General features: G+C 67.9%; 59 protein-coding genes and 1 tRNA gene (1 of these 60 cut by a window edge). 33 read left to right on the top strand and 27 right to left on the bottom strand.

The window, feature by feature from the left end:
• The 4 genes from N1027_RS00300 to secA all read left to right on the top strand — a co-directional run.
• Positions 1-326, top strand: the final stretch of a protein-coding gene (locus tag N1027_RS00300; RefSeq protein WP_259503742.1) for an LpqB family beta-propeller domain-containing protein. The gene continues 1,357 nt to the left of window position 1, outside the view; the window shows 326 of its 1,683 coding nt (coding positions 1,358-1,683); its start codon lies beyond the left edge, outside the window; the stop codon is at positions 324-326.
• A 64-nt stretch (positions 327-390) separates the two neighbouring features.
• A complete protein-coding gene (locus N1027_RS00295; protein ID WP_259503741.1) occupies positions 391-1,119 on the top strand; it encodes a ComF family protein in 729 nt (242 codons plus the stop codon).
• A gap of 75 nt (positions 1,120-1,194) precedes the next feature.
• The gene (gene hpf, locus N1027_RS00290; protein WP_259503739.1) at positions 1,195-1,911 is read left to right on the top strand and encodes a ribosome hibernation-promoting factor, HPF/YfiA family; all 717 of its coding nucleotides are present in this window, start codon (positions 1,195-1,197) and stop codon (positions 1,909-1,911) included.
• Between the two features lie 125 nt (positions 1,912-2,036).
• Entirely contained in the window at positions 2,037-4,943 is a 2,907-nt protein-coding gene (gene secA, locus N1027_RS00285) for a preprotein translocase subunit SecA (protein WP_372499632.1), read from the top strand.
• 79 nt (positions 4,944-5,022) lie between these two features.
• Here the strand turns inward: secA and N1027_RS00280 are convergent, their stop codons facing one another.
• Positions 5,023-5,442: an Rv3235 family protein gene (locus tag N1027_RS00280; RefSeq protein ID WP_259503738.1), complete on the bottom strand. Its 420-nt coding sequence runs from the start codon at positions 5,440-5,442 to the stop codon at positions 5,023-5,025.
• Positions 5,443-5,802: 360 nt separating this feature from the next.
• Here N1027_RS00280 and N1027_RS00275 point away from each other — a divergent pair, with 360 nt between their 5' ends.
• Positions 5,803-7,296, top strand: a complete 1,494-nt coding sequence (locus N1027_RS00275; RefSeq protein WP_259503736.1) for a sensor histidine kinase — start codon at positions 5,803-5,805, stop codon at positions 7,294-7,296.
• An 81-nt stretch (positions 7,297-7,377) separates the two neighbouring features.
• On the opposite strand, the gene N1027_RS00270 is transcribed toward N1027_RS00275, so the two are convergent.
• The gene (locus N1027_RS00270; protein WP_259503735.1) at positions 7,378-7,626 is read right to left on the bottom strand and encodes a WhiB family transcriptional regulator; all 249 of its coding nucleotides are present in this window, start codon (positions 7,624-7,626) and stop codon (positions 7,378-7,380) included.
• A gap of 191 nt (positions 7,627-7,817) precedes the next feature.
• Between N1027_RS00270 and N1027_RS00265 the strand changes: the two genes are divergently transcribed.
• Entirely contained in the window at positions 7,818-8,267 is a 450-nt protein-coding gene (locus N1027_RS00265) for a hypothetical protein (protein WP_259503733.1), read from the top strand.
• A 32-nt stretch (positions 8,268-8,299) separates the two neighbouring features.
• On the opposite strand, the gene bcp is transcribed toward N1027_RS00265, so the two are convergent.
• Complete coding sequence (gene bcp / locus N1027_RS00260; protein ID WP_259503731.1) at positions 8,300-8,782, bottom strand: thioredoxin-dependent thiol peroxidase; 483 nt, start codon at positions 8,780-8,782, stop codon at positions 8,300-8,302.
• 107 nt (positions 8,783-8,889) lie between these two features.
• On the opposite strand from bcp, the gene N1027_RS00255 reads away from it, so the two are divergent.
• Positions 8,890-8,962 (top strand) — tRNA-Lys (locus N1027_RS00255).
• Positions 8,963-9,072: 110 nt separating this feature from the next.
• Here N1027_RS00255 and N1027_RS00250 read toward each other — a convergent pair.
• Complete coding sequence (locus N1027_RS00250) at positions 9,073-9,975, bottom strand: alpha/beta hydrolase (protein ID WP_259503730.1); 903 nt, start codon at positions 9,973-9,975, stop codon at positions 9,073-9,075.
• A gap of 59 nt (positions 9,976-10,034) precedes the next feature.
• Between N1027_RS00250 and N1027_RS00245 the strand changes: the two genes are divergently transcribed.
• Positions 10,035-10,505 (top strand): MarR family winged helix-turn-helix transcriptional regulator, encoded by a 471-nt coding sequence (locus tag N1027_RS00245; RefSeq protein ID WP_259503728.1) that lies wholly within the window; start codon positions 10,035-10,037, stop codon positions 10,503-10,505.
• Positions 10,506-10,558: 53 nt separating this feature from the next.
• Here N1027_RS00245 and N1027_RS00240 read toward each other — a convergent pair whose 3' ends face one another.
• The 4 genes from N1027_RS00240 to N1027_RS00225 form a co-directional block, all read right to left on the bottom strand.
• A complete protein-coding gene (locus tag N1027_RS00240) occupies positions 10,559-10,981 on the bottom strand; it encodes a pyridoxamine 5'-phosphate oxidase family protein (protein WP_259503726.1) in 423 nt (140 codons plus the stop codon).
• A gap of 20 nt (positions 10,982-11,001) precedes the next feature.
• Positions 11,002-11,565, bottom strand: a complete 564-nt coding sequence (locus N1027_RS00235) for a flavodoxin family protein (RefSeq protein ID WP_259503724.1) — start codon at positions 11,563-11,565, stop codon at positions 11,002-11,004.
• Positions 11,566-11,694: 129 nt separating this feature from the next.
• The gene (locus N1027_RS00230) at positions 11,695-12,330 is read right to left on the bottom strand and encodes a response regulator (RefSeq protein WP_259503722.1); all 636 of its coding nucleotides are present in this window, start codon (positions 12,328-12,330) and stop codon (positions 11,695-11,697) included.
• The gene (locus N1027_RS00225) at positions 12,327-13,904 is read right to left on the bottom strand and encodes a sensor histidine kinase (protein ID WP_259503720.1); all 1,578 of its coding nucleotides are present in this window, start codon (positions 13,902-13,904) and stop codon (positions 12,327-12,329) included. The genes N1027_RS00230 and N1027_RS00225 overlap by 4 nt, the downstream gene beginning before the upstream one ends.
• A gap of 289 nt (positions 13,905-14,193) precedes the next feature.
• Here N1027_RS00225 and N1027_RS00220 point away from each other — a divergent pair, with 289 nt between their 5' ends.
• The gene (locus N1027_RS00220; RefSeq protein ID WP_259503713.1) at positions 14,194-15,000 is read left to right on the top strand and encodes a universal stress protein; all 807 of its coding nucleotides are present in this window, start codon (positions 14,194-14,196) and stop codon (positions 14,998-15,000) included.
• Here N1027_RS00220 and N1027_RS00215 read toward each other — a convergent pair.
• Positions 14,975-16,840 (bottom strand): heavy metal translocating P-type ATPase, encoded by a 1,866-nt coding sequence (locus tag N1027_RS00215; protein WP_259503711.1) that lies wholly within the window; start codon positions 16,838-16,840, stop codon positions 14,975-14,977. The genes N1027_RS00220 and N1027_RS00215 overlap by 26 nt on opposite strands.
• A gap of 170 nt (positions 16,841-17,010) precedes the next feature.
• Between N1027_RS00215 and N1027_RS00210 the strand changes: the two genes are divergently transcribed.
• Entirely contained in the window at positions 17,011-17,271 is a 261-nt protein-coding gene (locus tag N1027_RS00210; protein ID WP_259503709.1) for a hypothetical protein, read from the top strand.
• 1 nt (position 17,272) lies between these two features.
• Positions 17,273-18,292, top strand: a complete 1,020-nt coding sequence (locus N1027_RS00205) for a universal stress protein (RefSeq protein ID WP_259503707.1) — start codon at positions 17,273-17,275, stop codon at positions 18,290-18,292.
• Between the two features lie 106 nt (positions 18,293-18,398).
• Here N1027_RS00205 and N1027_RS00200 read toward each other — a convergent pair whose 3' ends face one another.
• From N1027_RS00200 to N1027_RS00185, 4 genes are read right to left on the bottom strand one after another with little or no spacing between them, the layout of a single operon-like run.
• On the bottom strand, positions 18,399-19,241 hold the full coding sequence (locus tag N1027_RS00200) for a universal stress protein (protein ID WP_259503705.1): 843 nt from the start codon (positions 19,239-19,241) through the stop codon (positions 18,399-18,401).
• A 4-nt stretch (positions 19,242-19,245) separates the two neighbouring features.
• The gene (locus N1027_RS00195; protein WP_259503704.1) at positions 19,246-19,686 is read right to left on the bottom strand and encodes a hypothetical protein; all 441 of its coding nucleotides are present in this window, start codon (positions 19,684-19,686) and stop codon (positions 19,246-19,248) included.
• 33 nt (positions 19,687-19,719) lie between these two features.
• Positions 19,720-20,754 carry an NAD(P)-dependent alcohol dehydrogenase gene (locus N1027_RS00190; RefSeq protein ID WP_259503702.1) on the bottom strand — a complete coding sequence of 345 codons (1,035 nt, stop codon included), beginning with the start codon at positions 20,752-20,754 and terminating at the stop codon, positions 19,720-19,722.
• Positions 20,751-21,227: a universal stress protein gene (locus tag N1027_RS00185; RefSeq protein WP_259503700.1), complete on the bottom strand. Its 477-nt coding sequence runs from the start codon at positions 21,225-21,227 to the stop codon at positions 20,751-20,753. The genes N1027_RS00190 and N1027_RS00185 overlap by 4 nt, the downstream gene beginning before the upstream one ends.
• Before the next feature lie 267 nt (positions 21,228-21,494).
• Between N1027_RS00185 and N1027_RS00180 the strand changes: the two genes are divergently transcribed.
• Together N1027_RS00180 and N1027_RS00175 are read left to right on the top strand one after the other, a co-directional pair.
• Positions 21,495-21,968 carry a pyridoxamine 5'-phosphate oxidase family protein gene (locus tag N1027_RS00180; RefSeq protein WP_259503699.1) on the top strand — a complete coding sequence of 158 codons (474 nt, stop codon included), beginning with the start codon at positions 21,495-21,497 and terminating at the stop codon, positions 21,966-21,968.
• On the top strand, positions 21,968-22,168 hold the full coding sequence (locus N1027_RS00175) for a hypothetical protein (RefSeq protein WP_259503698.1): 201 nt from the start codon (positions 21,968-21,970) through the stop codon (positions 22,166-22,168). The genes N1027_RS00180 and N1027_RS00175 overlap by 1 nt, the downstream gene beginning before the upstream one ends.
• Before the next feature lie 133 nt (positions 22,169-22,301).
• Here N1027_RS00175 and N1027_RS00170 read toward each other — a convergent pair whose 3' ends face one another.
• The 4 genes from N1027_RS00170 to N1027_RS00155 all read right to left on the bottom strand — a co-directional run bounded on the left by N1027_RS00170 (position 22,302) and on the right by N1027_RS00155 (position 25,203).
• Positions 22,302-22,715, bottom strand: a complete 414-nt coding sequence (locus N1027_RS00170; RefSeq protein ID WP_259503697.1) for an arsenate reductase ArsC — start codon at positions 22,713-22,715, stop codon at positions 22,302-22,304.
• 79 nt (positions 22,716-22,794) lie between these two features.
• Positions 22,795-23,082 carry a hypothetical protein gene (locus tag N1027_RS00165; RefSeq protein WP_259503696.1) on the bottom strand — a complete coding sequence of 96 codons (288 nt, stop codon included), beginning with the start codon at positions 23,080-23,082 and terminating at the stop codon, positions 22,795-22,797.
• Complete coding sequence (locus N1027_RS00160; RefSeq protein WP_259503687.1) at positions 23,079-24,551, bottom strand: MFS transporter; 1,473 nt, start codon at positions 24,549-24,551, stop codon at positions 23,079-23,081. Before N1027_RS00160 ends, N1027_RS00165 begins: the two co-directional genes overlap by 4 nt.
• 91 nt (positions 24,552-24,642) lie before the next feature.
• Positions 24,643-25,203 (bottom strand): TetR/AcrR family transcriptional regulator, encoded by a 561-nt coding sequence (locus N1027_RS00155; protein ID WP_259503686.1) that lies wholly within the window; start codon positions 25,201-25,203, stop codon positions 24,643-24,645.
• A 243-nt stretch (positions 25,204-25,446) separates the two neighbouring features.
• On the opposite strand from N1027_RS00155, the gene N1027_RS00150 reads away from it, so the two are divergent.
• Both N1027_RS00150 and N1027_RS00145 read left to right on the top strand, forming a co-directional pair.
• The gene (locus tag N1027_RS00150) at positions 25,447-28,137 is read left to right on the top strand and encodes a LuxR family transcriptional regulator (RefSeq protein WP_259503681.1); all 2,691 of its coding nucleotides are present in this window, start codon (positions 25,447-25,449) and stop codon (positions 28,135-28,137) included.
• Positions 28,138-28,374: 237 nt separating this feature from the next.
• Positions 28,375-29,751 (top strand): glucose-6-phosphate dehydrogenase, encoded by a 1,377-nt coding sequence (locus N1027_RS00145; RefSeq protein WP_259503679.1) that lies wholly within the window; start codon positions 28,375-28,377, stop codon positions 29,749-29,751.
• A 60-nt stretch (positions 29,752-29,811) separates the two neighbouring features.
• Here the strand turns inward: N1027_RS00145 and N1027_RS00140 are convergent, their stop codons facing one another.
• On the bottom strand, positions 29,812-30,363 hold the full coding sequence (locus tag N1027_RS00140; protein ID WP_259503678.1) for a hypothetical protein: 552 nt from the start codon (positions 30,361-30,363) through the stop codon (positions 29,812-29,814).
• A 160-nt stretch (positions 30,364-30,523) separates the two neighbouring features.
• On the opposite strand from N1027_RS00140, the gene N1027_RS00135 reads away from it, so the two are divergent.
• On the top strand, positions 30,524-31,675 hold the full coding sequence (locus N1027_RS00135) for a mechanosensitive ion channel family protein (protein WP_259503676.1): 1,152 nt from the start codon (positions 30,524-30,526) through the stop codon (positions 31,673-31,675).
• A gap of 12 nt (positions 31,676-31,687) precedes the next feature.
• On the opposite strand, the gene N1027_RS00130 is transcribed toward N1027_RS00135, so the two are convergent.
• Together N1027_RS00130 and N1027_RS00125 are read right to left on the bottom strand one after the other, a co-directional pair.
• On the bottom strand, positions 31,688-32,092 hold the full coding sequence (locus N1027_RS00130; protein ID WP_259503674.1) for a hypothetical protein: 405 nt from the start codon (positions 32,090-32,092) through the stop codon (positions 31,688-31,690).
• Position 32,093: 1 nt separating this feature from the next.
• Complete coding sequence (locus N1027_RS00125; RefSeq protein ID WP_259503672.1) at positions 32,094-32,288, bottom strand: hypothetical protein; 195 nt, start codon at positions 32,286-32,288, stop codon at positions 32,094-32,096.
• 141 nt (positions 32,289-32,429) lie between these two features.
• Here N1027_RS00125 and N1027_RS00120 point away from each other — a divergent pair, with 141 nt between their 5' ends.
• From N1027_RS00120 to N1027_RS00090, 7 genes are all read left to right on the top strand, one after another.
• Positions 32,430-34,043, top strand: a complete 1,614-nt coding sequence (locus N1027_RS00120) for an alpha,alpha-trehalose-phosphate synthase (UDP-forming) (RefSeq protein ID WP_259503670.1) — start codon at positions 32,430-32,432, stop codon at positions 34,041-34,043.
• Complete coding sequence (gene otsB, locus N1027_RS00115; RefSeq protein ID WP_259503668.1) at positions 34,040-34,924, top strand: trehalose-phosphatase; 885 nt, start codon at positions 34,040-34,042, stop codon at positions 34,922-34,924. The genes N1027_RS00120 and otsB overlap by 4 nt, the downstream gene beginning before the upstream one ends.
• 66 nt (positions 34,925-34,990) lie before the next feature.
• Positions 34,991-36,685 (top strand): dihydroxy-acid dehydratase, encoded by a 1,695-nt coding sequence (ilvD, locus tag N1027_RS00110; RefSeq protein ID WP_259503661.1) that lies wholly within the window; start codon positions 34,991-34,993, stop codon positions 36,683-36,685.
• A 41-nt stretch (positions 36,686-36,726) separates the two neighbouring features.
• On the top strand, positions 36,727-38,526 hold the full coding sequence (locus tag N1027_RS00105; RefSeq protein WP_259503659.1) for an acetolactate synthase large subunit: 1,800 nt from the start codon (positions 36,727-36,729) through the stop codon (positions 38,524-38,526).
• 3 nt (positions 38,527-38,529) lie between these two features.
• Positions 38,530-39,039 (top strand): acetolactate synthase small subunit, encoded by a 510-nt coding sequence (ilvN, locus tag N1027_RS00100; protein ID WP_259503656.1) that lies wholly within the window; start codon positions 38,530-38,532, stop codon positions 39,037-39,039.
• Positions 39,040-39,071: 32 nt separating this feature from the next.
• A complete protein-coding gene (gene ilvC / locus N1027_RS00095; protein ID WP_259503655.1) occupies positions 39,072-40,097 on the top strand; it encodes a ketol-acid reductoisomerase in 1,026 nt (341 codons plus the stop codon).
• A gap of 268 nt (positions 40,098-40,365) precedes the next feature.
• Entirely contained in the window at positions 40,366-41,130 is a 765-nt protein-coding gene (locus tag N1027_RS00090; protein WP_259503654.1) for an SDR family oxidoreductase, read from the top strand.
• Between the two features lie 61 nt (positions 41,131-41,191).
• Here the strand turns inward: N1027_RS00090 and N1027_RS00085 are convergent, their stop codons facing one another.
• Positions 41,192-41,317: a hypothetical protein gene (locus tag N1027_RS00085; protein WP_259503653.1), complete on the bottom strand. Its 126-nt coding sequence runs from the start codon at positions 41,315-41,317 to the stop codon at positions 41,192-41,194.
• A 428-nt stretch (positions 41,318-41,745) separates the two neighbouring features.
• On the opposite strand from N1027_RS00085, the gene N1027_RS00080 reads away from it, so the two are divergent.
• Both N1027_RS00080 and N1027_RS00075 read left to right on the top strand, forming a co-directional pair.
• Positions 41,746-42,432, top strand: a complete 687-nt coding sequence (locus N1027_RS00080) for a hypothetical protein (protein ID WP_259503652.1) — start codon at positions 41,746-41,748, stop codon at positions 42,430-42,432.
• 1 nt (position 42,433) lies between these two features.
• On the top strand, positions 42,434-42,826 hold the full coding sequence (locus N1027_RS00075) for a hypothetical protein (RefSeq protein ID WP_259503651.1): 393 nt from the start codon (positions 42,434-42,436) through the stop codon (positions 42,824-42,826).
• Between the two features lie 33 nt (positions 42,827-42,859).
• Here N1027_RS00075 and N1027_RS00070 read toward each other — a convergent pair whose 3' ends face one another.
• The gene (locus tag N1027_RS00070) at positions 42,860-43,258 is read right to left on the bottom strand and encodes a DoxX family protein (RefSeq protein WP_259503650.1); all 399 of its coding nucleotides are present in this window, start codon (positions 43,256-43,258) and stop codon (positions 42,860-42,862) included.
• Between the two features lie 63 nt (positions 43,259-43,321).
• On the opposite strand from N1027_RS00070, the gene serA reads away from it, so the two are divergent.
• From serA to N1027_RS00040, 6 genes are all read left to right on the top strand, one after another.
• Positions 43,322-44,914, top strand: a complete 1,593-nt coding sequence (gene serA / locus N1027_RS00065; RefSeq protein WP_259503649.1) for a phosphoglycerate dehydrogenase — start codon at positions 43,322-43,324, stop codon at positions 44,912-44,914.
• A gap of 100 nt (positions 44,915-45,014) precedes the next feature.
• The gene (locus tag N1027_RS00060) at positions 45,015-45,392 is read left to right on the top strand and encodes a YciI family protein (RefSeq protein WP_259503648.1); all 378 of its coding nucleotides are present in this window, start codon (positions 45,015-45,017) and stop codon (positions 45,390-45,392) included.
• A 10-nt stretch (positions 45,393-45,402) separates the two neighbouring features.
• Entirely contained in the window at positions 45,403-46,683 is a 1,281-nt protein-coding gene (locus tag N1027_RS00055; RefSeq protein WP_259503647.1) for an RNA polymerase sigma factor, read from the top strand.
• Between the two features lie 2 nt (positions 46,684-46,685).
• Positions 46,686-47,759 (top strand): 3-isopropylmalate dehydrogenase, encoded by a 1,074-nt coding sequence (locus N1027_RS00050; protein ID WP_259503646.1) that lies wholly within the window; start codon positions 46,686-46,688, stop codon positions 47,757-47,759.
• 38 nt (positions 47,760-47,797) lie between these two features.
• Positions 47,798-48,910, top strand: a complete 1,113-nt coding sequence (locus tag N1027_RS00045; RefSeq protein ID WP_259503645.1) for a branched-chain amino acid aminotransferase — start codon at positions 47,798-47,800, stop codon at positions 48,908-48,910.
• A 10-nt stretch (positions 48,911-48,920) separates the two neighbouring features.
• Entirely contained in the window at positions 48,921-49,697 is a 777-nt protein-coding gene (locus N1027_RS00040; RefSeq protein WP_259503644.1) for a fumarylacetoacetate hydrolase family protein, read from the top strand.
• 18 nt (positions 49,698-49,715) lie between these two features.
• On the opposite strand, the gene N1027_RS00035 is transcribed toward N1027_RS00040, so the two are convergent.
• Entirely contained in the window at positions 49,716-50,162 is a 447-nt protein-coding gene (locus tag N1027_RS00035; RefSeq protein WP_259503642.1) for a MarR family winged helix-turn-helix transcriptional regulator, read from the bottom strand.
• A 131-nt stretch (positions 50,163-50,293) separates the two neighbouring features.
• Positions 50,294-51,145: an alpha/beta fold hydrolase gene (locus N1027_RS00030; RefSeq protein WP_259503640.1), complete on the bottom strand. Its 852-nt coding sequence runs from the start codon at positions 51,143-51,145 to the stop codon at positions 50,294-50,296.
• A gap of 110 nt (positions 51,146-51,255) precedes the next feature.
• On the opposite strand from N1027_RS00030, the gene N1027_RS00025 reads away from it, so the two are divergent.
• Together N1027_RS00025 and N1027_RS00020 are read left to right on the top strand one after the other, a co-directional pair.
• Entirely contained in the window at positions 51,256-51,714 is a 459-nt protein-coding gene (locus N1027_RS00025; RefSeq protein ID WP_259503638.1) for an SRPBCC domain-containing protein, read from the top strand.
• A gap of 135 nt (positions 51,715-51,849) precedes the next feature.
• Complete coding sequence (locus N1027_RS00020) at positions 51,850-53,385, top strand: MDR family MFS transporter (protein WP_372499625.1); 1,536 nt, start codon at positions 51,850-51,852, stop codon at positions 53,383-53,385.
• A 308-nt stretch (positions 53,386-53,693) separates the two neighbouring features.
• Here N1027_RS00020 and N1027_RS00015 read toward each other — a convergent pair whose 3' ends face one another.
• The 3 genes from N1027_RS00015 to N1027_RS00005 form a co-directional block, all read right to left on the bottom strand.
• A complete protein-coding gene (locus N1027_RS00015; protein ID WP_259503637.1) occupies positions 53,694-54,587 on the bottom strand; it encodes an exonuclease domain-containing protein in 894 nt (297 codons plus the stop codon).
• Between the two features lie 79 nt (positions 54,588-54,666).
• Positions 54,667-54,963: an MmcQ/YjbR family DNA-binding protein gene (locus N1027_RS00010; protein ID WP_259503636.1), complete on the bottom strand. Its 297-nt coding sequence runs from the start codon at positions 54,961-54,963 to the stop codon at positions 54,667-54,669.
• Positions 54,963-55,628 carry a 4a-hydroxytetrahydrobiopterin dehydratase gene (locus tag N1027_RS00005; protein ID WP_259503635.1) on the bottom strand — a complete coding sequence of 222 codons (666 nt, stop codon included), beginning with the start codon at positions 55,626-55,628 and terminating at the stop codon, positions 54,963-54,965. Before N1027_RS00005 ends, N1027_RS00010 begins: the two co-directional genes overlap by 1 nt.
• Between the last annotated feature and the right edge of the window lie 278 nt (positions 55,629-55,906).

The following is a 55,906-nucleotide window of genomic DNA, read 5'->3' as shown; positions in this document are numbered from 1 at the left end:
GCGACCAGGCCGGTGTTCCGCAGCGACTCGGCCAGCCGGTGGAACTCTCGACCGGCCAGGGAGTGCCGGTGGACGCGACCTGGGTCGATCAGCTCACGGTCGCTTCGGTCACGGCCTTGCCCTCGGGCGAGGATCGCGCGGTTGCCCAGGTGCTCGGCGGGCGCAGCTCGAGCCTCGGCGCGCCGGTCGGCGCGGTGTCGATCGCGGGTGGCAACGACCTCGACGGATTGCGGGTGCTCTCGAGCGACGGCGGTCTGCAGCAGCAGCGGGGGAGCGCCTGGCAGGCCACCACGACGGGCATCTCCCGGCTCGCTGTGCAGAACTGAAACTGCTCTCCACAGATCGCCTGCCGACCGCCGGGCACGGCGTCGAGCGGGCGACCATGGGAGCATGACCGCCTTTCGGCTCCTCCTCCCCTCCGTGCTCGGCGACTGGATCGCCGACGCCGCCACGGTGCTTCTGCCCGTCAGCTGTGCAGGGTGCGGCGCGCCCGACCGGGTGGTGTGTGCTGCCTGCCGACTCGAGCTGGCACCGCGCCTGGCCACCGTGCGGGCCGGTCCGTTGCCCGTTGCCGTCATCGTCGCGCTCGAGTACGGGGGCGTCGTCGCCCGCGTGCTCTCCGCGGTGAAGGAGCACGGGCGAACGGATGCGCTGCGCCTCCTCGCGCCGGCGATGCGCGCGGCCCTGTTGTGCGCCGTGTCCGCGGCCCGGAAGGGCGGGGTGACGGATGCGCAGATCGTCACCATGCCGTCGGCGCGGGCAGCGGTGCGGCGACGCGGCTACCGGCCGGTCGATCTCCTCGTGCACCGCGCCGGTCACCGGGTGGCACGGCCACCCGGACTCGTGCTCCGCCGGTCGATCGCCGACCAGGCTGGGCTGTCCGCAATCGAGCGCACGGCCAATCTGAGGGGGGCGATGCAGGCATCCGGAGCCCTGGCCGGGCGCGCGGTGCTGCTCGTCGACGACGTGCTGACGACCGGGTCGACCCTCGCCGAGGCGCATCGTGCCATCTCCGAACGAGGCGGTGTGGTGATCGGCGCGGCGTGTCTTGCACACACAGCGAAACGAAAGATGACTGAAAGGGTCTTAACCGGTGACAGTCCGGGGTTGGCGCAGTAGGTTGAACTGCACAAGGCGCGAACGCTCCCGACCTTGTGCCGGGGCTGCGCCGTTCAATATGGCTAGGAGGTCTCCATGGAAGTCAACATCACTGGAAGAAACCTAGGGATAACCGATCGATTTCGCGATTACGCGAGTGAGAAATCGGAGAAGGTCGCCCACCTCGCCGACAAGGCTCTCGCCCTCGAGATCAAGGTGTGTCGCCACAATTCCGCCAACGGAACCCAGTCCGGCGACGACCGCGTCGAACTGACGCTCATCGGGCCCGGCCCGCTGGTGCGTGCCGAGAGCGCGGCGTCTGACAAGTACGCGGCATTCGACCTCGCACTCGCGAAGCTGATGCAGCGCATCCGTCGGGCGAAAGACCGCAAGAAGGTGCATCGCGGGCAGCACCGCCCCGTGTCGTTGCACGAGGCGAGCACGGGCGGTTTCAGCATCATCGACGTGCGCCCCGCCGATTCCGAGGTGATCACGCGGCGCGAAGCCGCCGCCCCGGTGGCCGCGCCCGCGGCTGTGGACACCGCGCCCACTGATGATGGCGACGACGAGGTCTATTGCCCCGTCGTCATCCGCAAGAAGGTCTTCGGAGCCACTCCGATGACCGTCGACGACGCCCTCTACCACATGGAGCTCGTCGGCCACGATTTCTATCTGTTCATCGATTCCGAATCCGGTCGCCCCAGCGTCGTCTACCGACGCAAGGGCTGGGACTACGGGGTCATCGGTCTCGACGAGAACGCCGACGCGTTCTCCGAGCAGGAACCGGTCGCGGCAGGAGCCGCCGCCCAGTAGCGTTCGCCGTCGGAGTACTCCCACTGCAGCCGCAGCAGATGCGCCGCCGACGCTCAGGCACGACCAACTAGTATGGCTTGTGTTTGCGCGCACAGCGCAGCGACGACTGCAGTGGGAGAAAGTCCGTGGCCTCAGTTCTTGAAAAGGTCCTTCGTGTCGGCGAGGGCCGAACCCTTCGCAAGCTCCAGAACTACGCGAAAGCGATCAACGCGCTCGAAGAAGACTTCCAAGCGCTTTCCGATGAGGAGCTCAAAGATGAGACTCCGCGTCTGCGGGAGCGTTTCGAAGCCGGTGAGAGTCTCGATCACCTCCTTCCCGAGGCCTTCGCGGCCGTGCGCGAAGCATCCACCCGCACCCTGGGGCTCCGCCACTTCGACGTGCAGCTGATGGGTGGCGCGGCGCTTCATCTCGGCAACATCGCGGAGATGAAGACCGGTGAGGGAAAGACGCTGGTGGCCACCACGGCCGCCTATCTCAACGCCATCGCCGGCAAGGGCGTGCACGTCATCACGGTGAACGACTACCTCGCGGGCTACCAGAGCGAGCTGATGGGGCGCGTCTTCCGTGCGCTGGGCATGACCACGGGCGTCATCCTGGCCGGCCAGACCCCGGCCGAGCGCCGGGTGCAGTACGAAGCCGACATCACCTACGGCACCAACAACGAGTTCGGCTTCGACTACCTGCGCGACAACATGGCCTGGCAGGCCTCCGACATGGTGCAGCGCGGCCACTACTTCGCGATCGTCGACGAGGTCGACTCGATCCTGATCGATGAGGCGCGCACCCCGCTCATCATCTCCGGCCCCGCATCGGGTGAAGCGAACCGCTGGTTCAACGAGTTCGCTCAGATCGCCACGAAGCTCGTCGCCGAAGAAGACTACGAGGTCGACGAGAAGAAGCGCACCGTCGGTGTGCTGGAGCCCGGCATCGAGAAGGTCGAAGACTACCTCGGCATCGACAACCTCTACGAGTCGGCGAATACGCCGCTCATCTCCTTCTTGAACAACGCCATCAAGGCGAAGGCGCTGTTCAAGAAGGACAAGGACTACGTCGTGCTGAACGGCGAGGTGCTGATCGTCGACGAGCACACCGGCCGCATCCTGGCGGGGCGTCGTTACAACGAGGGCATCCACCAGGCGATCGAGGCCAAGGAGGGCGTGGCGGTCAAGGCCGAGAACCAGACCCTCGCCACGGTCACCCTGCAGAACTACTTCCGCCTCTACGAGAAGCTCTCCGGCATGACCGGTACGGCCGAGACCGAGGCCGCCGAGTTCATGAGCACCTACAAGCTGGGTGTCGTCTCGATCCCGACGAACAAGCCGATGCAGCGCATCGACCAGTCCGACCTCGTCTACAAGAACGAGCAGTCGAAGTTCGACCAGGTGGTCGAAGACATCGTGGAGCGGCACGAGAAGGGTCAGCCCGTTCTCGTCGGAACCACGAGCGTCGAGAAGAGCGAGTACCTCTCGCGGCTGCTCGCGAAGCGCGGCATCCGCCACGAGGTGCTGAACGCGAAGAACCACGCCCGTGAGGCTGCGATCGTCGCCCAGGCCGGCCGTCTCGGCTCGGTCACGGTGGCCACGAACATGGCTGGTCGTGGAACCGACATCATGCTCGGCGGCAACGCGGAGTTCCTGGCTGTTGCCGAGATGAACGCCCGAGGCCTCAGCCCGGTCGAGACCCCCGACGAGTACGAGGCGGCGTGGGACGAGGTGTTCACCTCGGTCAAGGCTGACGTGCAGAAGGAGGCCGACAAGGTCGTGGAGGCCGGCGGTCTCTACGTGCTCGGCACCGAGCGGCACGAATCGCGCCGCATCGACAACCAGCTCCGAGGCCGTAGCGGCCGTCAGGGCGACCCGGGGGAGAGCCGCTTCTACCTCTCACTCACCGACGACCTGATGCGCCTGTTCAACGCGGGCGCCGCCGAGAGCCTGATGGGCCGCTCGGGCGTGCCCGACGACCTGGCCATCGAGTCGAAGGTGGTCTCCCGCGCCATCCGGAGCGCTCAGTCGCAGGTCGAAGGGCGCAACGCCGAGATCCGCAAGAACGTGCTGAAGTACGACGATGTGCTGAACCGTCAGCGTGAGGCGATCTACAGCGACCGCCGGCACATCCTCGAGGGCGACAACTTGCAGGACCGCTCGCAGAAGTTCCTCGACGAGGTCATTGAGGAGATCATCTCCGACCACGCCGCGGGCGCTGCCGACGACTGGGACTTCGACGCCCTGTGGACCGAGTTGAAGACGCTCTACCCGATCTCCATCACCATCGACGAGGTCATCGCCGAGGCCGGCAGCAAGGGCCGCATCAATCGCGAGTTCGTCTCGCGAGAGATCCTCTCCGACGCCAAGTTCGCCTACAAGCGGCGCGAGGAGACGCTCGGCGAGGCCGCCATGCGCGAGCTGGAGCGTCGCGTCGTGCTCTCGGTGATCGACCGCCGGTGGCGCGATCACCTCTACGAGATGGACTACCTGAAAGACGGCATCGGCCTTCGCGCCATGGCCCAGCGCGACCCGCTGGTGGAATACCAGCGCGAGGGATTCGCTCTCTTCCAGTCGATGATGGGACAGATCCGCGAAGAGACCGTCGGCTTCCTGTTCAACCTGGAAGTCGAGGTGAACGCCTCGGCGAACGCCGTCGGTGCTCCGACCGTGGAGGCGAAGGGCCTCGCGCAGTCGAGTGCTCCGGCTGAGAAGCTGAGCTTCTCGGCGCCCAGCGACTCCGGCGGCGTGGAGGTGCGCAACCAGCGCGGCCAGATCGAGCAGGCGGCGAGTGCCCGAGCGCAGGAGGCACAGGAGCAGTCCGCTCCGGTGGCGAGTGCGTTCGCGCGCGGCGGCGCCGCTCCGTCGGCCGGGGCGAGCACGGGCCGACCGAGCACCCCCGCGAAGTCGGGTTCACCGGCGAAGTCGGGCGGCCAGAGTCAGGGCTCCGGATCGGGCGGCAGCTCGAGCGGCGGCCCGCGCACCCAGGGCAGCTCCGGAGGGTCGGGCAACCGGGCACAGCGACGGGCCCAGGGCAAGAAGAAGCGCTGACCGCAGAGTTCTCAGAACGTCGCGTCGACCACCCCGAATCGGGTTCGGTCGGCGCGACGTTCGTCGTTGAGGACACCGATCAGAGAACGTGCACAGCGCTGGCTCGCCACCGCGCATCGAGGGCTTCCAGCCGGATGGCGACGGCACGCGATCGGGCGCGGCCGTGCACGATCACCACCGCCTCCACGATGCCGTCCTGCGGCTCGCAGAGCACCGTCGTGCCCATGGTGAACGTCAGTCGCGACGGCGCTTCGCCGCGGGCCTGACGGGCGCGGGTGGAGAGCACGACCCGTTTCAGCAGGTGAGCGTACACGTCGGCCGAGAGCCAGCGGGAGATCTGATCGAGGTCGCGTGTGCCGGAGAGGATCTCGACGACGCAGCGCGCGAGGCTTTCGGCGAGCGGTTTCGGGTCGGAGAGCCGGCGTGCGGCCACAGGGGCGAGCGGCTCCGATGCGGGAAGCCCGTCGATCGTGCGCGTGGTCGTGGTGCGCCTGGTCACAGAAGCTCCTTCATGGGGTGCCGGTAAGTAAGGAATGCTCGGTAAAGCATCAGCGGCTGTTACTCAACCAGTGTCGAGTTGGGTTGTCCAGATGCGTTTGTGCCCTGTGGAAATCGCGGGCCGTGACGCCCTGCTGAGTGGCAATTGCTCATAACGCCCCGGTGCCCCGGACTGGTGGACTGTAGTCGCACACCAACCACACACTTCCGGCCGGGACGCCTGTTCCCCCGACCTGCCGCCTCCCGGCCGGAATCCAACGGCTCCCGTGATCGCTTCGTAGGGAAACGCGGTCACGGGAGCTTGCTCCCATCGGGGCGCCGACGAGCGGCCGCTCAGATTGGGCATCGTAGGCTAGAACCCGTGTCAACACTCAGCGATCTCGTCACTGCCCACGGCCGTTCCACTGAAGCCGATGTCGAGTGGTTGCATCTGCTGGTCAGCGACTGTCAGCTGTTGGCTGACCTGGCCTTCGCTGACATCGTGCTCTGGGTGCCGACGGTCGATGACACTTTCGTGGCGGTGGCGCACTCCCGCCCGTCGAGTTCGGCGACGCTCTTCTACCGCGACTTCGTGGGCCAGACCATCAAGCCCGAGTGGCGCAAACAGGTGACGGATGCGTTCGAGAGTGCCCAAATCGTCGATACGGCGGCCCCGGACTGGTATGAGGAGACTCCGACCCGTGTTCGTGCGGTGCCGGTGCTCCGACGACTCTCCGTCTCGGAGCAGACGACCACCGACCGTCCCATCGCCGTGATCACCCGGCACACGAACCTCAGTGAGGCGCGAACGCCCAGCCGCCAAGAGCTCACCTTCAACGAGTGCGCCAACGACCTGTTCTCGATGATCGCGGCCGGCGACTTCCCCGATCTCGGTGCCCCCACCGGTCCTCGCCGCGGCGCCCCGCGCGCATCCGACGGCCTGATCCGGCTCGACGTCGACGGCATCGTCACCTTCGCGAGCCCCAACGGACTCTCGGCGTTCAATCGAATGGGCTTCGCAGGAGAGCTCGAGGGTCAGTCGCTCGCCGAGGTCACCACCGGGCTCCTCAGCGGTCGCCTGATCGTCGACGAGTCGCTGCCCTTGGTCGTCACCGGTCGCGCCCCGTGGCGCACCGACATCGAGGCGAAGGGTGTCACGGTCTCGCTGCGCGCGATCCCGCTGCGCACCCGAGGGCACCGCTTCGGCGCCATCGTGCTGAGCCGTGACGTGACCGAGCTGCGGCACCAGGAGCGCGAGCTGATCACGAAAGACGCCACCATCCGCGAGATCCATCACCGCGTGAAGAACAACTTGCAGACCGTGGCGTCGTTGCTGCGCATCCAGGCCCGCCGCACCCACTCCGACGAGGCTCGGGATGCGCTCACCCAGGCCATGCGCCGGGTCGCCGCGATCGCGGTGGTGCACGACACCCTCTCCGAGGGCCTCAATCAGCGAGTCGACTTCGACACCGTCTTCGACCGGGTGCTGCTGCTCGTGGCCGAGGTGGCGTCGGCGCACAACACGACGGTGCATCCGAAGTCGTCGGGCAGTTTCGGCGTGCTGCCGAGCGAATACGCGACTCCGCTCGCGCTCGCGCTCACCGAGCTGGTGACGAACGCGGTGGAGCACGGACTCGCCGGTCAGGAGGGCGAGGTCGAGATCGTGGCCACGCGCTCGGAGGAGACGCTCACCGTCGAAGTGCGCGACAGCGGAACCGGACTGCCCGAAGGCAAGGTCGGTTCAGGGCTCGGCACGCAGATCGTGCGAACCCTCATCCAAGGCGAGCTCGGCGGAACGATCGACTGGCACACGATGGTCGGTTCAGGAACCGTGGTGACGATCGAGATCCCGTTCCGCTGGCTGAAGAAGCCGTAAACGAAAGAGCCGTGAGGCCACCGGTCTAGGGAACCGGCGGGCCTACGGCTTCAGTCGAGAAAGTAACTCTTGATCAGTGGGTCAGGATGCCCGGCGAGCTCGAGCGGCACGGCGCTTCAGCGCGCGACGCTCGTCTTCGCTCAGACCACCCCAGACTCCGGAGTCCTGACCGGTCTCCAGTGCGTACTGGAGACAGAGCTCGGTGACGGAGCATCGAGCGCAGACCGATTTCGCCTTGTCGATCTGATCCACTGCGGGGCCGGTGTTTCCTACGGGGAAGAAAAGTTCCGGGTCAGCGGTCAGGCAGGCGGCTTTGTCGCGCCAATCCATAGCGGGAGCTCCTTTGGATGCAGGGTGCTTCGGTCGAGAGACCGAAGACTTTCGGGTGAAGGTCAATGGCACTGTGGACGTTGCACCCAAGAGGAGGATGCACCCGCTCACGTCACTGTGAGCAACATTGACCTCAAGTATGGTCGCATACTGGTATTTGCAAATCAAGGGTTTTCTGATGGAGTACGGCCGTGAGTGACGATACGAACGACAGACCAACTCGCGGTGAACCCGCATCCTCCGGCCGGCCGGAGCTGCCCAAGCGGCCCGCCCTGCTCGTGCTGCTGGCGGTCATCGTCGGGGCGGAGGCGCTGGTCATGGCCGGTGTGGTGCTGTGGCTCGTGGTGGAGCTGATGACCGTTCGGCCGACCTCCTACGAGACGGCCGTCGCCATCCTGGTGTTGGCCGCCATCGCCGCGGTGTTCCTGGGGTTCGTCGCGGTGCACATCCTGCGCGCCCGTTCCTGGACGCGGGCCGCCACGCTCACCTGGCAGCTGCTGCAGGTCGTCATCGCGATCGGCTGCTTCCAGGGCATGGTGGCGACGCCGACGATCGGCTGGTACCTGCTCCTGCCGGCAGTGCTCGCCATCATCCTGCTGTTCACCCCACCGGTGGTCGCGGCCACGCGTCGCGACGTCTGAACCGGCGTCGCGCATCCGGATGTCGGGGGAGATCAGGCGTCGATCTTGAGTTTCTTGCGCAACGACGCGACGTGGCCGGTGGCCTTCACGTTGTAGAGCGCGAGGGTCACGACGCCCTCTTCGTCGATGACGAAGGTGGAGCGCAGCACGCCGGTGACGGTCTTGCCGTAGAGCGACTTCTCGCCCCAGGCGCCGTAGAGGTTGTGCACGGCGACATCCGGGTCGGAGAGCAGCGTGAAGTTGATGCCCTGTTCGTCGACCCACCCGCGGAGCTTGGACGGGAGATCGCGCGACACACCGAGCACGGTGTAGCCGGCGCTCTTCAGCGAGTTCAGGTTGTCGCGGAAGTCGCAGGCCTCCGTGGTGCAGCCCGGAGTTCCGGCCTCGGGGTAGAAGTAGAGGATGACGCGTCGACCGCGGTAATCGGAGAGCGAACGGGATGCGCCGTCTTCGTCGAGTAGGGTGAAATCCGGGGCCGTCTGGCCGGCTTCGATGCGGCCGCTCACGTCTGTCATGGCTCCATTATTTCGCATCCCGGCCGTGGCGGAAGCGGGTCGGGAGCGCGGTTCGCGCAAGCCCCGAAGAGCATGCTAATGTTGACGACTGGCTCGCCAAGAGCCGCGCACCTCTAGCTCAATCGGCAGAGCAACTGACTCTTAATCAGTGGGTTCAGGGTTCAAGTCCCTGGGGGTGCACCCTCTCTGGAAGGCCTTCGGCCCCGCGTAACTGCTGGGTTCGGAGGCCTTTCTTCATTCAGGAGTCAGAGCGCCTGCCCACACTTGATCGAACGTCGAAGGCCGACGGCTTACGCGATGCGGAGGCGCTGTTTGATGAACAGGGCTGCTCGGTCGATTGCTTCGTCGGCTTCGTCGATGAGTCCGACGAACGCGGGGAACACGTGGGGCACGCCGGCGACGACGTCGAGGATCACGTCGGTCTCGGCGGCGCGAGCCCGGTCGGCGAGGCGGACGGCGTCATCGAGCAGGAGCTCATTCGTCCCGACCTGCAGGAGCATCGGCGGGAACCCCGTGAGGTCGGCGTACACCGCCGGGGCGAGCAGCGGCTGCTCCGGGTTCTGGCCATCACGGTACAGCGCGCTCATCCGCTCCATCCCGGCGCGGGTGAAGAGCGGGTCAACGCCCTCCTTCGACGTCATCGACGCACCGGTGCGCGTCTGGTCCAGTCCGGGAGAGAAGGCGACGATCCCTGCGGGCATGGGCAGCCCGGCGTCGCGGGCGGCAATCGTCGTTGTGACCGCGAGGCCGCCTCCTGCGGAGTCGCCCGCGAACACGATGCCTGCCGGGTCGACGTCGTGATCGAGCAGGTCGCGGTAGGCGGAGAGGCAGTCGTTGATGGCCGCGGGGAACGGGTGTTCCGGAGCGAGTCGGTAGTCGACCGAGACCGCAGGCACGCCCGTACGCAGCACGAGGTGCGCGGTCAGCGCCATTGCGGTCTCGGGGGACCCGAGCGCGAACGATCCACCGTGCAGGTACAGGATGAGGCCGGGGCGCTCGCCGACGCGTGGCTCGACGCGCACGGCGCCTCGACCGCCGAGAGTGGTCGGCGTTCGCCTGACGCCCTCAGGCACGGGGAACCGACTCATGAAGTGCGCGAACCCCTGGCGCATTTGATCGACCGGCACCGGCGCATCCTCCTGCGGCGCCGCACGGAGCGTCGCGTTCAGCGCCTGTCGTTGTTCCCTGCTCATGGTGCTCCTCCTCGCCGCGCTATTTGGTTGCCGCGGCATACAACGCTAGACTGTATGCCGTGGCAAGCAAATCGGCAAGCGACGACCTCGTGCAGTGCTTCGACGATCTGGTTCGGGTCGAGACGCGTCTGTACAACGCGGTCGGTGAGACCCTGCGACGCGAGCACGGCATCGTGGCCGCGCAGTACGAAATCCTCCGCTACTTCAGCGACCACCCCGAGTCGCGGATTGCCGACGTCGCCACCAATTTCGCCGCCGGTGTCGGGGCGATCAGCAAGGGCGTCGACCGACTCGCCGCACGCGGCTTGGTCGATCGTCGACCGAACCCCGCAGACGGGCGATCGATGCTCGTGTTTCTCACTGACGCAGGCGCCGCGCTCCTCGCGGCAGCCGACGTGACGTTCCGTCGGCGACTTGCCGAACTCGTCGCCCAGACTGTCGACGACGACCAGGTGGAGACAGTCACCGCGCTCCTCCACACGCTCCGTGCCCGACTCGAGCGCGACCGGCTCGGCATGCCCGTCGGATGACACCAGCCTGCTCGGGTTCAAGTCCCTAGGGGTGCACTCACACCGGAAGGGCTTCAGTACCGGTCCGGTTCGGGGCCGCGGCGGAATCGTCGCCCGGAGACCGAGTTCGCGGCGATCCGCACGTACTCGTATTTGAGGGTGGGGATCCACGGGGTCAACGGCAGACGATCGGCCTCGTCGATCTCGCTCTGACGCTCGAGCCGGTATGCGGTGCCTTTGAGCACGACGCTCCAGGCCTCTTCGTCGCTGTAGCCATCGATCTCGAAAGCCGCGTTCGGTGCGATGACGAGCTCGAGCAGCTTCGTGCCGGGTGCCGTGCGGAGAAGAATCGAGTCCCGCTCGGCCAGGTAGTTGACCGGAAAGATATCGATCTCGCCGCCGACGCCCATCGCGAGTCGCCCGAGCTCCTGCGATCGCAGTAGCTCCCAGCACTCCTCGGAGTCCAATTCGTGCACGTCGCCTTCGCCTTGCCACATGATCGTCTCCTCCGCCTCGTTCAGCCCTCGTCGGCGCCGCGATCGGCGTGCGCCAGAAGTTCGGATGCCTGCGCGCCGAGGGCTTCCCCCCAGGCACGCGCGCGGATGAGTTCGTCGTCCTCCAGCCGGTTGTCCTTCGTGACGAGGAAGTTCTCCGCGTCGGCGACCCGACGACTGCCGCGATGACGCAGTGCCCGGTCGATCTGCGCCGCGGCGTTGCCGCTCAGCAGCACGGGCATGTCGGCGCGAGTGGCGAAAGCGGCGAACAGGGGCGACACGATCGTCAGCGGATCGTCGGACCAGTCTCGGATGCCGCGCCCCGGTGCCTCTGGCTCGAGCGTCAGATGCTTGCTCGCGTCATCGGCCCATTTCGCGGCTTCTTCCCGTGTGGTGGCCCGCGTCATCCCGTGCACATGCGTCGGGCCCCCGACGACCATCACGTCGGCCTCGCGGCCGTCGTCCATCCCGAGCTGATTGACATTGATCACCGTCGCCGCAGCACGCGTCGCCAGGCCGTCGCGGATCGCTTCGGCGATCGCCTTCGTGTTGCCGAACATCGATTCGTAGATCACCAGTGCCCTCATCGTCGACTCCGTTCTTCGTGGTTCACCGCCATCCTCACGGGGGCACGCGCGAAGGAATAGGGCCCTAGGTCCCGTGCACGAAGACGCGCGCGACCTTCGGCCCTGCGTGCGGCAGAGGCCTCGACGAGATCATGGCCTTCGACGGCGCTCGGATTGGAACACAGCCGCCTGCGTCCGGCGCTCCAGGCCGAGCTTGCTGAGCAGGCTCGAGACGTAGTTCTTCACGGTCTTCTCGGCCAATGACAGCCGGTCGCCGATCTGGCGATTCGTCAGGCCTTCACCGATCAGCGCGAGGATCTGCCGCTCTCGGAGGCTGAGCGAATCGAAGCGGGGGTCGCCTTCGTCGACCGACTTCATGCGCTGCGAAGCTCGGCGAGTGAGAGCGGGATCCATCAGCGACCGGCCCGCGGCGACAGCGCGTACGGCGTCGATCAGGCCGGTTCCGCGCACATCCTTCAGCACGTAGCCGGACGCGCCCGCAACCACGGCCGAAAACAGCGCCTCGTCGTCGTCGTAGCCGGTGAGGATGAGGCAGTGCACATCCGGGTGCCGTGACCGGATGTCGCGGCACAGGTCGATGCCGCTGCCGTCGGGAAGTCGCACGTCGAGCAGCGCCACATCGGGGAGGGTCGCCGCGATCCGCCCAGTCGCCTGCCCGACCGTCCCCGCTTCTCCGACGATCTCGACATCCTGTTCCGCGTCCAGGAGGTCGCCGATGCCTCGGCGGACGATCTCGTGGTCGTCGACCAGGAAGACACGGATCATCGATTCTCCTCGTCGTCCAGTTCGGGGTAGGGCACCTGCCATCGCACGCTGGTGTCGCCCGGCGCGGATTCGATGACGAGCGAACCGCCCCGGCGGGCGGCTCGCTCTTCGAGGTTGCGCAATCCGCTCCGGCGCCCGTCCGTGGGAATCCCGCGCCCGTCGTCGCGAACCGTGAGGGTGACCATTCCGTCGGCGGCCCCCAATTCCAGAGTGGCGCGGCCGGCGCCCGCGTGGCGCGACACATTGGAGAGGCACTCGCGCGCGACCGCGGTGACGTCGTCGGCCAGGTCATCGGTGACCACCAGATCGACCGGCCCGGAAAACCTGGTGGTCGGCGGTTGCGGCATTCCCACGGAGGCGTCCCGAGCGAGGTCGAGCAGGGAATGCCGGACGGACCCGTTGCGCGCGCCGGGGGAGGAGAGGGCGAAGATGACCGTTCTGATCTGCGCGATGCTCTCATCGATCCGCGCCACTGCCCCGGCCAGCTTGTCGGCTGTGGCGCCCGGGCCCGACCGCCCGATGAGACCCTGCAGCTCCAGACCGGTGCCGAACAACTGCTGGATCACGTGGTCGTGCAGGTCGCGCGCGATCCGTCCCCGGTCTTGCAGAAGAAGCATCCGCTGCTGATCCTCACGTGCCGCGGCGAGTTCCAGCGCCACGGCAGCCCGGTTCACGAAGTCGTCGGCGATCTCGAGGTCCAAAGCGCTGAACCGTTGCGCTCCGGGCTCGCGAGCGATCACGGCGACAGCGAACGTGTTTCCTCCGGCGTTCAGGGGCACGGCCAGCATCGGCCCGGCGCCGCTGTCGTCGCCGAGGGCCAGCGGATCGGCCTCAGCGGGGAGCGACTCCGGCACAGACCGGGCGCTGCGCGATTCGAAGACGGCACCGGCGACGGTATCGGCGGCATGGCGCGGGAGATCCATCACCTCGCCCCGTGGTCCGCGGGCGACGGTCACGCTGAGGTGGCCATCGACGCTTTCTTCCTCGACGAGGCAGACCCTTCCGGCTTCGGCGAGCTGGAGGAGCTGCTCGGCGAGCTCTTGGAGGCCGACCTGCCGGCTGGTCGAGAGGATCGTCGCCGATGTCTCCGCAGCGGCCGCCATCCACTTCTCCCGCGCTTGGGCCTCTGCGAAAAGGCGTGCGTTCTCGATGGCGAATCCCGCGGTGGCCGCCAAGGAGGTGATCAGCTGCTCGTCCTCCGCGGAGAAGGCGCCGCCTCGCTGATTCGTGAGGTAGAGGTTTCCGAACACGGACTCGCGCACCCGGATCGGGACGCCGAGAAAACTCTCCATCGGTGGGTGGTGCGCAGGGAACCCCGTCGATCGGGCGTCGTCGGTGATGTGCTCGAGACGGATGGCGTGCGGGTCGTCGATGAGGGCCCCGAGAAGCCCGTGCCCTTCCGGGAGATGGCCGATCTGCTCTTCGTCGCGCGGCGTCATCCCGACGTAGATGAACTGTTCGAGGCCGCCCTGCGGTGAGATGACGCCGATCGCGCCGTACTCCGCGTCGACCAGTTCGACCGCCGCCTCGACGATGCGCTTCAACACAACCGGCAACTCGATCTGTTCGACCACCGCCCGATTCGCGTGCAACAGGGCCCGTAACCGACCCTGCGTCTTCATGACGTCAGCCGCTCTCGAAACGAGATCGCTCAACGCGCGGTCCAATTCGGCGCGCGGCGCATCCGGGAATGTGAGGGGGTCGTCGCCCGCCATCGTTTCCTCCGCCTAGCGCCGGTGCGTGCGGCCACTCTACTCCGCTCGCCAGGCGGGTGCCCCGGGGGACTTTCGGCCCTGCCCACTCGGCCACCGGGCTGGGATCGTGAGAGGAGATGAAGCGCTGAATCATCGGAAGGAGCAGGCCGTGAACGGATCCATACTGGTCGGCGTCGATGGCACGACGATCGGCCGAGCCGCTCTCAGCTGGGCTCTCGACCGGGCACTCGACCGGGATCACGACGTGCGGCTGCTGCACGTCGTGGACGACGAGTGGGGGACCGTCGGGCTGAGCGCTCGACGGGAACTGCGCGCCACGGGCGAACTCACTTTGCAGGACGCGGTGGACTTCGCACGCGCGACCCAGCCGGCGGTCTGCGTGCGCGGCGAGATCATCGAGGGCGAGCCGATGATGGTTCTGGCGGAACAGTCCGAGAACGCGGAACTCGTCGTCGTAGGGACGCACAAGGCAGGATTCGTTCGAGGCCAGGTGTTCGGCTCGAGGTCTGTGCAATTGGCAGCCACCTCCCGGGCGCCCCTTGCGGTCGTTCCGCAGGTGCCCTACCGCAGCCGTCGTGGCGGCATCGCGGCAGGTGTCGACGACTCGCCGGCGTCGCGACTGGCGGTCGAATTCGCGGCGCGCGAGGCTGCGCGGATGCAGCAACATCTCACCCTCTTCCGGTGTGTCGGTGTCGCCGATCACGGCGCGATGTCGGATGCCATCATCGAGCAGGCGCTGGACGCAGCCGACCTCATCGTCGGCGCCCGGCCCCGTGCTCGGGTGATGCAGCGGCCGGCGGCCGAGGTGCTGGTCGAGGCCACCCGCTCGATGTCTCTCGTGGTGATCGGCCGGCCGGATCGCGCCGGAACGCAGGGACGCGGCCTGGGGCACGTCGGTCACGACGTGCTGATCAACCTGGCCGGGCCGGTCATCGTGGTGCCGGAGACGGCCTGACCGGGTCGCGCAACGCGCGCAGCGCGTTGAGGATGCAGACCAGATCGACTGCCTCCTGGATGCCGGCGCCGACCGCGGCGGGGATGATCCCGAACGCGGCGATGGTCATGAGCGCGACGCTCAGCACGATTCCGATCCAGATGCTCTGCAGGGCGATCCGCACACTGCCCTGACCGATCACCACCGCAGTCGCGGCCTTCGACAGGTCGTCGAGCAGGATGACGACGTCGGCCGAATCACTCGCGGCGGTCGCCCCTCGGGCGCCCATGGCGATGCCCACATCGGCGGCGGCGAGAACCGGGGCGTCGTTCACGCCGTCGCCCACCATGACGACGGGCCGATCGGTCAGCTGCGCGACGGCTTCGACCTTGTCGGCGGGCAGGCATCCGGACCGCACATCCGTGATTCCCGCCTCGGCCGCGATCGCGTGCGCGGTGGGGGCCGCGTCACCCGTGAGCATGATGATGCGGCGAACGCCTCGCCGCAGCAACTCGGCGATGGTCGAGGTGGCGTTCGCCCTCAACCCGTCGTGCGCGATGATGGCGCCGGCGAACACCTCGTCGACGGCGACGTAGATGGCGAGTTCGCCGGGGTCGAGGTCGTAGGCGGTGGCTGCCGGGGCGCGCTCCGACACGAAGGAGAGCTTTCCGACCCGCACCTCCCCGGCCGCGAATCGGGCTTCGACTCCCGCGGTGGCGACCTCACGCGCGACCTCGGTCTCTTCGAGATCCAGGTCGGCGGCGGTGGCGTCGCGGATGATCGACTCGGCCAGCACGTGACTCGAGTACTGCTCGGCCGACGCGGCAAGACGGAGGAGCTCGCGTTCGGTGAACCCGTTCTCCACCCGGATGCGGGTGATGGTCGGCCGCCCTTCGGTGAGCGTTCCCGTCTTGTCGAACACGACGCTCCGCGCGCGCGAAAGTGTTTCGAGCACGGCTCCGCCCTTCACGATGATGCCGTTCTTGGCCGCGCGGCTCATCCCCGCCATGAAGGCGATCGGCGCGGCGATGATCAACGGACACGGCGTCGCGAGCACGAGCACTTCGGCGAAGCGCACGGGGTCACCCGAAACGGCCCAAGCGACGCCGCCGATCACGAGCGCGAGCGCCGTGAACGGGAGGGCGAAACGGTCGGCTAGCCGCACCACGGGCGCGGGACGGGAGGCTGCCTCGGTGACGAGCAGCACGATGCTCTGATACTGGCTGTGCCGCGCATCCGCTGTCGCGGTCATCGTCACCGCGGCGGCCCCGTTGATCGAACCGCTGAGCACCAGGTCGCCACCGCGGTGCTCGACCGGCATGCTCTCACCGGTCAGCGACGACTCGTCGAACTCCGCGGCCACGGTCTCCTCAGCCAGCACACCGTCGACCGGCACGATCTCCGACGGCCTCACCAGGAGGTGATCTCCCGCGGCGACATCGCCGACGCCGACCTCCTCGAGTGCGCCGGAAGGCGTTATCCTGTGCGCGGATCGCGGCGCGCGGTCGATGAGTCCCTTCAGCTCGCGCTCGGCTCGCGCCTGGGCGAAGTCCTCCAGCGCTTCGCCACCGGTGAGCATGAGCACGATGATCAGCGAGGCGAGGAGTTCGCCGACTAGAACGGTCGACACGATGGCCACCACCGCCAAGACGTCGACACCGATGACACCTTGGCGCAGGCGCCGGATCATCCGCACCGACTCGAGCACAGCGATCCCCGATGCGAACACCGCGACGATCACCGCTGCGGCGAACTGCCATCCCACGAGCCACAGGACGCCGGCGACCACGCCGACGCCGACCGTGGCGACGACGAGCGGATAGCGGATTCGTTTCACCGGGGACAGGTCAGTCGCGAGCACATCGAGCACCTCCGTGGAGTCGAACAGGGTCTGCTCTCAGGATCGGCCCTTCGGGCAGGGCGACGGCAGTGCCATTGGTCCCGTCGCCACGGGACCTTCGGCACTGCCGCGGCCGCGCGGTGCGTTCTAGCGTCGACGTGTCGGACCAGCGGCCACGAGCGGAGCACACCATGACGATGACGGAATCACCGGAGCACACCACCGACGCCCGCATCCAGCAGCAGGCGGTGCGCTCGGAGGTGCAATGGACCCCCGAGCTCGAGGACACCGCGATCGGCGTCTCCGGCGTCACCACGGCCGTCGATGAGATCACGGTCGCCGAATGGGCGTATCAGCGCAAGGCAGCTCAGCGCTCTGTGCAGATGCTCCCGATGGTGCGCGGAGTCGTCAACCAGCTGGTGGCGCACGACGACATCAGGGTTGTTGGTTGAGATGGCGGCTCTGGTCATCTACGAGTCGCTGTTCGGCGCCACCCATGAGGTGGCGGAGGAGATCGCGGCCGGGCTCCGACAGAACATGCGTGCCACCGTGATCTCACTGCACGACCTCGATCCGGATCAGTTGCCGCAGAGCGAGCTCATCGTGCTCGGTGCTCCCACCCACACCCACGGACTGAGCACACCGGCCAGCCGTGAGAACGCCGCTCTGCTCGGTCTCGACGGCTACTCGGGCCTTCAGCTCGAGCACGATCACGCCCCGATCGGCATGGCCGAGTGGCTCGAAGGTGCCGAGTTCCCGGCAGATACCGCGTTCGCCGTCTTCGACACGCGCATCCGGGGGCCGCGTCTGCTTGTCGGATCGGCCGCACACCACCTGGAGAGTGTCCTGCGCGAGAGCGGAATCGAACTGCTCACCCCGCCCCAGAGCTTCTACGTCATGGACAACCATCGTCTCGAGCCGGGGGAGCGCGAACGTGCGCGCTCGTGGGGCACCGGGATCGAGCTGGAACAGCCGAACCCCTTCGACGGGGTTCTCGATCCCGCACCTGCGACGCCCGCGAGCATCGTGGTCGGGCACGATGGATCGGCGCAGGCGGATGACGCGCTGGTGACTGCTTTGGAACTCGCCACCGCATTGTCGGCGCCGCTCGTGATCGTACGCGCGTGGTCGATCGACACCGCACCCCGAGGGGCCCTGTTCCACGACGGTTTCGCGTCACCCTTCTCGGAGGTCGACGCGCGCGTGCGCGACCTGCTGATCGAGGAGACGCAGTCGATTCGGGAACGTCATCCTGGCGTGGCCGTGGAGTACCAGGGCGTGCTCGGGCAACCCGCGGAGGTGCTGATCGAGGTGTCACGCAACGCGCGGATGCTCGTCGTCGGGTCTCGCGGACGCGGCGGTTTCGCCTCCCTGATGCTCGGATCGGTCAGCGAGCAGTGCGTGAGGCACGCCACCTGCCCGGTGCTGGTCGTGCGTCCGCCAGGACGAGACCTCGATCACGAAGGATCCTGACGGCCTATCCGAGCGCCAAGTCGTCGAGCGCTTCGTCGACCCGGTCGAATCCGTGCCGGGTGACGGGGCTGACGCTGCGGCGCAACCGACGCGACGTCAGCCCGGGTCATGAGCGCACGACGATGGTCGGCGCGTGCAGGTCGCGCAGCGCGGCGTGACTCACCGACCCGAGCTGCAACCGGCGCACCCCGCGGGTGCTGTGATTTCCGATCACCAGCTCGGTGGCGCCTCGCGCCGCTTCGCTCACCGCGATGGCAGGAGCTTCGCTGATGAGGGATTCGCGGATGGCCAGACCGGAGATCTGGCTCGCCGCGGCGACGGCGTCGCGCAGGATGCCGTGACGCATGTCTTCGAGAGTGTCTTCGAAGCCGAGGTCGGGTACGAACACGTCCTGCCACTCGGGAGGGGGAGCCCAGGCGTGCACGAGTCGGAGTTCCTCGCGCAACCGTTGGGCTTCGTCGATGGCCACGTCGAGCACTGCCGAACCTTCGGCCGCTCCGTCGATACCGACCACGACGCCGGAGCGCACTCCGATGAACACGTTGCTCGGCACGACGGCCATCGTTCCCGGGGTGCGTGCTCCGGCAACCCGGGTCGCCACCGACCAGCCGAACGGGGTGCGTCTTTCCGAACGGGGAGTCCCGCCCACGACGAGCAGAGTGCCGGGTACGGAGAGGCGGATCAGTTCGTCGACGACGGCGCCCCGGATGGCCTCGGTGTCGATCCGGGCGTTCGGATAGCGTGCACGCATCCGTTCGGCGGCGTCGATGAGGTGCACCCGCACCTGGGACTCCACCGATGTCGGGCTGAGGTAGTCGCTGCCGGTCTCCTGGCCGGGCACGATGCTCACCACCCGGACGGGTGTGTCGCCGGCTCGTTTCACGGCCCAGTCGAGCGCGGTTGCCGCGGATTCGGATTCGTTCCATCCGACGACGATCCCGTCGAACATGCGGTCACCTGCTTTCTGTCGTGGTGCGGAGCCCCTTCGCGGGGCGCACAATTGAGGGGGTGATGCCGAGCAGGGCCAGCACGAGCACGAGTTCGGCGATCCCGACGGCGAAGTAGGCCGTCTGTAGCCACGAGTACTCGCGGATGACCGCGATCTCGACGAAGATCCAGATGATCATGCCGAAGCCGGCGATCGCGGTGACCACGATCCCGGCCCGTGGACGCAGCAGAAGGGTCACGGCGCCGGCGAGCTGCGTGCCTCCGACGATGACGCCGAGAACGAGACCGGGCATGAGGAAGGAGGTGAACGCACTGCCCTCCAGATAGTCCGCGGGCACGCCACCTCCACCGAAGAAGATCGCCACCACGGCTCCGCCGAAGGACGAGATCGCCCCGAAGAGGAGGATGCCCACCAGCACGCGGCGGGTGAGGGTGTCGCTGATCATCGCTTTGCTCCTGTTCCTGTCAGGTGAGTTCGGTCAGGGAACCACGACAGCTCGGCCGCGGATCGTGCCGTCGTGCAGCCGGCGGTAGGCCTCGGGCGCATCATCGAGTCCGAACCGCTCGACGTGCACCGACAGACGCCCCGTTCGGGCGAGGTCGAGCACCTCGATCAGTTCGGCGCGAGTGCCCCAGCAGGGCGCGCGCACGGATGCGCCGAACGGTGTCGAGAAGAATCCGGTGGGCAGCAGACCGCCACCGATTCCGACGATCTGGATGTCGCCATCCGTCGCGACCACGGTGCGGGCGAGGTCGAGGGTGCCGGTCGCGCCGACGAAGTCGAAGACCGCGTCCGCCCCGCGCCCTGAGGTGAGGGAACGGATGCGTTCTGCAGCGTCGCCGTCGGACACCAGCACGTGATGGGCGCCGACCTCGGTGGCGAGCGCCAGCTTCTCCGGGTCGGTGTCGAGGGCGATCACCGTTGTTGCCGTGATGGCGCGGAGGATCTGCACGGCGACGTGTCCGAGGCCGCCGACGCCGATCACCACGGCGGTTGATCCGGGTCGCAGTTTGCCGAGGCTCGACACGATCGCGTGATAGGGGGTGAGGCCGGCGTCGGTGAGGGAGACGCTCTCCACCGGGTCGAGATCGCCTAGCGGCACGAGGTGCCGGGCGTCGTCGACGATGAGGTATTCCGCCATCGCCCCGGGTGCCCCGAGCCCTGGCGGGGCGATGCCGAGCGCCGCGGCGTTGCGGCAGTAGTTCTCGCGACCCTGCGCACACTCGTGGCAGCGGCCACAACCCCATGGGCCGTAGACGGCCACCGAGTCGCCCACGGCCACTCCGGCGACACCCGCACCCAGCTTGTCGACGACCCCGGCGCCTTCGTGACCGAGAGTCAGAGGCAGCCCGTAGACGTACTGGTCCTCCGGAAGGCTCATCACGAACGCGTCGGAATGGCAGAGTCCGGCGGCCGTGACCTTGAGACGCACTTGACCCGGACCGGGTTCGGGAGTGTCGATCTCGACGACCTCGGGCGGCGACCCGATCGTGCGGTACTGCAGCGCCCTCATTGCTGCGGTCCACTCTCTTCGGCGGCCTGGTCGTGCACGACCAGAACCGGGCAGTGCGAGTGCTCGGCGCACTGGGCGCTGACAGACCCGAGCAGCAGGCCGGCGAAACCACCGTGTCCACGGCTTCCCACCACCAGCAGGTCGGCGGACTCGCTTTCGTCGATCAGCACGAGCGCCGCTGAGCCCTCGCGGGTGGTGGCGGTGAACCAGTCGGGTCGGGATGACCCGAAGACCGCTGCGGCGACCTGGTCCACGATCTGTTCGGCATCCCTGTCGGGATAGTAGAAGGCCGGCAGCGGGGTGTAGGAGATCGGGTAGCTCCAAACGCAGATGGCGTCGACCCGCGACCCGAACTTCTCCGCGATCCCCACCGCGCGGCGCAATGCCTCGATCGAGGCCTCCGATCCGTCGACCCCGACCACGATGCGGTCGTATCCGGTCGAGCTGCGGGCGGTGCTGTCTTGGTCGGTCATGCTCGTGTCTCCATTCGAATCACAGCGTGGTGCACGTCGTACTTCGACACTAAGAAGACCGTGACCGCCCAATTAGAGCCGAAGGTCCCGTCACGGTGTCGGATGCCGGGGTCGGGGAGTGCGTCGGAGGGCCGAAGGTCCCGCCGACCGAGCGCCCTGCGAGCCGGGACCTTCGGCCCTACTCGCTCGGCGGCTGGAAGCGCATCCTTGCGGTGTCGGTGCGTCATCCCGACCTCACCGGAACCGAGCAGAACGGACCGACGGACGATGATCGACAACCCGTATTTCCTGCAGTCTCGGCGGGAGGCGGCCCCCGGCACCGCCGAAGCACTCGACGAGGCCGGATGTTGGGAACTTCTCGGTTCGAACGAGATCGGCCGGCTCGCCGTCGTCGATGACCGGGGAGCGGACATCTTCCCGATCAATTACCTCGTGAAGGACGAAGCCATCTTCTTCCGCAGCGCTCCGGGAACGAAGATCGTGAGTCTCACGGAGCACCCGGGGGTCGCACTCGAGGCCGATGGCACGGCCGACCGCAAGCGATGGAGCGTCGTCGTGCGGGGTGAGGCCCGTCGACTCGACTACGACTCGGAGATCGAGGCCTCGGGCGTGCGGAACCTTCCGACCATGACCGACTCTGAGAAATGGAACTACTTCGGGATCACGCCCCGCACCGTGACCGGCATCCGATTCCGCGCCGTTCCACGCACGAGTACGCCCGCTGAGAAGGGCGAGGACTGATGGCCACCGACGGCCGCGGACGGGTGATCGTGCGCGAGGGCTCCTGGGGGTTCGTCTTCCTGATCGCCTATGTGGGAGCCGCGATCTACTTCATCTCCGTGTCGGACGGCTCGTTCTGGGGAGTCATTCTGGGGCTCCTCCAGGCGATCGTCTGGCCGGCCTATGTCGTGTTCCATGTGCTGGAAGCGATCGGAGCCTGACCGCAGTCCGCGGCGACGAGAGCGCGCTATGCCTTCATCGGTGAAGGTGGCCCAGCGGATAGCGGGAGGGTGCACACGACCACTCCGCCGGGCGCGGAGCTGTCGATCGTGACCGTGCCTCCGTGTCGTCGGGTCAGTCGACCGGGGCGGGCAGGATCTCGGCGAGCAGTCGTTCGATCCGAGCTTTGATGTCGTCTCTGATGGGGCGCACGGCTTCGATTCCCTGGCCGGCCGGGTCGTCGAGCTCCCAGTCCTCGTAGCGCTTGCCGGGGAAGATCGGGCAGGTGTCTCCGCAGCCCATCGTGATCACCACGTCCGACTCCTTCACGGCCTCTGTGGTGAGGATCTTCGGTGTGTTGCCCGCGATGTCGATGCCCTCCTCGGCCATCGCCTGCACCGCGACCGGGTTGACCCGGTCGGTCGGCTCCGACCCGGCCGACAAGACCTCGACTCGGCCGTCGGAGAGGGCGGCCAGGTAACCGGCGGCCATTTGCGAACGGCCGGCATTGTGCACGCAGACGAACAGGACGGTTGGCTTCTCAGACATCAATTCCTCGGGGTCAGATCGATGAGCGTCGATGTTCAGTATGCCTCCTGCTGGTCGCCGATGGCCGACAGCAGTGACCTCATAGGGCCGGGTCGACCGTCTCCGCGTCTTCGGGGAGCGGCGCCGGAGCCGTGCGGTCGGAGGTGGCCGCGACCGTGATGACCGCGCCGACCGCAGCGAACGCGAAAGCGATCACGGCGATCCACGCCGTCACGATCTCGAGTGTTCCGTCATCCGGTCGGCGGAGCACCGACGTCACGATCGCCGGTCCGCCGAACGCCAGCACCACGTCGAAGAGGAACAGTCCGGCGCCCACCAGGTAGGCGATGCGGAGCGCGAGCACGAGATGGGCCAGACGGGCTGTCACCCCTCCACGGTAGTGCGTGCGGCACGCGCCGAGCGAGCGTCGCGGATGAGGAGCACCGCGGCACCGGCCGTGACCGCCAGCAGTGCCGCACCGAGGAAGACCCAGGAGAATCCGGCGGTCAGTGCCTCCGCCTCCGCGACGCCGGCGTGCACCAGGCTCTCGGTGCGGGTGGCCGCCAGGGTCGAGAGCAGAGCGAGGCCGACCGCGCTGCCGATCTGCTGACTGGTGTTCACGAGACCCCCGGCGAGCCCGGCATCCGAAGGCCGCACTCCATGCACGGCGAGCTGGGTCGCCGAGACGAAGGCGCCGCCGAGACCGATGCCGAGGAGCACGGTGGGGCCGAGCAGATCGACGAGGAAGACCGCGGATGCGGGCGCGGCGGCCAGCCAGACCAGCCCTCCTGCCACGACGAAGAGCGAACCGACCAGCGTGGCCCGGGTTCCGATCCGCCCGATCACGGCCGGCGCGACACCGGCGACGACCACCAGCGCGCCGGCGAGTGGCAGCTGACTGAGGCCGGCGGTGAGGGCGTCGTAGTGCAGCACGGCCTGGGTGTAGACGGAGAACGCGAAGAACAGGGCCGTCATCGCCGCTCCCATCAGGAGGATCGCGACGTTTCCGGCGGTCACCGAACGATTCGCGAAGATCGAGAACGACACCAGCGGGGCGGGGGAGCGGCGTTCGATCAGCACGAAGCCGACGATCAGAGCCAGGGCAGAGCCGACGAGGGCGAGGGTGAGCGGATGCGCGAGACCGAGCTGTTCGAACGACGTGAGAGCAGCGACCAGCGCCACCAGTCCACCCGTGATGGTGGCCGCGCCCGGGTAGTCGAGGCGACCGCCGCCCGATTCGGGGTCGCGGGTCACCAGACGCGGCACGAACAGGAGCACGGCCAGGCCGATTGGCACGTTCACGAAGAACACGGCCTGCCAGCCGAATGCGGCCGTGAGCACGCCGCCGAGCAGCACGCCCGCCGCGCTTCCGATCCCGGCGACGGCTCCCCAGATGCCGAGCGCTTTCGCGCGATCGCGGGCGAGCGGGAAGAGGTGGGTGACGAGGGCGAGTGATGCGGGAGCCAGGAGAGCCGCGGATGCCCCTTGAAGTGCGCGAGCCATGAACAGCATCTCGCCCGACACCGCGAACCCGGCGAGAGCGGATGCGCCGACGAAGCCCGCAGACCCGATGAGGAACAGCCGGCGGTGCCCGTAGCGGTCGGCGAGCCGGCCCCCGAGCAGCAGCAGGCCGCCGAACGGCAGCACGTACGCGGTGATCACCCAGCTGAGAGCAGCGGTGTCGAGTGCGAGCTGGCCGCCGAGTGAGGGGAGCGCGATGTTGACGATCGAAGCGTCGAGCACCACGAGGAACTGCGCGAGGGCGAGCACGCTCAGGGCGAGCCAGCGGCGCCGGCTCCGGGTGGGCGCTCCAGGAGCACCAATCTTGGTCGGTGCGGGTGTGGATGTCGCGGTCATGTCGTGTCCTTCGTTCAGTGAGTGACTTGTCAGTCACTCCTATGGGGAAAAGGCCGCGCAACCGGTGGTGCTCCGCGGCGGTGGCGGTGGGTCAGGGGTGGCGGATGCCGCGGTTGAGGATCGCTGCCCAGGCCGAGTCGTCGTTCTCGATGCCGGTGGTCACGATGAGGTGGCAGAGTTGGCCGAAGGCGATGAACTGCTGCACCTCGTCGTCGCTCGCGCCCGATCGGGTCTTCGCGAAGAGTGTGACCTTCGCCAGCCCTCGGCGGAGCGAGGCGCCGATCTCCGGCACCTCGGCCGCCGATTGGGCGTGCACCTGCAGCATCAGGAGTCGCCGGTCGGCGATCAGCTCGGCGTACGCCCCGCCCATCGCATCCAGTACACCGCCGGGAGTCGGGGTGGCGGCGGCCGCGGCGCCCTCCTCGAGGGCGACGACGATCTGGTCGAAGCACTGTTCGAGGGCGGCGACGAAGAGCGGCTCCTTGCCGGGAAAGAGTTTGAACACGTAGGCGGGGGAGATGGCCGCGCGCTGGGCTATCGCCGCCACCGTCGTCGCCCAGTAGCCGGTGAGAGCGAACTCGCTGAGGGCGGCCGAGACGACCGTGGTGCGGCGCGCGTCGGCGGTGGAGAGGACGGAGGATCGGGGTGCCATGTGAGTGACTGTACACTCACTCTTCGTGAGGCACAAGCTCCGGGTGGCCGAGAACGCGCGCCGACCGAGCGTGGCGGCGGGCTACGTAGAGATGTTCTCGGCACTACGTAATCGGAGTCAGGATCCCGAATTCGACCGCGAAAAGTGAGTAAAACCTACTCAGGCCGTCTCGACCGGACGGCACCACTCTCGCCCCGAGATGCCGCGACTTTTCGTCGTGGCGTGAAGAGAAAGTCACCGATCATGACACCGTCCAAGAACGCCCCCCAGCTCCCCGGTGGCCATCGACTGCGCGGTCGCGACCGCGTGTTCAAACAGGCGCTGCTCGCCATCCAGCGCGCTGACGCGCCCTCCTTCGTGCTGGTCGGTGGTGCGCCCGGTGTCGGGCGCACCACCCTCCTCGACGCCCTGGTCGAGGCGATCGACTGCGATCGCATCGTTCACCGGGTGCGTGGCAACGCCGACCTCAGTACCGTGCCGCTCGGTGCTCTGGCCCCGGTGATGGCCGCGCTGCCGGTGGAGGGCGACGACTCCGCGATCGTCGAGTTCCATCGCGCGATCAACCGTCAGGGGGTGGTGCTGGTCGTCGACGACGCGGAGCTGCTCGATGCAACGAGCCTCGGTGTGCTCGAGCAGGTCGCCCAGGCGGGCAGGGCCACGCTGCTCGTGGCGCGGGCCGCGAAGGTGGTCGCCGACGGATCGGGCGCCGTCACCGCCGGCCTGACCCGGCACGCGACCATCACCATCGAGCTCCCCGCGCTCGGCCAGGCCGACGCGTCGGCGATCGTGAAAGACCGCCTCGGCCCGAGCATCGGAGCGGCCGCGGCGGAAGAGATGGTCCGGCTCGCCTCGGGCAGCACACGGACCCTCTCCGAGCTGATCGAGGCATCCGTCGGCGCCTGCGACCTCAGCGACGACATGGGCGCCTGGCGTGAGAACTGGCCCTATGTCTCCGAAGGCCTCATCGCTTCGCTGCCCGCGAATCCTCTGGCGACCGCTCCGCTGGTGCTCGACGTGTTGATCGTGCTGGCCGTCGCCGGCGAGCTGCCGGTCGAGCAAGCGGGAACCTCGGGCGTGTCCGAGACCGGTGCGCAGCAGGCGGAAGCCGCGGGACTGGTGACCACTCGTTCGCGCGACGGACGCATCTGGGTCGAGCTCGCGCATCCGCTCTACCGCCCGGTGCTGCTCTCGACCGTGTCGGAGCTCGCGAGAGCCGGCTTCTGCGCGGCGGGGGTCGACATGCTCGACGGCTACTCCGACCACCGGGTGCGACGTGCTCTGCTGCAGCTCGCCGCGGGATACCCGGTCGCTCCCCAGCTGCTGATCGACCTGGCGCACCGCGAACTGAGCGAGCGTCGCTATGCGACCGCGATCACGCTCGGGGAGCACGCGGCCGGATCAGCGGGCGCGGATGCCGCGTTGCGAGCCGCGGGGGAGTACGTCGAAGCGCAAGCGCTGTCGCAGATCGGGCGGTCGCGGGAGGCGTCCGAGCATTTCGCCTCGGCCTGGGCCGCCCTGAACAGTGTGGGCGCCGATGCCGACCGGCCGTTCATCGCCGCCCTCGCACAGGCGGAGGGCAACCATCTCGCCTTTCGTGAGTTGCGGCCCGACGTCGCGGTCTCGCGGGTCGAATCGATCCTGCACCGCCTCGACGATCGCGATCGCGCCCTCGTCGAATCCGATCTGGCGAAGTGGCGGCTGATGTCGGGGCAGGGGATTCCGCTCGGAGTCGAGCAGCTGGCGCTGCTCGGGCCGGTCGAGACACCCGGCGACCTCAACCTGCTGATCATGACCGCGACACTGCAGACCATGGGTGGCAACCTCACGCTCGCCGGTGAGGCGGTGACTCGCGGCCTCGCCGAGTGCGACCGTTTTCGCCAGGTGCTGCCGAACGCCCGCGACCTGCTCGAACTCTCCGAGGTGCTCGTGCTCTCGTTCACCAGTCGGTTCACGGATGCGCGCACCGCGGCGCGCCGCAACCTCGCCCGGGCCGAGAAGAGCAATCCGAGCGCTCGCGGAATCTGGAAGTTCGTGCTCGCGATCATCGAGTTGCATGCCGGTTCGCCCGCGCGAGCCTGGAAGCTGATCACCGAGGGGCGGCGCGATCTGGTCTGGCGCGACATCGCCGGCCTGCTCCCGACCGCCGACGCGCTCTCCGCCGCGGTGGCCGCGCGCACCGGACGCTTCGCCATCGCGCGGAGCTGGCTCGACCAGCTGACTTCGGCCGAAGTCGTCGATCCGAAGGTCGAGCTGTACGCCTGCCTGGCGCGGGCGTGGGTGTCAGCTGCATCAGGGCGGCCCGGGTTCGCCATCCGGAGCCTGGGGCCGGCCCTCCACAAGGCCGTCGACGGCGGCCATCTCTATCTGGCGGCGCTCGTGGCCTACGAGGCGGTGCGGATCGAGCCGGTCGTCGGCGCCACCGTGATGCTGCCGCACCTGCTCGCTGCACGGCACGCGTTCCCGCTCGCGGAGTCGCACGCCCGAGCCGTGATCGCGCGCTACGACGTGCTGCCGATCGCGAAGGAGCTCGCGGAGGCGGGATTGCTCGGTCCGGCCATCGACGCCGCTCGCTGGGCGGCGGATCATTGCAACGGCGACCTGGTGCGGGCGTCATCAGCCCATCGGCTCGCCGATTCGTGGACGGTGCGGGCCGGCGTCTCGATGGCGAACCGGCGCGCGGAGCAACCACGCGTCACTCCGCTCACCGATCGCGAATGGCAGCTGGCGTGCGGAGCGGCTGCCCACCGCACGAGCGCGGAGCTGGCCGCGGAGTTCGGGATTTCTGTGCGCACGGTCGACAACCACCTTGCACGCATCTACAAGAAGCTCGGGATCACCGGGCGCCGCGAACTCTCGGCGGAGCTGAGCGAGCTCCAGCTCGACGGTGCCTACGAGGGATACGGCGCGGAACGACCCACCTCGGGAAACAGGTAGAAAGTACTCACGGTGGGGGAGGCCATCCATGACTGACAATTGCTCATGGCGTAAGCCAGATCATCCGCAACGTGAGCGCAGTACTTTGGGCCCGAGGTCCACTCGTCAGTTCCTCGCCGGCAGCGCGCACGTGATGGTCACGGAACAGGGGCGGCCTTCGGGTGGTCGCTCCTGTTCCAATTCTCGTCGGCTCGCCGGTTCCCGTTCGAGTCGAGTCGCTGGGCTACTGTGACAGGTATGACGCAACGGGTCGACACGCTCCTCATCTTCGGCGCCAGCGGAGATCTCACCGCACGCCTCCTCCTTCCCGGACTCGGGCAACTGCTCTCCGATCAGCCCGACCGGCGGCTCGAACTGATCGGCGCCGGCAGCGCCGACTGGAGCGACGAGGAGTGGCGGAAAGTCGTCACCAGCTCATTCGGCGAGGTGAAGGCATCCGGTGCCGGCGTCGAAGCGCTTCTCGCCGCCACCCGCTACGTCAAGGCCGACGTGACGGATGCCGCCGACCTCGCGAAGGTGCTCGGCATGGCCGACGGCACCCCCGCCATCTACTTCGCACTGCCGCCGGCCGTGGCCGCAGAAGTGGTGGTGACGCTGCAGAAGGTCGAGTTCCCGCCCGGACTGACCCTCGCACTCGAGAAGCCCTTCGGCATGGACGTGGCGACCGCTGAGGCGCTGAACGCCGAACTCGCGAAGCTCGTTCCCGAGAATCAGATCCACCGGGTCGATCACTTCCTCGGCCGCTCGACGGTGTTCAACATCCTCGGCCTGCGCTTCGCGAACCGCATCTTCGAACCGGTCTGGAACTCGGAGCACATCGCCGAGGTCGCGATCGTCTACGACGAGCAGCTGGGGCTCGAGGGTCGTGCCGGTTACTACGACAAGGCCGGTGCGCTGATCGACATGATCCAGAGTCACCTGCTGCAGGTGATGGCGGTGCTCGCGATGGAGCCACCCTCCACCCTCGGCCAAGACGACCTGCGCGACTCCAAAGAGCTCGTGCTGCGCGCCACCCGTCTCTGGGGCGACGACCCCGACGCCTCCAGTCGCCGCGCCCGCTACACCTCCGGCAGCATCGACGGGCGCGAGATGCCGAGCTACGCCGCCGAGAACGGCGTCGACCCGGCACGCGAGACCGAGACGCTCGCCGAGGTGACGCTCGAGATCTCCACCTGGCGCTGGAAGGGCGTGCCGATCACGTTGCGCTCCGGCAAGGCCATCGGCCAACGCCGGCGCGAGATCGTGGTGACGTTCAAGCCCGCGCAACAACTCCCGGTGGGGCTCACCGGGGCGAACTCGCCTACGGTGCTGCGCATCTTCCTGGCTCCGGATGCGATGTCGCTCGAACTCGACATCAACGGTCCGGGCGACCCCTACGAGCTCGAGCGCGTGAGCCTCGACGCCACGTTCGGCGACGGGCAGCTCCTGGCCTACCGCGAAGTCCTCGCGGGCATCCTCGACGGCGACCCGACGCTCAGCGTGCGCGGCGATTCCGCGGTGGAGGGCTGGCGCATCCTGGCCCCCGTGATCGCCGCCTGGCGGTCGAACGAGGTGCCGCTCGAGGAATACGCGGCGGGCACCGAGGGCCCGGATGCCTGGAAGCCGGTGGGCTGAGCGGACTGTTGTGCCGCGGTCGGCTGAGCAGACTGCTGTGCCGCGGCCGGCTGAGCGGACTCAGATCGCGATGGTGCGGGTCTCCATCTGACGCTGGGCGACCGCTTCGGTGACGGCGTTGTGGTGAGCGACGAGGGAGCGGAGCGCGTCGTCGTCGCGAGGGTCGGGCCCGTCGATCATCGGAGCCGCACCGATGGCGACACCGGCGGCGACGGTCGGGTAGGCCGGAATCAGGGGCGCGACCGGGGCGAGTGCGACGACCGCAGCGGCGGGCGCGACCGGTGCGCGCCCGGTCGCCGAGGCGACGGCGCGGGCCAGCTGACGGGGCACCGGCACCGACTCGACGGGGGTGAGCGGCGCGATGATGCCGTGCCCGTTGGACTTCATGCTGATGCCGTGTTCGGCGAGGTTTGCCACGATGTCGTGCGCGACCGACTTGGCCAGGGCCGTGTGGAAGATGTCATCGGTGTCGGAGGCGCTCCGCCGAGTGATCGCGAACGATCCGAGCGGCCCGAAGTTCTCCATCAGAGTCTGGCTGACGAGCTCGTACTGTCGCTCCTGGCTGACCGTGCTCTCCCGTGCCGCTTTCGCACGTCGTCTCCAGCCGATCATCGCAACTCCCTCCGCAACCCCGTCGTGTGAACAGTGTGCGTGCTGGAGGTTGAGCGCAGCCAATCGACACGCCGGATTGGCTTATCCAATGGGCTGATAAGGGTGTAAATTCACCCAACCGCGGATCCATCCGCTGCGACCGCGGCGCGGGAAGGGACCCATGTCCATCGAACGAACCTGGATCGCGTTCGCGATCGCCACCGTGCTCGCTCTGCTGGTCGCCATCGCCGTGACCGCGATCATCGCCCTCATAGTGCGACTCATCGGCCGCAAGAAACGCTGGCCCGACCTGCTGGTGCGTCGGGCGCGCATCCCGTTCCGAATCGTTCTGGTGGTGCTGCTCCTGTGGAGCGGGGTGGCCATGACCTTGCCGGCCACGGAATGGCTGCCCGCCGTGAACCAGGTCTTCCTGATTCTGGCGATCGCCGCCGGCGCCTGGCTGCTCTGCGGTCTGGCACTGTTCGCTGAGGACATCGCGCTCGCCCGCTACCGCATCGACCGGCCCAACAACCGGCTCGCGCGACGGGCGCGAACGCAAGTGCTGATCCTGCGACGGCTCACGATGGTCGCGGTGATCGTGCTCGCCATCGGCGCCATCCTGCTCACCTTCCCAGGCGCGGAGGCGGTGGGCGCCAGCGTGCTCGCGTCGGCGGGCATCGTCTCGATCATCGCCGGCCTCGCTGCCCAATCGACGCTCGCGAACGTGTTCGCCGGCATCCAGATCGCGTTCAGCGACGCCATCCGTGTCGACGACGTGGTGATCGTCGAGACGGAGTGGGGGCGGATCGAGGAGATCACCCTCACCTACGTGGTGGTGCACATCTGGGACGACCGGCGGATGGTGCTGCCGAGCACCTACTTCACGTCGCAACCGTTCCAGAACTGGACCAGGCGCAACTCCGAATTGCTCGGCTCGGTCGAGTTCGACCTCGACTGGCGCGTGACACCGGGGGAGATGCGTGCGGAGCTCGCGCGCATCCTCGCCGCCACCGAACTGTGGGACGAGCGGGTCTCCGTGCTGCAGGTGACCGATGCGACCGGCGGGTTCGTGCGCGTGCGCATCCTCGTCACCGCCATCGACGCGCCCACCCTGTTCGACCTGCGCTGCTTGGTGCGGGAGGAGATGATCTCGTGGCTCTACCGCTCGAGCCCGCAGTCCATCCCTCGCACCCGCGTGCGGGTTATGGAGGAGGAGAAGGACGTGTCGCATCGGCCTCGACCGGGGGAGCCGGATGCGACGGGCTTGTTCCACGGAGATCGCGACGCCGACACGCGGGCGAGCTTGTTCACCGGGCCGATCGAGACGCGCTGAACGACGCGCGGGTCAGGCGGTGGGTGGCGACTTGGGCTTGCGTGGCGCGCGGGGCGGCACCGCAGCCGCGTTGTCGGGCAGCGGAGTCGTGGGCGATGTGGAATCGGACGCTGCCGAATACGGCTCCGGCTCTCGCTCCGGCTCGCGCGCGGCATCCGACGTTCCCTCGTATGCGGGCGGTGCCCCCATCGGCAGCCCGGGCTCGGCGACCGGGCGGATCGGCCAGGTGAAATGGCCGGGCTCGCCGTTCTTCACGAGGTAGACCTGCGCCGCGCGGGTGCCGAACCAGAGGAAGCGCACGAGGAGGAACAGCACCCCGAGCACCGCCAAGAACACGATGGCGGCGGCCACGACCGAGACCACGCTCGTCAGGATGCCGAACAGGATCGACAGCAGACCGCCCCCGGAGTGGAACACCTCAGGAATCCTCGAGCTCGCGCGCGTCTTCGTCTTGCTGCATGACACTGCCGATGGCCAGGGCGACCGTGATGGCCCAGCTGATCCACATCAGGATGAGCCGCCAATCGCGTGGACCCTTGCGTGTGGTCTGGATGGCGGAGAACGCGCCGATTGCCGCGCCGATGATGCTGCTGTTCAGGATGTACTTACGCACACTGTCCCCGTCCTCTTGCGTTGTTGCCCCTACGCTACCGCTCACCGGCGCATCGGCCACCCGCCCTGATAGACTCGGGGCTGGAATTCCGGGCTGTATTCATTCCCCTCCATCCGCGGCCCGGCTCAGCCGAACGGACTCATGCCCAGCACAGACAGCCCATCCACGCCGCAGTTCGGCGAGTTCCCCTTCGTCGTCGTCTCGAACCGGCTCCCGGTCGACCGAGTCATCGATGCCGAGGGGAACTCGACCTTTCGCACCTCGCCCGGGGGGCTGGTCACCGCGCTCGAACCCGTGATGCGCGAGGCCGACGGGGCGTGGATCGGCTGGACGGGCACCGCCGACGACGAAGCCGAACCGTTCGAGAACGACGGCATCCACCTCATCCCGGTGGCACTCTCCGACGAGGAGATCGAGCTCTACTACGAGGGCTTCTCGAACGACACGCTCTGGCCGCTCTACCACGACGTCATCGCCCCGCCGGCCTATCACCGGGAATGGTGGGAGAGCTACGTCATCGTCAACCAGCGCTTCGCCGACCGCGCCGCCGAGGTCTCGGCCGAGGGTGGCACAGTCTGGGTGCAGGACTACCAGCTGCAGCTGGTGCCGCGGATGCTGCGCAACCAACGCCCCGACCTCACGATCGGTTTCTTCAATCACATTCCATTCCCGGCATACGGCATCTATTCGCAGTTGCCGTGGCGCACGCAGATCATCGAAGGACTGCTCGGCGCCGATGTCATCGGATTCCAGCGCACCGCAGACGCCGGCAACTTCTCCCGCGCCGTGCGGCGCCTGCTCGGCTACCAGTCGAAGGGCACGGTGATCGACGTTCCGGTCGAAGCCGAATCCGAGGTGGCGAGTGCGAAGCACCGCATCTCGACGGTTCGTGACGACAAGCTCGTGCGCACCGTGGTGGCGAAGGCCTTCCCGATCTCGATCGATGCCGCCAGCTACGAAGACCTCGCCCATCGGCCCGACATCCAGGCCCGCGCGGTCGAGATCCGCAACGGGCTCGGCAATCCGGATGTCGTGATGCTCGGCGTCGACCGGCTCGACTACACCAAGGGCATCGGGCACCGGCTCAAGGCGTTCGGCGAACTCCTCGCCGACGGCGACCTCGATGTCGAGGAGGTCACCCTCGTGCAGGTGGCGAGCCCGAGCCGCGAGCGGGTGCGCACCTACCAGAAGCTCCGCGACGAGATCGAACTCACGGTCGGCCGCATCAACGGCGACTACTCCACCATCAGTCACACCGCCATCAGCTACCTGCACCACGGCTACCCGCGCGAGGAGATGGTGGCCCTCTACCTCGCCGCCGACGTGATGCTCGTCACCGCGCTCCGCGACGGCATGAACCTCGTGGCCAAGGAATACGTGGCGACCCGCTTCGACAACGACGGCGTGCTGGTGCTCAGCGAATTCGCGGGAGCCTCCGACGAGCTGCGCACCGCCCTGCGGGTCAATCCGCACGACATCGAGGGGCTGAAGGAAGCGATTCTCCAAGCCAAGCAGATGCCGAAGAGCGAGCGGGCGAGAAGGATGCGCGCCATGCGAAAACGCGTGCAGGAGAACGACGTCGCGCGCTGGTCGTCGTCGTTCCTCGCCGCCCTCGCCACGCCGTCGCACGACCTGGCGTTGCCCAAGGCGAATGCCCGGCAGGGTCAGCGGAGCCCCCGTGAGGAGCGCGACGCGCAAGCCGTCACCCGAGCTGAAGCCCGGGCCGAGGAACGCGCGACGGAGGAAGCCCGATGAGCATCACCACGCCGAACCCGACCGGCCCGATCCGGCACGAGCACGTCGCCGCTGAAGCGGGTGCCGACGCCGATCTGCTCGAATCCACCAGCGGACCGGTGGAGCGTGAGCTGCTCGACGGTCTGCATCGCCTGGCCTCGGCCGAACGGCTGCTCGTCGCCATCGACTTCGACGGCACGCTCGCTCCCGAGGTCGACGAGCCGAGCCGCGCCCGGGCGCTTCCCGAGGCGCGGGAGGCGCTGCTGCGCCTCATCCGGCTCCCGGCGACGCGGGTCGCGCTGGTCTCGGGGCGGGCCATGGAGAGTCTCGAGCAGGTGAGCGATCTGCCCGATGAGGTGCTCCTGGTGGGCTCGCACGGGGTCGAGATCCGGCTCGACGGCCCGACCCAGCTGACCCTCGACACCGTCGAGTTGGAGCAGGTGGATGCGCTGAGCGAGGTTCTCGAGGGTGTCGCCGACTCGATCGACAACGTCTGGATCGAGTCGAAGCCGGCCGGATTCGCTCTGCACACGCGGCTCGCGACGGATGCGGACAGCCGCTTGGCCCACATGGTGGCGCTCGACGAGGCGCACTCCGAGGTGGAGGGGCTGACCGTGCGCGAGGGCAAGAACGTGCTCGAGTTCTCGGTGCGCAACACCACCAAAGGCGAGGCCCTGCTGCACCTCAAGGAGTACGTGCGCGCGACCTCGGTGTTCTACGCCGGCGACGACGTCACCGACGAGGACGGTTTCGCGGTGCTCGGGCCCCATGACTTCGGGTTGAAGAGCGGGGCGGGGCGCACGATCGCCGAGCATCGCGTCGACGGGCCGCGGGAGGTCGCATCCGTTCTGGCGCTGCTGGCAGATTTCCGCGGCGGCGACTCCTCCACGACCGAGCAGTGAACGTGCTCCGTCCACAGCCTGGCCCCCCGTGCCGGAACACCCCTTCGCCGGTTCTAAACTCGTAACATGCCGGAAAGAGACATCAAGCCACGGAGCCGCACCGTCACCGACGGAATCGAAGCCCTCACCTCGCGCGGAATGCTCCGCGGCGTCGGCATGGGCGACGGAGACTGGGAGAAGCCCCAGATCGGCATTGCGAGCTCGTGGAACGAGATCACGCCGTGCAACCTGTCGCTCGAGCGGCTCGCCCGGGCCTCGAAGGAGGGTGTGCACGCCGGCGGCGGCTACCCGCTGCAGTTCGGCACCATTTCGGTCTCCGACGGCATCTCGATGGGCCACGAGGGCATGCACTTCTCGCTGGTGTCGCGCGAGGTCATCGCCGACTCGGTCGAAACCGTCATGATGGCCGAGCGCCTCGACGGATCGGTGCTGCTGGCCGGGTGCGACAAGTCCCTGCCGGGCATGCTGATGGCGGCCGCGCGACTCGACCTCGCGTCGGTGTTCCTCTACGCCGGGTCGATCGCCCCCGGCTGGGTGAAGCTCTCCGATGGCACGGAAAAAGACATCACGATCATCGATTCCTTCGAGGCGGTCGGCGCCGTGCGCGCGGGCCGGATGTCGATGGAAGACGCACATCGCATCGAGTGCGCCTTCGCGCCGGGTGAAGGTTCCTGCGGCGGCATGTACACGGCGAACACGATGGCCAGCGCGGCCGAGGCGATGGGGATGAGCCTGCCCGGCTCGGCGTCGCCCGCCGCCGCCGACCGCCGTCGCGACTACTTCGCCCACCGTTCGGGTGAGGCCGTGGTGAACATGCTGCGTCTCGGCCTCACGGCTCGCGACATCATCACCAAGAAGTCGCTCGAGAACGCGATCGCCGTCGGCATGGCTTTCGGCGGATCGACGAACCTCGTGCTTCATCTGCTCGCCATCGCGGCCGAGGCCGAGGTCGACCTCACCCTCGCCGACTTCAACAAGGTGGGCGACAAGGTGCCGCACATCGGCGACCTGAAGCCGTTCGGCCGCTTCGTGATGAACGACGTCGACCGTCACGGCGGCGTGCCGGCCGTGATGAAGGCGCTCCTCGACGAGGGGCTCCTGCACGGCGACGCGATGACCGTCACCGGCAAGACCATCGAAGAGAACCTCGCCGAGATGGACATCGCACCGCTCGATGGCGAAGTGCTCCGGCCGCTCTCGAACCCGATCCACAAGTCGGGCGGTCTCACCGTGCTCACCGGAACCATGGCGCCGGAGGGCGCCGTGGTGAAGTCGGCCGGCTTCGACGCCGACGTCTTCGAAGGCCCGGCGCGCGTGTTCGAGCGGGAGCGGGCGGCGATGGATGCGCTCACCGAGGGGCGCATCAACGCCGGCGATGTCGTGGTCATCCGCTACGAGGGTCCGAAGGGCGGCCCGGGTATGCGCGAGATGCTCGCCATCACCGCGGCCATCAAGGGGGCAGGGCTCGGCAAGGATGTACTACTATTGACCGACGGCAGGTTCTCAGGCGGCACAACCGGACTGTGTATCGGCCACATAGCACCCGAAGCGGTCGACGCAGGTCCGATCGCCTTCGTGCGCGATGGTGATCTAATACGGGTCGATATCGCAGCTCGCTCGCTCGACCTACTTGTCGATCCGGCTGAGCTAGCAGCTCGCCAAGACGGCTGGGCTCCACTTCCTCCGCGTTACACCCGTGGCGTTCTCGCGAAGTACTCCAAGCTCGTGCACTCCGCTGCGGAGGGCGCGATAACGGGGTAGATTCGCGCATCCATCACCCGCGCTCGATTTTAGGAAACTACATGACCACGGATGCCTTCCCCGTGCCAACCAAGAAGACTCCGCTGAGCACCGAGCCCGAAATTCTCACCGGCTCCGGGGCTGTGCTGCGATCGCTCAAGAACCTCGGCGTCACCGACGTGTTCGGCCTGCCCGGCGGCGCCATCATCCCGTTCTACGACGAGCTGATGACGCAAGACGACATCCGCCACATCCTGGTGCGCCATGAGCAGGGCGCCGGTCACGCGGCCGAGGGCTATGCGGCCGCCACCGGCAAGGTCGGCGTGGCCATCGCCACCAGCGGACCGGGCGCCACCAACCTCGTCACCGCGATCGCCGACGCCTACATGGATTCGGTGCCGCTGCTTGCCATCACCGGTCAGGTGTTCTCGCACCTGATGGGCACCGACGCGTTCCAGGAGGCCGACATCGTGGGAATCACGATGCCGATCACGAAGCACTCCTTCTTGGTGAAGTCGCCCGAGGAGGTGCCGGCCACGATCGCGGCGGCCTACCAGATCGCATCCACGGGTCGTCCTGGTCCGGTGCTCGTCGACATCACGAAAGACGCCCAGCAGAACTCGGCGCCCTTCATCTGGCCCCCGAAGATCGACCTTCCCGGCTACCGGCCCATCACGAAGGCGCACGGCAAGCAGATCCAGGCCGCCGCCCAGTTGCTGCTCGAGTCGAAGAAGCCCGTGTTCTACGTCGGTGGCGGCGTCATCCGTGCCGAGGCGACCGCGGAACTGCTGCGACTGGCTGAAGCCACCGGCGTTCCGGTGGTCACCACCTTGATGGCGCGCGGCGCCTTCCCCGACTCGCACCCGCAGCACCTCGGCATGCCCGGCATGCACGGAACGGTTCCCGCGGTGCTCGCCCTGCAGGAGAGCGACCTGCTCATCTCGCTCGGCGCCCGGTTCGACGACCGGGTGACCGGCAAGGCGAGCGAATTCGCCCCGAATGCGAAGGTCGTTCACGTCGACGTCGATCCCGCGGAGATCTCGAAGATCCGGGTGGCCGACGTGCCGATCGTCGGCGACGCGAAAGACGTCATCGCCGATCTCATCAAGGCCTACTCCGACGCGGGCGGCCAGAAGACGCTCGATCTCGACGAGTGGTGGAACTACCTGCACGGTCTGCAGAAGGAGTTCCCGCTCGGCTACTCCGAGCCCACCGACGGCCTCCTGGCGCCGCAGTACGTGATCAAGCGGATCGGTGAGCTGACCGGCCCCGAGGCGACCTACGCCGCGGGCGTGGGGCAGCACCAGATGTGGGCGGCGCAGTTCATCAAGTACGAGCGCCCGCACTCCTGGCTCAACTCCGGTGGCGCCGGCACCATGGGGTACGCCGTTCCGGCGGCCATGGGCGCCAAGGTGGCCGAGCCCGAGCGCACGGTGTGGGCGATCGACGGCGACGGATGCTTCCAGATGACCAATCAGGAACTCGCGACCTGCACGATCAACAACATCCCGATCAAGGTCGCGATCATCAACAACTCCTCGCTCGGCATGGTGCGCCAGTGGCAGACGCTGTTCTACGACGGCCGCCACTCGTTCACCGACCTGAACACCGGTCACGCGACGCAGATGGTGCCCGACTTCGTGAAGATGGCCGACGCCTATGGTGCTCTGGGCATCCGGGTCACCAAGGTCGAGGAGGTCGACGCAGCCATCAAGCTCGCGCTCGAGACGAACGACCGGCCGGTCGTGATCGACTTCATCGTCTCGGCCGACGCGATGGTGTGGCCGATGGTGCCCCAGGGTGTCAGCAACAGCTTCGTGCAGTACGCCAAAGAGCACGCCCCGGAATGGGAAGAGGAGTAGACCATGAGCACTCACGTTCTGAGCCTCCTCGTCGAGGACAAGCCGGGTCTGCTGACCCGCGTGGCGGGGCTGTTCGCTCGCCGCGGCTTCAACATCGAGTCGCTCGCGGTGGGCCACTCGGAGATCGACGGCCTCTCGCGGATCACCGTGGTGGTCGACGTCGAAGACCTCCCGCTCGAGCAGGTGACGAAGCAGTTGAACAAGCTGATCAACGTCATCAAGATCGTGGAACTCGACCCCGCGCAAGCCGTGCAGCGGGAACACCTGCTGATCAAGGTGCGAGTCGACAACACGACGCGATCGCAGGTGCTCGAGGCCGTCAACCTCTTCCGGGCGCGCGTCGTCGACGTCTCGAGCGACGCGCTCGTGATCGAAGTCACCGGCGACTCCGGCAAGACCCAGGCGTTCCTGCGCGTGCTCGAGCCCTACGGCATCAAGGAGCTCGCCCAATCGGGCCTGCTCGCGATCGGCCGCGGCGGCAAGAGCATCACCGAGCGCGTCTTCAAGAACTGAACACACGACCCCACTAACAAGGAGAAACACACGTGACCGAGATCTTCTATGACCAGGACGCCGATCTGTCCCTGATCCAGTCCAAGAAGGTGGCCGTCATCGGCTACGGCTCGCAGGGCCACGCCCACGCGCTGAACCTTCGTGACTCGGGCGTCGAGGTCGTCGTCGCGCTGAAGGAGGGGTCGAAGTCGACCGCCAAGGCCGAGGAGGCGGGCTTCACGGTCCTCTCCGTCGCCGAGGCGACCGCCTGGGCCGACGTCATCGTCGTTCTCGCGCCCGACCAGCACCAGCGGGGCATCTACGCCGCCGACATCCAGCCCAACCTGAGCGACGGCAAGGCGCTGCTGTTCGGTCACGGCTTCAACATCCGCTTCGGCTACATCCAGGCGCCCGAGGGCGTCGACGTGATCATGGTCGCCCCCAAGGGCCCGGGTCACACCGTGCGTCGTGAGTACGAGGCGGGCCGCGGCGTTCCCGTTATCGTCGCCGTCGAGAACGACGCGACCGGTTCGGCGTGGGAGCTCGCCTGGAGCTACGCCAAGGGCATCGGCGGCCTGCGCGCCGGCGGCATCAAGACCACCTTCACCGAAGAGACCGAGACCGACCTGTTCGGCGAGCAGGCCGTGCTCTGCGGTGGCGTCTCGCAGCTCGTGCAGTACGGCTTCGAGACCCTCACCGAGGCCGGCTACCAGCCGCAGATCGCCTACTTCGAGGTGTTGCACGAGCTGAAGCTCATCGTCGACCTGATGTGGGAGGGTGGCATCGCCAAGCAGCGCTGGTCGGTCTCCGACACGGCCGAGTACGGCGACTACGTCTCGGGTCCGCGCGTCATCGACCCGCACGTGAAAGAGAACATGAAGGCCGTTCTCGCCGACATCCAGTCGGGCGCGTTCGCGAAGCGGTTCATCGACGACCAGGATGCCGGGGCTCCCGAGTTCCTCGCCCTCCGCGAGAAGGGTGCGGCGCACCCCATCGAGGCCACCGGCAAGGAGCTGCGTGCTCTCTTCGCCTGGAAGCAGCAGGACGCGGACTACACCGACGGGTCTGCTGCGCGCTGACCTCGGTGCGCTGACCTCAGTGCGCTGACTCAGTGTCATGACCGAAGGGCCCCGGAACGCGAGTTCCGGGGCCCTTCGGCGTTGCTTGACGGCCGAGCCGAGGATGCCGCTGGTGAGGGGCATCCTTCCGTTGTTCATCGGGCCACTGCGCGACGACCACCGGGCGCCCGGTGGTGCTGCGACGTGGATGCGCACGACAGATCGGTCACAGATCTGTCTGTCGCCCGGTCTTTGCTGACATCACCCATTCCGACTGTCAGGAGAAATCATGAAGATCGTCGTCATCGGCGCCACCGGCCTGATCGGTACGCAGCTCGTCGCGGTGCTCCAGCGTGCCGGCCACGCCGTCGTCGCCGGCTCCCGCGCCAATGGCATCGACGCCGTCTCCGGAACCGGGATCGTCAGAGCCGTCGCCGGCGCCGACGTGGTCGTCGACGTCATGAACGTTCCCGAACGCGACGGCGACGAGGCCCGCCGGCTTTTCGTCGACGCGAGCACCACCCTGCTCCGCGCCGAAGCGGATGCGGGGGTGGGCCACCACATCGTGCTCTCGGTCGTGGGCGTCGACCGGGCGCACGGCGACGGCTACTTCCGGGCGAAGGCAGCCCAGGAAGAGGCCGTCGAGAGCGGCGGCGTGCCGTACACGATCGTGCGCGCGACGCAGTTCTACGAGTTCGCCCACCAGATCGCGGCCTGGAACACGGTCGAGGACACGGTTCGCCTGCCCGGCCGCGCCATGCGTCCGGTCGCATCGGGCGACGTGACGGCAGCGCTCGTGCGCGTCGCCGGCGCGGCGCCCGTCGAGGCGGCGGTCGAAGTCGCGGGGCCCGAGGTCATTCCCCTCGACGACTTCGTGCGCCGAGTGCTCCTCAAAGATCACGACGAGCGATACGTGTTCACGGCCGCCGATGCCCAGCCCATCGGCTTCAACCTCGACGGGGAGTTGCTACTGCCCGGGCCCGACGCGAGTATCTCCCCGACGACCCTCGAGTCGTGGCTGCATCGCGATCACGTCGACGTCACTGTGGCCTGACGTCCTCACGCGAGTTCCTCGCGCCGAGCCTTGGCATGGCGAGGGGGTGCCGGTAATGACATTAGGGCACCGGGATGCGTTCGGGGGAGCGGAAGATGAGTCGTGGGCGCACCAGCCGGTCGCGCGGATCGTCGACGGTCGCGTCGCCCAGCCGCCCGCCGTACACGCCGCTCGGTGACTCGAGCACGCCGCTCGCGACCAGCGTCGAGAGGCTGCTCGACGCTGGAGATGCCGAGGGTCGCGGCGACGGGTGAGTTGTCGTAGCCGATCACGGGAATGCGGCCCCCGGATGCGATCAGCGCCCGAGCGCGAGAGCGTCGCTCGCGCACACCACGCCGTCGATCGACCCCGGGCGGGGGAGCAGCTCGCGCATGCGTCACTCCCGATGATGTCTGGGTCACCCCGACCTGACCCGCGCATCCGTCACCCGTGCGGCCGGCTGCACACGGGGCTGCTTCGGGAGGAGCTGCGTGACACGAGGCGCTCAGGAGGGCGTCGTCGTCCGCACGTCCTCCCGAAAAGGCGACCAGCGCATCCCGGCGGGGAGCGGGCCGCAGAACCACGACCCGTGCCCGGGCGCGGCTGCACACGAAGGCTGCGCGATAGGGTGATGGCATGAGTGACCGCCGGGACGACGACGCGCTCGCCTGGGCGGGCGACGACGATCCGACCCTCGCGCCCGTCAGGTCGCCGATCGCTGACGACGACGAGCTCGACGACGAGGTCGTCGCACCCTCGACGCCTGCCGCCGCCGCTGGGACCACCGCTCCCGCGCCGACCGCCGCGTCCGGGCCCGAAGGCACCGTCGCCGCATCCTCCGCGGCTGAAGTGCTCCCCGCTGCGCCCGACACCGCGCCCGCCACACCCGTCGCCGCGTCTTCCCGTCCCGCCGCACCCGCCGTCGCATCCGCCGCCGTCGCCGCGGCACCCGCGCGACGCACCGTGCTCGACGAAGCGGAAGAGGCCGAAGACCGCGCCGTCGACAAGGAACTCGCCGAAGCCGAAGCCGCGTCGAAGCAGCTGAGCTCGGCCGCACTGATCGGCTTGGGCATCCTCGGCGGCGTCTACCTGCTCTACACGATCGGCTGGATCGTGAGCTTCTCGCGCTATCAGACGCCGCTCACGGTCGATTTCTCCGTGGTGAGCTACCGCATCACGCAGTCCCTCGCCGTGGCCGCCACACCGCTCTGGTTCGTGGCGACGCTGTTGCTGACGCAGTCCAAAGACATCCGTTTCCGCTACCTGTGGCTCGTGATCGGTGTTCTCGTGCTCGTGCCCTGGCCCTTCTTGATGGGGGTGTGAGATGACCGACGCAACCGCATCCGTCGCCTCCGGAAGCACGCCGCCCAACCCGCCCACACCGGCCAAGCCCGCCAAGCGCGGATTCCGCACCTTCGGCCGGGCCGGCTGGGCCGTGGCGGTCGTCTTCGCGTTCCTCTACGCCTACCACCTGTGGGGAGGCATCGCGAACCTGGTCGGCGTGGTCACCACCTTCTCGAGCTTCGGCGTCGCGGTCTCGGCCGAGATCTGGACGCTCGTGATCGTGTACGCCGTGGTGCCGATCCTGGTCTACGCGATCGCGCTTGTCGTCGGTCGCACCCTCTCGAACGGCGCGCGCGCCGTGGTGTTCGCGGTGGGATTCGCGGTGGTCTCGGTGGTTTCGCTCGACATCCTGGTCATCGCCTCCGCCGCCTGAGCCGCCGCTCGACCGCTCGGCCGCTCGCACCGATCAGAAGAAGGCCACCAGCAGCACCAGCGCCGCCAGCACGATCTGCCCGATCAGCCGTGGCACGAATGGCACGGCCAGCGCGCCGAAACGCTCCCGGTGCCTTGCCGCATAGGCGTTGGCGGGGAACACGCAAGCCAGAAAGACCACGAGCGCGACCCCCGCGATCATCCGCGTCGGCGAGAACAGCAGCCCCAGCCCGCCCGCGATCTCGCACACCCCGGTGACATACACCAGCGTCAGCGGCGTCACCCGTCCGTCGGGCCGCAGCCACGGCGGAATCATCGCCGCCATGGTGCGCGCCGAGCGCGGCACGAAGTGATTCACGCCCATCGCGATGAACGCGACGGCGATGAGGATGCGCAGCACCGTCAGGACGACGTCGAACGTCACAGAGTCCATGGCCTCATTCTGCCTGCACTACGCTGGAGAGGCTCCCACCAGACCAACCGAAGGACCCGATCCGTGTCGAAGCCGGTCGTGCTGATCGCCGAAGAACTGTCCCCCGCCACCGTCGACGCCCTCGGGCCCGACTTCGACGTGCGCAACGTCGACGGCACCGACCGCCCCGCTCTGCTGGCGGCGCTCGCCGAGGCGAACGCGGTGCTCGTGCGCTCTGCCACGAAGGTCGACGCCGAGGCCATCGCGGCCGCCCCCAAGCTGCAGGTCATCGCGCGTGCAGGCGTGGGGCTCGACAACGTCGACATCAAGGCGGCCACCACTGCGGGAGTCATGGTGGTCAACGCGCCCACCTCCAACATCATCTCGGCCGCCGAGCTGACGGTCGGTCACATCCTGAGCCTGGCACGGCACATCCCCGCCGCCCACGCAGCGCTCGCGCAGGGGCAGTGGAAGCGCTCGGCCTACACCGGTGTCGAGCTCTACGAGAAGACGGTCGGCATCATCGGGCTCGGCCGCATCGGTGCGCTCATCACCGCGCGCCTGCAGGCATTCGGCGTGAACGTGATCGCCTACGACCCCTATGTCACGAGCGCCCGGGCGCAGCAGCTCGGCGTCACCCTGGTGACGCTCGACGAACTGCTCGAGCAGAGCGACTTCATCACCATCCACATGCCGAAGACCCCCGAGACCACCGGGATGATCGCCGACGAGCAGCTCGCGAAGATGAAGCCCACCGCATTCATCGTGAACGTCGCCCGCGGCGGCCTCATCGACGAGGATGCGCTTTACCGTGCCCTCAGCGCGAACGTGATCGCGGGCGCCGGCCTCGACGTGTTCGTCTCCGAGCCCCCGAAGGAATCGCCGCTCTTGGCGCTCCCGAACGTGATCGTCACACCGCACCTCGGTGCCTCGACCGACGAGGCGCAGGAGAAGGCGGGCGTCTCGGTGGCCAAGTCGGTGCGGCTGGCGCTCTCGGGCGAGCTGGTTCCGGATGCGGTCAACGTGGCCGGTGGAGTCATCGACCCGTACGTGCGCCCCGGCATCCCGCTGGTCGAGAAGCTCGGTCAGGTGTTCTCCGGTCTCGCCGACAGCCCGCTGACGAGCATCGACGTGGTCGTCAAGGGTGAGCTGGCCGACTACGACGTCGCCGTGTTGAAGCTCGCTGCGCTGAAGGGCGTCTTCACCAACGTGGTGAGCGAGACGGTCTCCTACGTCAACGCCCCGCTCCTCGCCGAGCAGCGCGGCGTCACCGTGCGCCTCATCACCGAGCCCGTCTCTGAGGAGTACCGCAACGTCATCACGCTGTCCGGCGCCCTGAGCGACGGGTCGCAGATCTCGGTCTCCGGCACCCTCACGGGCACGAAGCAGATCGAGAAGATCGTCGAGATCAACGGCTACGACGTCGAGGTGCCGTTCGCGAAGCACCTGATCGTGATGCTGTACACCGATCGGCCCGGGATCGTCGCGGTCTACGGCAAGGAGTTCGGCGAGGCATCCGTCAACATCGCGGGCATGCAGATCGCCCGCCACGAAGCCGGCGGCCAGGCGCTCAGCGTGCTCACCGTCGACTCCCCGGTTCCCGACGGACTCCTGCACAAGTTGCAGGAGTCGATCGAAGCCGACCTGATGCGAGAGATCGACATCACGGAAGAGTAATTCCCGAAAAGATTTCTTCTCGGCTGTCGATTGCGGCGGCTAGCGTTCGTCGTATGGATGTCGCTTGACACATTCTGACGCAACAGAAGGAGAAGGCATCATGACTCAGGAATACATCATCCTCATCCGCGAACCCGAGTGGGACTCGTCTGCAGCCACCGAAGAGGACTGGGCGGCCGCCATGCAACAGCACGGCGCCTTCATGCAGGCCGTGGCGGCGGCCGGTGCGCAGGTGCTCGGGGGCGACGCGCTGGAATCCAGCGACAAGGCCGTGCGCATCACCCCGGCGCACGACGGCAGCCCGGCGGTCTACACCGACGGCCCGTTCACCGAGACCAAAGAGGTCGTCTCCGGGTTCTACAAGATCTGCGTCGAGAACGAAGCGCAAGCCCGTGAACTCGCCGCCCTCGTGCCCACCGGTGGTTGGGTCGAGCTCTTTCCGGTGATGGACACCAACGGGCAGGCCAACGCGGGCTGACGGTCGACGGATGCCGCGCAGCCCCACCGAACTGGAGCACACCTTCCGCGAGGAATGGCCTCGCATCCTGGGAAGTGTGCTCCGGTTCACCGGTGACCTCCAGATGGCGGAAGACGCCGTGCAGGAGGCGTTCGTGCGGGCGAGTGCCCAAGTGGGGCTGCGCAATCCGGCCTCCTGGATCACCACCACCGCGAAACATGTCGCCGTCGACTGGATGCGGCGCGAGGCCGGCTTCGTGCGCAACTACGGGCGCCTGGCCGCCGAGGCCGCCGACCGCGAGGCCGCTGCTGCCGAGCAGGTGGGTGCCGATCCGTTCTCCGTCTCGATCGACGACGACCGGTTGCAGCTGCTCTTCATGGCCTGCCACCCGGAGCTCGCCGAGGAGGCGCGCCTCGCCATCGCCCTGCGTGCGGTCTGCGGTGTGCCGACCGAAGAGATCGCGGAGCTCTTCCTGGTGAAGCCGGCCACCATGGCGGCCCGGCTCACGCGGGCGAAGAAGCGCATCCAGTCGTCGGGCATCCGCTTGGAACAGCCGGATGCCGCGGAACTCGCTGCTCGCACCGACGACGTGCTCGCCATCGTCTACCTGCTCTACACGGCCGGCCACACCGCGCTCGCCGGCGACGCCATCAGTCTCGCGGTCACGACCCGGAGTGCGCTCTCGCTGGCGCGCTCGATCGTGCGTCTGCGACCACGCCACCTCGAAGCCCGTGGCCTCCTCGCCCTGCTGCTGCTCACCGAAGCCCGGGCCGCCGGCCGAACGGATGTCGCGGGAGAACTGGTGACCCTCGAAGACGCCGATCGGTCGCTCTGGAACGCAGCCTTCATCGAGGAGGGCCTCGACCAGGCCACCATCGCCCTCGCCGGACGCGGGCGTTTCGCCCTTCAGGCCGGCATCTCGGGTCTGCACTCGGAGTCGCCCACCTGGGAGGCCACCGACTGGGTCTCCATCGTCTCCCTCTACGACGCGCTGGTGGCATCCTGGCCCTCGCCGGCGGCGCGTCTCAACCGCGTGGTCGCCCGTTCTTACCTCCCTTCCGCTCGTCCCGAAGAGGCGCTCGCTGAGCTTGACGACTTGGTGGCAGACGCATCGGGCCCTGCCTTCACCCGCCAGCTCTGGGCTGTGCGAGCCGACCTCCTCCGTCGCTCGGCTCACCCTGACGAAGCCGTGAAGGCTTACGCCCGAGCGCTGGACGGAGAGTCGAACGACTCCATCCGCTCGTTCCTGGAGAGACGGATGCGAGAAGTCCGACTCCGCGGTTCCGACGCCTTCGGGGCAAGTAATGTTTAGTCATGGCTCGAACCTTCAATCTCGCACTCATCCCCGGCGACGGGATCGGCCCGGAGGTCGTCGCCGAGGCCGTGAAGGTGCTCGACGCGGTCACCGCGGGCAGCGACGTCGAGTTCGCGAAGACGCACTTCTCGCTCGGCGCGGGCCGTTACCTGGAGACGGGCGATGTGCTGACCGACGACGATCTCGCGGCGATCAGCGGCCACGACGTGATCCTCCTCGGCGCCGTCGGGGGAGTGCCCGGCGACCCGCGGCTGAAGGGCGCCAACATCGAACGCGGCCTGCTGCTGAAGTTGCGGTTCGCGCTCGACCACTACGTCAATCTCCGTCCGACCACCATCTACCCGGGCGTGCCCAGCCCGCTCGCTGCTCATGGCGAGGTCGACTTCGTGGTGGTGCGCGAGGGCACCGAGGGGCCATACGTCGGCAACGGCGGCTCCATCCGCGCGGGCACGCCGCACGAGATCGCGAACGAGGTCTCGGTCAACACCGCCTATGGCGTCGAGCGCGTGGTGCGGGATGCCTTCGCCCGCGCATCCGCCCGCCGCAAGAAGCTGACGCTGGTGCACAAGACCAACGTGCTCACCTTCTCGGGCGGGCTCTGGCAGCGCGTCGTGAACGAAGTGGCCACCGAGTTCCCGGAGGTCGCCGTCGACTACCTGCACGTCGACGCGGCGACGATCTTCCTCGTCACCGATCCTGCTAGGTTTGACGTCATCGTCACGGACAACCTCTTCGGCGACATCCTTACCGACCTGGCCGGCGCAATCAGCGGCGGGATCGGATTGGCGGCCTCGGGCAACATCAACCCCGATGGCACGTTTCCATCGATGTTCGAACCGGTGCACGGCTCCGCTCCTGACATCGCCGGGCAGCAGAAGGCCGATCCCACGGCCGCGATCCTCTCGGTCGCCCTGCTTCTCGATCACCTCGGGCTCGCCGCTCAGGCGGTGCGCGTGCGCGAGGCCGTCGTCGCCGACATCGCGGCGCGCGACGGATCGCCGCGCACGACGGAGCAGATCGGCGACGCGATCGTCGCCACGATCGCCGCTCCCGCGCTCGAGACCTCCCACTGACGAACAGCTCTGACGGAAGCATCGACGAAAGACGGACCATGACCATCGCACCCTCCTCCACCTTCCCCCTCCAGTTCGAGCTCACGCCCTCGCAGGATGCGCGGGCGGAGGCGGAACGCGAAGTCATCCTGGCCGATCCCGGGTTCGGTAAGCACTTCACCGACCACATGGTGCAGATCGACTGGACCGTCACGGAGGGGTGGCACAACGCCAGTGTCATTCCCTACGGCCCGCTGATGCTCGACCCTTCGGCCGCCGTGCTGCACTACGCGCAGGAGATCTTCGAGGGTCTGAAGGCCTACCGGCACGCCGACGGTTCGATCTGGACGTTCCGGCCTGAGAAGAACGGCGAGCGTCTGCAACGGTCCGCGCGGCGCCTGGCCCTGCCCGAGCTGGCCGTCGAGGATTTCGTGGAATCGCTCAAACAGCTGATCGCCGTGGATGGCTCGTGGGTGCCGAACGCGCCCGAGACGAGCCTCTACATCCGGCCGTTCATGATCGCCAACGAATCGTTCCTCGGCGTGCGCCCTTCGCAGAAGGTCGGCTACTACGTGATCGCCAGCCCCGCCGGCGCCTACTTCACGGGCGGCGTGGCTCCCGTGTCGATCTGGCTCTCGACCGAATACTCCCGCGCCGGCCGGGGCGGCACGGGTGCGGCCAAGTGCGGCGGAAACTACGCCGCCTCGCTGCTTCCGCAGCAGGAAGCCTATGAGCACGGCTGTGCGCAGGTGCTCTTCCTCGACGGCGAGACCGGCCAGCACGTCGACGAACTCGGCGGCATGAACGTGTTCTTCGTGCACCAGGGCGGAAAGATCGTGACGCCGCGCCTCACCGGCACGATCCTCGAGGGCATCACCCGCGACAGCATCATCCAGCTCGCCGAGGATCGCGGCCTGACCGTGGAGGAGCGCGACGTCACGATCGACGAGTGGCGCGACGGTGTGGCCTCCGGCGAGATCACCGAGGTCTTCGCCTGCGGTACCGCTGCGGTGATCACCCCCATCTCGGCGCTGAAGGCGCCCGACTTCACGATCGGCGACGAGAACGCGCCCGCGGGCGAACTCACGATGTCGATCCGGCAGGAGCTGACCGACATCCAGTACGGCCGGATTCCCGACCGCCACGGCTGGCTCACGAGACTGGACGCGTGAGGGCTCGCTCATGAAGATCGCACGGTTCAGTCATGGCGGCGCCATCAACTTCGGGATCCTCGATGAAGCCGAGGGCGGCGGCACGGAGTTGGTCGTTCTTAACGGCGACCCGATGTTCGCCGGTTTCGACACCACGGGTGAGCGCGTGCCGCTGGCGGAGGCGACGCTGCTCGCCCCGGTCATCCCACGCTCGAAGGTGGTCGCGGTGGGGAAGAACTACCAGGACCACGTCGCCGAGATGAACACCGGGGAGGCGCCGAAGGAACCCCTGCTTTTCCTGAAGCCGAACACCTCGGTGATCGGCCCGGGCGACCGCATCGTGCGTCCGCGGCAGTCGAACCGGGTGGATTTCGAGGGTGAACTCGCGATCGTGATCGGCAGTGTGGCGAAGAACGTTCCTGCGGCCGACGCAGCGAGCGTGATCTTCGGATACACGATCGCCAACGACGTGACGGCGCGAGACCTGCAGGCCTCCGACGGCCAGTGGGCCCGGGCCAAGGGTTTCGACACCTTCTGCCCGCTCGGCCCCGTGATCGAGACGGACTTCGATCTCGCCTCCGCGGCCGTCGAGACCCGTCTGAACGGAGTGCTCAAGCAGAGTGCACCGCTCAGCGACATGATCCATTCGGTGCCGGCCATCGTGGCCTACGCGTCGGCCGCGTTCACCCTCCTGCCGGGCGACGTCATCCTCACCGGCACGCCGGCGGGTGTCGGCCCCATGGAATCCGGCGACACCGTCGAGATCGAGATCTCGGGGCTCGGAGTGCTCACGAACCCGGTGGTCTGACCCGCGTCTGGCCGGTGGTCAGGGGTTCTGCGCCAGGAGTCCGGCCGCCGCGTCGAGCGCGTCGAGGGCGCCCGCCAACTGGGCGATCTGCTCGTCGTCGAGTTCTTCGAAGAGCTCGAGCACGTGCCGGGCACGCTCGGTGCGCGCACGCAGGATCGCCTCGGCGCCGGCATCCGTCGAGCCGACGAAGAAGGAGCGACCGTCGTCGGGGTCGGCGGTGCGGGTGACGAGCTGCTTTGTCTCGAGGTCGGCGAGCAGGCGGGTGATCGTCGGCGCAGCGACGCGCTCCACCCGGGCCAGGTCGCCGGGGCGGATCGGACCACAGCGCACGATGGTCGACAAAGCGGAGATCTGGCCCGGAGTGAGGGTGTCGCTGGTCGCCCGGATGCGCCGATTCAGACGCCCCACGGAGAGAGCGAGGCGGGCGGCGATTTCGGCTCGGTCCTGGCCGGATTCATTCGTCATCGAGTTTGACTTTCGGTCACCAATTGAGCGGGTATCGATGAGTCTTCCACATGCTTGTCCTTCTCGCCGTGACTGAACGACGTGATTACGGCGACATCCGCATCAGGATCAGTGGTCGGGCGCGCCGACCCTCAGTTGTTCGCCGTCTGCTTCGTGAGGAACGCGAGCACCTCGTCGGCGACTCCGCGCCAGCCGTGGTCGATGGTGAGCGAATGGCCGCGGCCCGGCATCTCGATGAACTCGGTCGTGCCCGGATTCTTCGCCTGGATGCGGTAGGCCGCCTCCGTCATCGCGCGCGGCACCGTGTTGTCGTGCTCGCCGGAGACGATCAGCAGTGGCCCTCGCTCGGGGTTCTTCGTGTGGACCTTCGTCTCGGTGAAGGGGTTGAAGTTCGCGGTGGCCGCCTGGAACAGCGGAACACCGGATGCGGCCACGTGATAGGTCTCCCAGAGCTCCTTCGCCTCGTCGGCGTCGAGGTTGTTGGCCCAGCCGAACGTGAACTGCTCCAGGGTGAGCGAGACCGCCTTGCCGAAGTTGAGCGGGTTGCCGAGCACAGGCGCCGAGGACTTGAGCGAGGACACCGGCAGGGGGAGCACGCCTTGGAACGGCGCCGGATCGATGGCGACGGTCGCCTCGCTCGCTCCTTCTCCGGCGATCTTCTGCGCGATCAGGCCGCCGAAGGAGTGGCCGACCACCGCAGGGGTGAGGTCGAGCGCGTCGATGGCCTCGAGATAGTGCTCGGTGACCTGCTTGACCATCTTGTGGGCGAAGACATCCGGATCTTTGCGGGCCTCGTCGACGCTCTGCGGGTCGTCGGGCCACCCGGGTGCGATGGTGGAGAAACCGTTCTCCTCGAACAGCGTGCGCCACTTCTCCCAGCTGCTGGAGAGCAGCCACAGACCGTGCACGAAGACGACGGGCTGGAGACCCTCCGCGTTGGCGCGTTCGATCTCTTCGGTTTCGACGCTGGTGAGTGTGCTCACGGGGCTTCCTTCCGGTCGGCGGTCTTCGCACGCTACTGGCGCGGCGAAGTCGGCGCAAGAGGTTCGGACAGGGTGTGGACCGGCGACGGGGGGCTGTGGAGAATGGGGGCATGTCATCTGGAGCCGAGACGATCTCCCGGGAGTTCACGATCGTGATCGACGCGGAACCCGCGCTGGTCTGGACCGCGCTGACGTCGCCGGAGTACACGACCGAATGGTGGTTCGCCAACACGGTCGAGTCGACCTGGGAGGTGGGGGCTCCGATCCGCTACCTCGGCGAGGACGGGTTGCCCGACGTGCTCGGCGAAGTGCTCGTGATCGAGCCTCCGTACCGGCTCGCCACGACGTTCCATCCCGTGTGGTCGCAAGAGGTGAGCGAGCACGGGGGAACCCGGGTGGACTGGCAGCTCGATGCGTTCGACGAGCCGGCCGATGCGACGTGCACCCGGGTGACGCTGACGCACTCGGGCGTCGTCGCCGGCAGCGTGCTCGACCGGGAGACCAGCCCGGGCTGGAATTACCTGCTCGAGAGCCTGAAGAAGCTGCTCGAATCGCGCACTCGATCCTGAGCCGCCCCTATGTGTACACTGTTCACATAGCGTTCGTTCCGATGTCGGTGGAATACGGCAGAGTACGAATCGCGTTCTCCTTCACGCCGGCTGTGCCGACCCCTTTGCCCGTCCCTTTTCCGACAGGACTTCTCTGTGACCGACAGCTCCCTGCAAGCCACCGACGCCGCGCCACCCCTCTCGAGTGGCGGCGCGGTCGACGGCGGCGACCACATCGCCCGCCGCAACAAACTCGTCATCAATCTGCTGCTGGTGGCGACCTTCGTCGTCATCCTCAACGAGACCATCATGGGGGTGGCGATCCCGCACCTGGTGGTCGACCTCGGCATCACCGAGGTGGCCGCACAGTGGCTCTCGACCGCCTTCATGCTCACGATGGCCGTCGTCATCCCCATCACCGGATTCCTCCTCCAGCGCTTCAACACGCGACCGATCTTCATCGCCGCGATGTCGTTGTTCAGCGCAGGCACCCTGATCGCCGCGCTCGCGCCCGGCTTCGAGGTGCTGCTCGCGGCCCGCGTCGTGCAGGCATCGGGAACCGCCATCATGATGCCGCTGCTCATGACCACGGTGATGACCCTGGTTCCGCCGGCGACGCGTGGGCGCACCATGGGAAACATCTCGATCGTGATCTCGGTGGCGCCCGCCATCGGCCCGACCATCTCGGGCATCATCCTGAGCACGCTCACCTGGCGGTGGATGTTCATCCTCGTGCTGCCGATCGCGATCGGCGCGCTGATCCTCGGTGCCGTGCGGGTGAAGAACGTGACCGAGCCGCGTGTGGTGCCGATCGACGTCTTCTCGATCATCCTCTCGGCGTTCGGCTTCGGCGGCCTGGTCTACGGGCTGAGCAACATCGGCGGAGCCTCGGCCACCTTCATGGGCAGCTGGATGCCGCTGATCGTCGGTCTGGTGGCGCTCGCCGCCTTCGTGCTGCGGCAGATCGCGCTCCAGCGCACCGACCGCGCTCTGCTCGATCTGCGCACCTTCAAGGCACGCACCTTCACCGTGGCCATCCTCCTGATGGCGGTGTCGATGATGGCGCTGTTCGGCACGATCATCGTGCTTCCGTTCTTCATGCAGAACGTGCTGCAGCTGGATGCTCTGACCACCGGTCTGCTGCTGCTTCCCGGTGGCATCGTGATGGGTGTGCTGGCGCCGTTCGTCGGGCGGCTCTACGACCGCTACGGGCCGACCGTGCTGCTCGTGCCCGGGTCGATCATCGTGTCGGGCGTGCTGTGGGGGCTCACGATGGTGAACGAGAACACGTCGATGTGGTGGGTGCTCGTAGCGCACGTGACCCTGAGCATCGGACTCGCGCTGATGTTCACGCCGCTGTTCACGGCGGGGCTCGGCGCTCTGAAGCCGCGGCTGTATTCGCACGGTTCGGCGATCGTGGGCACCGTGCAGCAGCTGGCCGGCGCATCCGGAACCGCTCTGTTCATCGCCGTCATGTCGGGCGTCGCGCTGACCCACCAGTCGGCCGGCGAATCGGTGATCTCGTCGACAGCGGCGGGCATCCAGGCCGCGTTCCTCTGCGGCGCGATCATCTCGCTGCTCGGAGTGGTGGCGGCGTTCTTCGTGCGGCGCCCGGCCGAACTGACTCCCGAACAGCGTGTGCTCGAAGAAGAAGCGGGCGGCGCCGCCGAGGGAGTGCCGATCGGGCACTGACCGATCGACCACTGACCCGATCGGCCACTGACCCGATCGGCCACTGACCCGCTGGGCCCCCGTCAGAACTGCGGGGGCTCCGGCGGCGCCTGGGGCGGGTCGCTGGGCGCGCCGGGCGGAGGTGTGGGTGACTCGGGCGGCAGGGTGGGCGGCGGTTCAGTCGACATGCGGCCGACCCTACTCGCCCGAGCCGATTCCGCATCGGGGCGTCGCCGCTGAAACGCCTATGCAGCGCGACCTGGTAGGTGGACGATGGCGGCGGTCGCTGTGTGCAACGACACTAGAGGCAGAGCAGTGTGCAACGACCCTCAGAGGCCGAGCAGCGCGGTGAGGGCGCGCTCGCTGACGACCGGGATGCCATAGGCGCGGGCGAGGCGGGCCTTCGTGGAGAGCGAGTCGGTGTCGGCAGCGGCCACGAGTTTCACCTGCTTCGTGACGTAGTTGCGCGGCACCATCCCGCTCCCGGCGAGAAGGGCGTTCCACTCCTCCCTCGGTCGCGACATCGAGCCGGTGAGAGCCACGTGGTCGCCGGCGCCGAGGGTGAGGCCGTGCGGTGAGCGGGACCCGGCTGTCAGGTGCAAGCCGGAACCTTCCCGCGCGCGCTCGCGCGGGAACCAGTCCGTGCCGGGGCCCGGAAGGCGGGCGAAGGTGTGCCCGACCCCGCGGGCGAGACAGTCATCCCATCCGGAGCGATCCTCCGTGTGGTCGAGGTAGGCCGCCAGCAGCTGCGCGGTGGCCTCGGCGTCGACGGAGGCGCGGTGCGCCCCCTCGAGGTCGATGCCGAACGTCGCACAGCACTCCGCGAGCGACCGACGGGCGCCGGCCGGCAGATACTGCCGCGCGAGCCGCATGGTGCAGAGGGAAACCAGCTCCTCGCCGTGCGAGTACCCCAGCCTGCCCAACTCGGCGAGCAGGAAGCGGGTGTCGAAGCTCGCGTTGTGCGCGACGATGACCCGGCCCGACAGCAGCTCGAGGAGCTCTGCTGCGATCTCCCCGAAGGCGGGTGCCTGGCGGGCCTCGAAGGCGGTGATTCGATGGATGTCTTGGCGCCCGAGGTCGCGGCCGGGGTTGATCAGCGTGTCCCACCGACCGGTGATCGTGCCATCAGGATCGGAGTGCACGACCGCCACTTCGATGGCCCGATCGCTTCCGCTCGGGAACAACCCGGTGGTCTCGAAGTCGATGGTGGCGAAGCCGGGCATGGTGCTCTTCTCGGGTCGTGGGGTGCTGCCCTTCGAGGCTAACCAGAGCGACCGACATCCGAGGGACGACGCGCCTGAGTCAGGCGCGTGCGTGTGCCAGTTCGAGCGCCGCAGCGACCTCGTCGTCCGACGCGACACCGAGGTCGATCACCGTCCACCCCTGCTGCCCCCAAGCGCCGTTCACCGGTGTGAAGGCGGCGCTGTTGCGGCAGAACATGGCCTGCTCCTCGGCGGCCAGGCCGACGTTCATCGTGAGTGCGTCGCGGGGCAGCGACGCGAAGATCCGCGAGACCTTGAAAGCGCGACGGTCATGGTGCGGCACCTCGATCGCACCGGGTAGCTCGAGCGCCAGGGCCGCGCCGTCGACGACAGCCATCAGTCGCTGTCGTCTCGCCAAGCAGCCACGTCGACCTCGTTGCCTTCGAGGTCGGCGAGAGTCCAGTAGGCGGGGGCGTAGGCGTCGTTCACGATCTTCCCGCCGGCCGCGACCGCGGCGGCGACGCGCCGCTCGGCCTCGTCGCGGGGCACCGAGACGTCGATGTGGATGCGGTTGCGCTGCGGACGAGGCACGTCCATCTGCTGGAACCAGACGTTCGGGCCGTGACCGAGCGGGTCGACGACGTCTTCGCCGCCCTCCTGCCGATAGCCGAGCACGGCCTCCCAGAACGGCATCACGGCCGGGATGTCGAGCGCGTCGACCGCGATCTGCACGGTCTGCACCCGGGACGGATCGGCGACGATGCCGAGTTCGTCGGCGGCGATGGAGATTCGGCGGGCCAGGGCGAGGTCACGATGGCTGATGTCGCCGATGTCATGACTGATCAGCCGCACGGCCACCGTCGCGTACTGGAGCTCGACGTCGGGGTGGTGACCGGCCGCATCCGAGAGTTCCGCGATGGCGAACACGAGAGCCGCGCCCTTCTCGAACGAACCGGTTGCGAAATGCGCCCGCGCCCCGTCGAAGACGACCCGCCAGTCGGACACCCCTTCCGCGGCGCGGAACTCGCGCGGCGAAATTCGATCGTTCTTCGTCTCCTCCATAAGCACGAGGGTAGACGTTTCCGGCCGCCACGGACAGTGCCGTGGCGGCCGGCGACCTGCTCGATTCCCGTCGAATGACTCTGGACCTGGGGGCGGTTCATGCGGTCTGATCGAATCAGCGCGAGGCGCCGAGCGTCATCGACCCGAAGTCCTGTCGACGATCCGAAGGAGAGAGTAATGGTTGAGCTGAATGATCCGAGGCCGCATCATGAGTCGCCGGTTTTCGGGGATCCGGATCTGCCGCAGGAGGGGGAGGTGAACACGGTGGATGATCCGGG

Source organism: Herbiconiux aconitum (assembly GCF_024979235.1).
GTDB classification, from domain to species: domain Bacteria; phylum Actinomycetota; class Actinomycetes; order Actinomycetales; family Microbacteriaceae; genus Herbiconiux; species Herbiconiux aconitum.
The sequence above is the reverse complement of the archived record's forward strand: the minus strand, read 5'-3'. Positions and strand labels throughout refer to the sequence as shown.

Coding starts and splice junctions, on each gene's coding strand:
- N1027_RS00295 (WP_259503741.1), top strand. CDS start 391: ATGACCGCCTTTCGGCTCCTCCTCCCCTCCGTGCTCGGCGACTGGATC.
- hpf (WP_259503739.1), top strand. CDS start 1,195: ATGGAAGTCAACATCACTGGAAGAAACCTAGGGATAACCGATCGATTT.
- N1027_RS00270 (WP_259503735.1), bottom strand. CDS start 7,626: ATGGATTGGCGCGACAAAGCCGCCTGCCTGACCGCTGACCCGGAACTT.
- bcp (WP_259503731.1), bottom strand. CDS start 8,782: ATGACAGACGTGAGCGGCCGCATCGAAGCCGGCCAGACGGCCCCGGAT.
- N1027_RS00250 (WP_259503730.1), bottom strand. CDS start 9,975: ATGAGCAGGGAACAACGACAGGCGCTGAACGCGACGCTCCGTGCGGCG.
- N1027_RS00240 (WP_259503726.1), bottom strand. CDS start 10,981: ATGTGGCAAGGCGAAGGCGACGTGCACGAATTGGACTCCGAGGAGTGC.
- N1027_RS00235 (WP_259503724.1), bottom strand. CDS start 11,565: ATGAGGGCACTGGTGATCTACGAATCGATGTTCGGCAACACGAAGGCG.
- N1027_RS00230 (WP_259503722.1), bottom strand. CDS start 12,330: ATGATCCGTGTCTTCCTGGTCGACGACCACGAGATCGTCCGCCGAGGC.
- N1027_RS00210 (WP_259503709.1), top strand. CDS start 17,011: ATGACGATGACGGAATCACCGGAGCACACCACCGACGCCCGCATCCAG.
- N1027_RS00205 (WP_259503707.1), top strand. CDS start 17,273: ATGGCGGCTCTGGTCATCTACGAGTCGCTGTTCGGCGCCACCCATGAG.
- N1027_RS00200 (WP_259503705.1), bottom strand. CDS start 19,241: ATGTTCGACGGGATCGTCGTCGGATGGAACGAATCCGAATCCGCGGCA.
- N1027_RS00195 (WP_259503704.1), bottom strand. CDS start 19,686: ATGATCAGCGACACCCTCACCCGCCGCGTGCTGGTGGGCATCCTCCTC.
- N1027_RS00190 (WP_259503702.1), bottom strand. CDS start 20,754: ATGAGGGCGCTGCAGTACCGCACGATCGGGTCGCCGCCCGAGGTCGTC.
- N1027_RS00185 (WP_259503700.1), bottom strand. CDS start 21,227: ATGACCGACCAAGACAGCACCGCCCGCAGCTCGACCGGATACGACCGC.
- N1027_RS00180 (WP_259503699.1), top strand. CDS start 21,495: ATGATCGACAACCCGTATTTCCTGCAGTCTCGGCGGGAGGCGGCCCCC.
- N1027_RS00175 (WP_259503698.1), top strand. CDS start 21,968: ATGGCCACCGACGGCCGCGGACGGGTGATCGTGCGCGAGGGCTCCTGG.
- N1027_RS00170 (WP_259503697.1), bottom strand. CDS start 22,715: ATGTCTGAGAAGCCAACCGTCCTGTTCGTCTGCGTGCACAATGCCGGC.
- N1027_RS00160 (WP_259503687.1), bottom strand. CDS start 24,551: ATGACCGCGACATCCACACCCGCACCGACCAAGATTGGTGCTCCTGGA.
- N1027_RS00155 (WP_259503686.1), bottom strand. CDS start 25,203: ATGGCACCCCGATCCTCCGTCCTCTCCACCGCCGACGCGCGCCGCACC.
- N1027_RS00150 (WP_259503681.1), top strand. CDS start 25,447: ATGACACCGTCCAAGAACGCCCCCCAGCTCCCCGGTGGCCATCGACTG.
- N1027_RS00145 (WP_259503679.1), top strand. CDS start 28,375: ATGACGCAACGGGTCGACACGCTCCTCATCTTCGGCGCCAGCGGAGAT.
- N1027_RS00140 (WP_259503678.1), bottom strand. CDS start 30,363: ATGATCGGCTGGAGACGACGTGCGAAAGCGGCACGGGAGAGCACGGTC.
- N1027_RS00135 (WP_259503676.1), top strand. CDS start 30,524: ATGTCCATCGAACGAACCTGGATCGCGTTCGCGATCGCCACCGTGCTC.
- N1027_RS00120 (WP_259503670.1), top strand. CDS start 32,430: ATGCCCAGCACAGACAGCCCATCCACGCCGCAGTTCGGCGAGTTCCCC.
- otsB (WP_259503668.1), top strand. CDS start 34,040: ATGAGCATCACCACGCCGAACCCGACCGGCCCGATCCGGCACGAGCAC.
- ilvD (WP_259503661.1), top strand. CDS start 34,991: ATGCCGGAAAGAGACATCAAGCCACGGAGCCGCACCGTCACCGACGGA.
- N1027_RS00105 (WP_259503659.1), top strand. CDS start 36,727: ATGACCACGGATGCCTTCCCCGTGCCAACCAAGAAGACTCCGCTGAGC.
- ilvN (WP_259503656.1), top strand. CDS start 38,530: ATGAGCACTCACGTTCTGAGCCTCCTCGTCGAGGACAAGCCGGGTCTG.
- N1027_RS00090 (WP_259503654.1), top strand. CDS start 40,366: ATGAAGATCGTCGTCATCGGCGCCACCGGCCTGATCGGTACGCAGCTC.
- N1027_RS00080 (WP_259503652.1), top strand. CDS start 41,746: ATGAGTGACCGCCGGGACGACGACGCGCTCGCCTGGGCGGGCGACGAC.
- N1027_RS00075 (WP_259503651.1), top strand. CDS start 42,434: ATGACCGACGCAACCGCATCCGTCGCCTCCGGAAGCACGCCGCCCAAC.
- N1027_RS00070 (WP_259503650.1), bottom strand. CDS start 43,258: ATGGACTCTGTGACGTTCGACGTCGTCCTGACGGTGCTGCGCATCCTC.
- N1027_RS00060 (WP_259503648.1), top strand. CDS start 45,015: ATGACTCAGGAATACATCATCCTCATCCGCGAACCCGAGTGGGACTCG.
- N1027_RS00055 (WP_259503647.1), top strand. CDS start 45,403: ATGCCGCGCAGCCCCACCGAACTGGAGCACACCTTCCGCGAGGAATGG.
- N1027_RS00050 (WP_259503646.1), top strand. CDS start 46,686: ATGGCTCGAACCTTCAATCTCGCACTCATCCCCGGCGACGGGATCGGC.
- N1027_RS00045 (WP_259503645.1), top strand. CDS start 47,798: ATGACCATCGCACCCTCCTCCACCTTCCCCCTCCAGTTCGAGCTCACG.
- N1027_RS00040 (WP_259503644.1), top strand. CDS start 48,921: ATGAAGATCGCACGGTTCAGTCATGGCGGCGCCATCAACTTCGGGATC.
- N1027_RS00035 (WP_259503642.1), bottom strand. CDS start 50,162: ATGACGAATGAATCCGGCCAGGACCGAGCCGAAATCGCCGCCCGCCTC.
- N1027_RS00025 (WP_259503638.1), top strand. CDS start 51,256: ATGTCATCTGGAGCCGAGACGATCTCCCGGGAGTTCACGATCGTGATC.
- N1027_RS00015 (WP_259503637.1), bottom strand. CDS start 54,587: ATGCCCGGCTTCGCCACCATCGACTTCGAGACCACCGGGTTGTTCCCG.
- N1027_RS00010 (WP_259503636.1), bottom strand. CDS start 54,963: ATGGCTGTCGTCGACGGCGCGGCCCTGGCGCTCGAGCTACCCGGTGCG.
- N1027_RS00005 (WP_259503635.1), bottom strand. CDS start 55,628: ATGGAGGAGACGAAGAACGATCGAATTTCGCCGCGCGAGTTCCGCGCC.